Raw genomic sequence first — 41,930 nt, 5'->3', positions numbered from 1 at the left:
GCTTTCATTGTTTCATTCGGAACGATAACCACATTCACACGGCGGTTTTTGGCGCGCCCCTCAGGTGTGGCGTTGTCATATTCGGGTTTTTCTTCACCAAACCATTGCGTATTGAAGCGCCCCGATGCCAAGCCCTGACCGATAAAAAACTGAGTTACCGATTTGGCTCTTCGCTCTGATAATTTCATATTGTAGGCATTGCTCCCCGAACTATCGGTATGCCCCACAATAACAACGTTTGTTTCGGGATATTCGGCTAAAATTTTTGCCAATTTGTTAAGCGTTTCTTGCGAAGCCGCATTCACATCGGCTTTATTCGTATCAAAATAAACACCGCTGTTTTCGTCAAAAGTTACGATAATGCCCTCATCAACGCGTTTTACTTCGGCACCCGGAATTTCTTCTTCGATTTTTTTGGCCTGTTTGTCCATTTCATTCCCAATGATGGCACCGGCGGCTCCACCCACGGCAGCCCCTAAAACGGCGCCGAGTTCACTATTGCCTCCATCGCCTAAATTATTTCCTAAAATAGCGCCTAATAACGCCCCGCCGGCTGCCCCAATAACGGCACCCCGCTGTGATTTGTTTGAATTATTATAGGCCTGACAACCTACCAACGCCACCGAAATCAGCAGCATAACAATTATTTTTTTCATTGCTTTTTATTTTTAACTTATTAATTTTTAGTGAATTCCATTGAAATTACAAAAGGCGCTCCATCCACTTGTAAACTTTGTTTCCAAACCATACGGTCATCAGAGAGGTATGACAAATTCAGGCGAACACCTTTGTTGGTTTCCGATTTGTATTTTTGGTCTGTGGGTTTGAGCAAAAAATCATAATAGCCTGATTGTTTGTCAATTTCTTGAACCACAAAAATGAAATACCGCTCACCGGTGGCACATCCGTTTTGGGTGATGGTGTATGTGCCTCGAAAATTATTCGGAACAAATTTCCATACGCTTCCTTCAAAACATTCTTTTGAGGTGTCATTCAAAAGAGTAACATCAAACTTACCCGATTGATTGTAACTGATGCTCTTTAAAGTCCATTCCCCTTTGATACTTTTATTGGCAACGGTAGTTTCACGGGGTTTTGAAACCTTTGACGTGGTTGAACACGCCGCCAAAAACACACTAAACAGTAAAATTACGATTTTTTTCATTGCTTTTATTTTTTTGGCAAAGATAGCTTTTATTTTAAATACCTAAAACAATATTCGTTTTAATTGAGCGCAAATTTGCTTTTATGAAAAATTTTTCTGACCTTGCCAACGTTTTACACGTGTTTTATTTCAACCGATTAATTTTCAGAAAAGATGAACAGAAGCAAACAGAAAAAAACCATCACTAAAACCATTTTTATCATTTTGATATACGTTTTCTGCATCGTAAAAGCAATTGATGCCGCCGAACGATTTATGAAAGGCTGGAACTCGGTGAATTGCCACTGCTCCAAAACCCAATAAAACGAAAAATGTCACCCAATGCTGGGTGACACTTCCCGTTGTTTAACTAAAAAATTTACATTATGTGCTTTATTTACTCATAAATAGCCTGAATTCCGGGAAGGACTCTTCCTTCAAGGCTTTCGAGCATCGCTCCGCCACCTGTTGAAACGTAACTTACTTTATTTTCAAAGCCGAATTGCTTCACGGCAGCCACCGAGTCGCCTCCTCCTACGAGTGAAAAAGCTCCGTTTTGGGTAGCTTCGGCAATGAAATTCCCCACTTCAATGGTTCCTTTGGCAAAAGTCGGCATTTCAAACACGCCTACAGGCCCGTTCCACAAAATGGTTTTCGATTTTAGGATAACTTCTTTGTAATTTGCCAAACTTTTAGGTCCGGCATCCAATCCTTGCCATCCGTCAGGAATGTTTTTAATATCAACCACTTGGATTTTGGCATCGTTGCTGAAATCATCGGCAGCAACCACGTCTACCGGCAAATGAACTTCCACGCCTTTGCTCTTGGCTTGGGCTAAAATGTCCAAAGCAAGCTGTAATTTATCATCTTCGCAGATAGAATCACCAATTTTGCCTCCTTGGGCTTTCACAAAGGTGTAAGCCATTCCGCCTCCGATGATTAAGTGATTTACTTTATCCAGAATATTTTCAATAATAGTGATTTTTGATGACACTTTTGAGCCTCCCAAAATAGCGGTAACCGGTTTCTCGCCCGATTTCATCACTTTATCAATACTTTCAATCTCTTTGGCAAGCAAATATCCAAAACATTTGTCGTTAGGGAAGAATTTCGCTACGATAGTTGTTGAAGCGTGTGCCCGATGTGCCGTTCCGAAGGCATCATTTACGTACACATCGCCCAATTTTGCCAATTTTGAAGAGAATTCTTCGTTGCCTTTTTCTTCTTCGGCATAAAAACGAAGGTTTTCCAACAAAACTACGCTTCCGTTTGGAGCGGCAGCCACTGCTTTTTCGGCAACTTCGCCCACACAATCCTCTACAAAGATTACGGGTTTGCCCAACACTTTTGAAACCTGCTCAACGATGTGTTTAAGCGAGTATTTTTGGTTCTTTTCTCCCTTAGGGCGACCCAAATGGCTCATCAAAACGGCTGTTCCGCCATCGGCAAGCACCTTGTCAATCGTGGGCTTGGCAGCTTCGATACGGGTGTTGTCGGTTACTTTAAAGTTTTCGTCCAACGGAACGTTAAAATCCACACGGATTAATGCTTTTTTGTTCTTAAAATTAAAATTGTCAATGGTTTTCATCTTAATATTAATGAATTTGAATTGTTATCTATTTTTTTCAGGCTTCAAAAGTACGTATTTTTTTCGGCAACTAAAAATTTTAGCACGAAAAATTAGCACAAACCCTTCAATACTTTACAAAGCCACAAAATTACAAAAAACATTTTAATAAATCCGTATTGTTTTTTGCTGAATTTACACGTAAATTTGCCATATTTTTTAATAAACTTTATCGTATGAAACCGTATCTTGCATTATTTTTGTTTTTTACTGCCGGTTTTTGTTTTATTACTGCTCAAACTTCCAATCCTGATGATTTCAAAAACCACGTGGATTATCTTACATCCGAAGCCCTTGAAGGAAGAGGTTTAGGCACTGACGGAAAAAACTTAGCCACCGCCTACATCAAAGAACAATTTGCCCTCGCAGGGCTAAAACCTTTCGTTGAAAACTATCTGCAAGCATTCCCTTTGCAATTTTATCTGGCAAGAGTAAATGCCACCAACGTAATCGGGCTTGTGGAAGGTACAGACCCTATTTTAAAAGATGAATACATCGTTTTGGGTGCTCATTATGATCATTTAGGATATAATTTATCTGAAAATGATGAAAAAAATATCTATCCGGGTGCTGACGATAACGCTTCGGGAGTAGCAATGCTTATTGAACTGGCAAAATATTTTGCAAAACCTGAAAATAATCCCAAACGAAGCCTTATTTTCATCGCTTTTGATGCCGAAGAAAGCGGTTTACGGGGGTCAAATCATTTTGTGAAGCAGTTAGGCAACGAAAAACTGAAAAGCATAAAGGCAATGTTCGGTTTTGATATGGTCGGGATGCTTCAAGCCAATAACGGACTGGAATTAAAAGGAATTCAAACCCTTGAAAACGGAAAACAACTGGCTGAAAAACATTCAGGCAACCTGCAACTCTTTAAAATTAACAACGAAATTGAACAACGCACAGACACCCAGCCCTTCGGAGCGAAAGGAATCCCCGCCGTACACGTATTTACCGGAACAAAATCACCCTATCATCAACATTCTGACAAGGCAGATTTACTTGACTATCAAGGAATGGTTACAATAAATCAGTTTATGACAAACATACTGACCGAACTTGCCAATCAACCGCACGAAATAAAAGCAATACGGCATCTGAACAAACTTCGCCGGCGTGAAAACGTGCTCAGCCATCGCTTCCGAATGGGTTTTGTGCTTGATTTGGGCGTTGGCAATCATCTTTATAAAGAAAAACACTACAATGCAAAGACTTCATTTGCTTATGCAAGCGGTTTACATTTAAATTATAAGCTCTCGCGTGCTGCCCATTTGAGTTTGGAAGCATTATATGATTATACAACAAGTAAATCAGCAAACGGAACCTTTAAAAGACACTCGCTGACACTTCCCCTAAACATTGAACTGGGAACCCCTTCCCTTTCGGGCAAAAGCGATCGGTTTTTTCTATTTGCCGGACCTTATTTCCGACATAATTTCAGTGCAAAAGATGCAAGTGTTTCTTTAAATACTGCTGATTTTAAAGCTAATGAATGGGGATATAGCCTCGGTTGTGGTCTCGAAGCCTTAAATGTAGCGCTTACCCTCACCTACCGACGTTCTTTTTCTTCCATCTTACCATCAGAAACAATTTTCCAATCCGGAACATATCTTTCGATTACCTATAAATTTTTATAAATAGATGGATTACTGCCAAAACCGGCAATCGAAAAAGATTTCCGTTGAAAACTTTTTAATAAAATAGCAGTAAAATTAAATTTTCAAGCAAGGAAATTATTTTTTACTGATTAAAAATGTAATAAAACAGCAAGTAACTATTCTTTTTTAGATAGAAAACAGAATAACCCAGCAGTAAAATTATATTTTTTAGTACTAAAACTTTATTTTACTGATAGAAAAATCAATAATCAAGCAATATAATTATATTTTTTATCAAGAAAATTCTATTTTACTGATAGAAAATTCAATAATCAAGCAGTATAATTACATTTTCTATCAAGAAAATTTTATTTTACTGGTAGAAAAAACAATAAACAAGCTATAAAACAAATTCAGCAAGCTGTAATATGTCATTTTACACCTTGCTGAATCGTTTTTATGGCTATATAATTGTATTTTACAGCTTCCTAAAAAGAAAAACCACAACGGATTACTTTAATTTCTCGTTGTTGTGATGGCGGTCGTGGTCGCGCTTGGTTTTTTTATCCATTTTACGGTCAAAAGCCGCTTGCAAATCGATTCCCGTTTGATTGGCAAGACACAAAACCACGAAGACAACATCGGCAAGCTCCTCGCCCAAGTCTTTATCCTTATCGCTTTCCTTTTCGGACTGCTCGCCGTAACGGCGGGCAATGATGCGGGCAACCTCCCCCACCTCTTCGGTGAGTTGTGCCATATTGGTAAGCTCATTAAAATACCTGACTCCGTGTTGTTTTATCCAGTTATCTACTTCTAATTGCGCATTTTTGATGTTCATAAGCTCTATTTTTAAATTTTAAATCAAAAAAGAATGATTTTTAGTTAATCAAACGTTATTATTTCTCATCCTAAACGGAAAATCAAGTGCAAATATAGGCAAAAAGAAATGCCACAAAAAAATATCCGAACAAAAAATGCTTTTTTATTGGTGGTTTGACAGATAATTTATACTTTTGTAAGACCAATCAAGGATAACCAACCCAATTTCTTCCTTAATTGCATCGTTCTGTTAATCATTCATTAAAACAACTAACTGAAATTACTTTATGTTTTTGCATATAAATTAAAAATTTAACAATAATGATTAAACAAGTAAATGAAGTAGCTTCTTGGCAAGAAACCAAAGGGCTACGCAATGCAATCAAATTAAGTTTAGTGCTGGTAATGGGATTTTTGACACTCGTCGGTTGTAAAAAAGATGATGTTCAAACCACTGTTGCCGTAAGCGAAGTTAAATTCAGTGAAACGACACTGAGTCTGGTTGCAGGAAGTGAAAAAACCATTGCGGTAAGTATTCTTCCTGAAAATGCAACCGACAAAAGTATTGCTTGGACAAGCTCCCAAACGGAAGTAGCCCAGGTTGAAAACGGAAAAATAACCGCGCGCAAAGCCGGAAAAACAACCATTACTGCCAAATCAACAAACGGGAAAACAGCCAAATGTGAAGTTACCGTTACCCCAAAAGTAATTGAAGTTTCTGAAATTTCGCTGACCAAAACAACCCTTACCCTAACCGAAGGCACTTTTGAAAAATTAGCGGTAACCATTCTTCCGGCTGATGCCACCGACAAAAACCTAACTTGGACAAGCTCCAATACCGAAGTGGCAACCGTGCAAAACGGTATCGTAACGGCGCTCAAAGCAGGAACCGCAACCATTACCGCCCAGTCAAGCAATGGCAAAGCAGCAAAATGCGAGCTTACAGTCAACCAAAAAGTAATCAATGTAGAAGGAATTATCCTAACTGAATCAGAAGTTGTTTTGAAAAAAGGCGGAACAAAAGATTTACTGGCAATTTTAGTTCCTGAAAACGCCACCAACAAAAACATAACTTGGAGTTCCAACAAAACAAGTGTAGCAACCGTAACTAACGGAAGAATTACCGCCGTGGGAGCAGGCGAAGCCGTAATTACCGCAACTACCGAAGACGGCAAGCATTCAACAAGCTGTAAAGTGACCGTTAAGGAAGATACCCCGAAGTTTCAGTTCTCAAAAGACGTTGCCATTACCTTAAACGGTGAGGATATTCTGGCAAGCGAGCAAGTAATAAGCAATAACAATAGCTTAACTGTTTTATTGACGAACGTAAAAGCAGAAGACGCCAATAAAGTAAGATGGATTGTGGAAGGAGATGAGGGTATTATTTCAATTAAGAAAGATGCTGCCAATCCGCTTTTAGTTACCATTACAGGATTGCAAGCCGGCGAGGTTTCCGTAGTGATTGCCGATGAAACATACGACGAAAACTCTCAATACAATGACAATACACTGTCGTTTATCGTTATTGTAGAGTAAGAGAACCTATCGGGAAAAACAAAAAAGGGAATGTGCGTGCATTCCCTTTTCGTTTTTTTGATGGAAAAAACCATTTCCTTGATGTCTATTGATTTTTCTTTGCTCAGAAATTAAAATTACCTGCTTTATTGCGCTTCAGGAATGTTGATAAGATGATTAATCACGGTGGCGGCGGCGTGCAACCCGAAGGCGGCAGGCATATAACTGATGGTTCCGTAGAAGGATTTCTTGTAATTCGTGCCGTCAGTTTGTTGCATTGTGTCTTTCGGGGCGATTTCGGTTGAAAATACGGCTTTAAACCCCGAAGTAATGCCTTCTTTTTTGAGTCGCTTGCGGATATTTCGTGCCAGCGGGCAGTCGCGGGTGTTTTTAATGTCGGAAACCTTTACTTTCGAGGGGTCTAACACGCCTCCCGCGCCCATACTGCTGATAAGTTTGACTTTTTTTCGGCGTGCGGCGATGATAAGATTTAATTTTGGCGTAATGCTGTCGATGCAGTCCAGTACATAATCAAATTCGGTCGAAACCAACTCAAAAGCCCGCTCGGGGGAAAGGAATTCGGTCAAAACGGTGAGTTCCAAGTTCGGGTTAATGTCTTTCAACCGCAACGCAAGCACTTCCGCTTTGGGTTTTCCTACGGTACTTTGCAAGGCAGGAAGTTGGCGGTTCAGGTTGGTAAGGTCAAACACATCGCCATCAACGATTGTCATCTTCCCGACACCACTTCGGGCGATAAATTCCGCTGCAAATGAGCCTACGCCTCCCAATCCTACCACCAGCACGTTTGCCGATTTGAGTTTTTTGATTCCTTCCTCTTTTATAAGAAGTTCGGTGCGTTCCAGCCAGTTTTTTTCCATATTAATAATTTCGGTTAAGTGCTTCCCGTTCTTCTTTGTTGAGTTCCAAATCGGTTATTGCTTTTTCTTTCGTGGGTTTTAACGTAGTGAAATACAGTAACAAAGCTACCGCCAACAAAAGCGAATATATGTTTTGAGTTTTCATTGCAAAAATAATACACAAAATTGAAGTTCCTTCAATCAAAGCGAATTGTATAATGCAAGCTCCTTGAAAATCACCCAGTTTTTCGGCAAGCGTTGCTTTGGACTTTGCTTGCGAAAGCACTTTTTTGTATACTATTCTATGAGCGAAAAGCGCCACAAGCGTTGCGATTGCTGGAACAAGTAAAAGATGATTTGAAGTAGAAAATTCATACTTCCAGCTATCTTTATTTAAAAAATAGACAATGGCACCAAAAAATGCCTGTCCCAAAAACAACGCTAAATGAATGATTTTTATTGATTTGAAAAAACCTTGTTTCTCTTTCATCCTATGCACAACTTATTTTATTAACACGATTGGCGTGTCTTCCGCCTTCAAAATCAGTGTTTAAAAACGTTTTAACGATTTCAACGGCTTGCTCAATGGCGGTAAATCGCGCGGGAAGGCTCAGCACGTTGGCATCGTTGTGTTGGCGTGCCAGCGCGGCAATTTCTTTTGTCCAGCACAAGGCACAACGCACGCCCTGATGTTTATTGGCAGTAATGGCGATTCCGTTACCGCTTCCGCAGATGACAATGCCCAAATCAGCCTTTTTGGAAGTAACCGCTTGGGCTACTTTGTGTCCGAAATCGGGGTAATCAACACTGTCAAAGGTGTCTGTTCCAACGTTTAACACTTCAATATTTTGGCTTTCCAAATACGTTACGATGGCTTTTTTGTAATCCGGACCGGCGTGGTCATTTCCGATAGCTATTTTCATTTTTGATATTTTTTGAAGGGCAAAAATACAGAAAAGTACATAAAAGTACAAAACAACGGAATATCCTTTTTTTGATTAAAGATACTCCGTTGTTTAACAAGTATTTATACACTAACTATTTGATTGCAAACAAAGCTATTTTCCTTCTCCGTAATTCGGATTTTGTTTGTCGAACCACAATCGCTGATTATTGAGCAACTGTGGGTCATTTACTCCTGAGGTAAAACCTTGTTCATCAATTGATTTTTTAGTGTTTTGATAATTTTTATCATCTTCGGTTGGTGTACGCACCATAAAACGGCGCGGAAGTACCAAATCATTTCCGGCAGACTTTAATTCGCCCCAAGCCAAATACGCACTATTCTTTTTGGGATATCCCGAACGACGAACGGTAGTCCAAATATCACCCGAAGCTGTTGTAGCATAATTGATATACTGTTGGATATATACTTTCTCCAAACCGTCAGTAGTTAAGTTACAAGCAGGTTGCATTAACAGGGCATCAATTTCCCCTGATTTTAGTTTGATACTTCCTGATTGTTTGTCTGCTTCGGTTGTGTATACCGGATCTTCCTCATAATAAGGCAATTGATTGTTTTTGGCAACAGCATCCATACGTTCAACCGATAAACGAACTCCTTGATTGAAATAATCTTGAGCTGATTGAGGCAAATTTGCTCCTAAGAGTTTGAATTCTGCCAAAAATAAATTGGTTTCGCCAGCCGAACCTAAAACGATGTTAATCGGTGGATAATTATCTTTCACTTCAATGACACGTCCTCCGGGTTTAGTCGGATAGGAATAATTATATCCTGTGCGTGTATTTCTTTCGGAATAGGAAGATGTTGAAGCATAGATTTTTTCAACTCCACCCAAACTGATTTTATTACGCTCTCCTTGTTTGAAATATTCGTCATAAGCGGTATCATTTATTTTATCGGGAGAAATCGGAACGCCCACATAACGTACCCAAGGTTCACCAGGAGCTTTCCAACTTTGAAACTTATTATCCGGAGTTAAATTTACGTATTTTTTCACGTGTGGCGGAAGTTCTTTCCCTACTTGGGCAAAAGCATCAATTACTTCACTGTTAAAATGATTTTTAGTAAAAATAAACCGAAGGCGAGGGTCTTTATTTGTTACCATAAAATCAACGATAGGTTCGGCAGCAGAACCGGGCTGAGTTCCGTTGCCTGTACCGTAATATTTGATGCTTCGTCTGTAAATAAAATCATCAGCCAACTCATTCATATAACCCACAGGCGAACTTGCTACTTCTTCAGCTATTTTGATAGCTTTGTTTAAATCTGTATGAATTAAACGAGCCGCTATCTTCAATTTCAATAAATTACAAAATTTAGCCCATTTTTTATAATCTCCATTGAAAACAACGTCTTGTACTCCTAATTGCAATTGCCCACTTACAGAAAGCTCTGCAATAGCCTCATCAAGTTCTTGAAGCCACGTGTTAAAGAGCTGTTCCTGAGTATCGTATTCAGGCGTAAGCAAGGGTGGCGTGGTGTACGGAGCCAAAGCAGCTTGTGAGTACACTAACGAACCATACTTATCCGTAATACTTAGTGCAGGATGAATAACAGCCGGAAAAGTAATGGCACGTAAAGCTCTGTATTTTTCCTTTTCAGCGGCGGGCATTGCATCAATTCGGGCACGAATGTCACGAGCATTAGGGAACAAAGCTCCGTATAGGTTATGTCCGCCTGTATTTTCCATTTCATTCATTCTTAATCCGTTACCCAAACCAGATGTCGTTAATTGGCTCCACGGAAATATGTAATCAAAATTATCGTAAAACCAAATGGTATAATCATCAGTGTACATTGTTTCGATTACCTTCGCTGTTGAAAAACGCAAATCAGGAGTTGAAAGCGTGGAAGGATTGGTGTTTTTTTCGGCGAAATCCTCACGACTGCAACTCATAGCCAACACAGTTGTTATTAATAATATTATCTTTTTCATTTCTTTCAAATTTAAAAATCAATTGCTACGCTAAAAGTATAAGATGCGGTGTATGGCACAAAACTTCTCTCCAAGAAAGATTCGGAGCTGGTGGTTCCTCTAAAACTTTCAGGATTCAATTTGTTAGGCAATGAGTTATATAAATATCCAAGATTACGTAAATTAACTCCTAAATACAAATTTCTCATTTTCAACCTCTTGCTAACTTCACTTGGTAATGTATATCCTAACGATATGTTACGAAGAGCCACATAATTTACCTCGTGGAACCAATCATCATTTACTACTCCTTGTGCCCACGAATTTTTAAAATAATTATATGTACTTGCGTGTGAAGGCTCAATGTAACCTTTATCCATTGCTTCTTTGTAGGTTAATCCGCTTATATCTTGGGTTGCTCCTGCGGGAGTTTGTACATTTGTACCGGGAGCAAAAACGCCTTCAACAATTACACCATCTGAAAATGTTTGTCCTTTTCTATCAGGATATTGTGATGTCCACGTAATGCCACCGTGATGAGCATCACGCCCTTTTAATGATGTGTTCAAAAATCCGTTGGCTGTTCCGTATCTATTTGAAAAAGAAGCCATATACCCACCAAAACGAGCATCTAACATTACGGATAATGAAATCCCTTTATAGGTAAATGTATTTTTTAAAGAACCTTCAAAATCAGGTTGTATTTTACCGATTTCTTCCACTTCACCACTTCTTTCGTAATAAGCTGACCTTCCGTTGTTAGTCCATTTCAAGATAGGCATTCCGTTTCTTGGGTCATCGATATTATTTCCATTGGCATCTTTGGCTTGAAATTTTTTCGGAGCACTATCTGACATCAAAACGCCGTATTCACCACCCTCAAAAGCAACTGAAGCTATACGGAAATTACCATATGTTGGCGTTCCTCCCAACACTTTGTAAGCTCCATAATCTTCGTGTAAATCAGTAACTTGTGTTCTGTTTCGCCAATAATTAAACGCTATATCCCACACGAAATTATCAGTCCGAATTGGCTTAGCATCTACCTTCAATTCAAATCCATAATTCCGTAATGTACCAATATTGGTAAGCAAACTTTTGAATCCGGAAGCATTCGGAAGCGGAATATCTCCAATTTGATTGGTAATATATTCATCGTAATAAGCAATGTCAAAACCTAATCGATTATTGAAAAAACGTGCATCAAGACCTATTTCATACGAATTTTTACGTTCAGGTTTAATACTTTTATCAACCAATGTAGTTGAAATTTCATTCAAATAGATATTGTTTCCGTTGCTCATTTCGTAAGAACCAAGTGCATATCCCTTGTTTATGGAATAAGGGTCGGTGTCACTACCTACCTGAGCCCACGAAGCTCGCAATTTTCCGAAAGAAACCCACGATGGAAGCCCAAGAGTTTGACTAAAAATCCAGGAAGAACTCACCGATGGATAAAAATATGAGTAATTTCCGGTTCCGTCAGTGTAAACCAATGCCGATGACCAGTCATTACGACCCGTTACATCTAAAAATAATTGGTCTTTTAATGAAAATGAAGTTAAAAAGTAAAGCGAATTGATTTGTTTGGTTCCAAAAACACCCCCTGTATCGGCTACGGGTGTTTTTTTAGAGTTTTTTAAGTAAAATCGTCCCGGAACAATCAATCCTCCGTCAGTTCTTACACGCGTATCTGATTTTTCTTGCGTCCAAATTTCTCCTCCGATAACCGCATAAGCCGAAAGCCCATCAATAATATTTTTGGTGTAATCCAATGAAATTTTTCCGGTTTGGCTCACATCACGATAATGATAAATCGAATAATAACCTCCATCATTGGCATATCCACTACCTAATTGTTTATCTTCCTGTTTTATAGTGTAATAATTAACATTTCCTTCCAAACGAAGATTCAAATTTTTCAGAATTTCAGCAGATAATTTAACAATAGGGCGAACCACATTTTCATTGCGAACTTGATTGTGGTGATTATACGTAAACCAAATGCCTTTACCGGGAACATAAGCATACTCATCTCCGTAGTTGGCATTCGGGAGCCCTCCGTGTTTGGCTTGCCAATACTGATTTTGCTTGTACTTGGCTACGTCATACTGATTTGTCCAAGTTCCGTCTAAAAAATTAGCCGCCAAATCATTTCTCGGATTTTTTCCCTCAGAAAAAGTGTAAGAAATTGAAGCCTCAGCTTTTAACCAAGTTGCCAAATTATAAGCTCCTGAAAATAAAAGAGAATTTCGGGTAAATCCGTTATTGGGAAGCACGCCTGTACGCTGATTATACGAATCGGAAAGATAAAAGTTTCCTTTTTCATTACCTCCTGTTAAGGAAACGGAAGTAGTGTTACTTACACCCAAATTATAAACTTTCAGAACATTATTTTTATACGGAACATAAGGCACCAAATTACCGTCATAATCCACAATCATTGTATTTTCATTGAATTTGGGACCATAACCAAAACTTCCGCGAGGATGATTTATTCGGGTCGGATTTCCGTTGGCATCATAATAAAATTGCTCCGTGTCAAAACGAAAATATTGCCCATTGGCATTCGTTTTTCCATAACCTATAAATCCTGCCATAATCCCCTGTCCGTATTCGGTTTGTAATTCAGGCGTAGCATATACGTGATCAACTCCTAACGAATGCTTTACGGAAACTCCCAAACCTTTTGCTCCTGCACCGTTTTTGGTTTCAATCAAAACCACTCCGTTGATACCTCGCGAACCGTAAAGTGCCGTTGCGGCAGCTCCTTTTAAAACAGAAACACTTTTGTAATCATCTGGATTTAAATTTTTTAAAATATTACCAAAATCATCGGCACTTGTTTCCCAATCAGCACTTTTTCCTGAAATGTTGTTTTCTAAAATTACACCATCTACCACAAAAATAGGCTGATTGTTGCTGGAATTTAATGAAGAAACCCCTCGCACCTGAATTTTAGCATTCCCAAAAAGTCCTCCGTCAGAAGCTCCAATACTCACTCCGGCCGACTCGCCCTGCAAAGCCGATACGGGATTAACCGTATTTGTTTTGGCAAGCTCTTCTCCTTTTACTTCGGTCATTGCATAACCCAACTTTTTGGTTTCGCGTTTAATACCGAGTGCCGTAACAACAACTTCATCAAGATGCTGTGCATCTTCTTTTAGTAAAACATTGATAATTAACGTTTTACCCCCCCCACTACTTTTTTATCTTGTGGAAGAAAACCAATGTAACTAAATGTCAGTACCTCACCTTGTTGTACTTTAATTTCATAGTTACCATCAAAATCCGTACTAACCCCGCGAGTTGTGTTTTTAACCAAAACATTTACTCCCGGTAACGGTACTTTGTTTTCATCAGTAACTGTTCCTTTTACTGATACTGTTTGTGCTAACAACGATGTACAACAACCAAACACAAACAGAAAAAGTGTTAAAATTTTTACCTTCATAAAATTATCTTTTAATTAAATTCAATATAAAATAAAAGTGTTTTAAAAATGAAAACTGTCATAGTTCACCTCAGAACCATAGCAGTCTATTTCTTAAAATCACTTCGCTTCCAAACGTGTAATGAAATCACTCAAAATATTCATATAATTGATAAATGCCTCATACGGAGATTCGTAGGGCGAGAAATATTTATGATAATCCGAGGTGGAAAACAGTTTGGTACGCATATGATAAAAATGCTCGCTGGCTTGCAAACGGCTGTAATCCTCTAAAAGCTCAGTACTTTTTTTCTTCTTCACAACCGACTGAACCTTAAAGAGTTGCTCAAAGGCTTCTCGCTGTAATTCGTTTCCGAGCCACGAGGTGGTGTCACGCTCTTCGTCCGTCCACGAAATGGGGAAAGGCACGTTCAGCACGTCTTTCGGTTGGTGTTTTTTTACGACTTCTTTCGGAAGAAGAAACTGATAATCAACATCTTCCATCATATTTTTCACAAAATATTCCAAAAAGTCAAAAATCCCGCTTTCCTTACGATTGTAATAGCCAATCACGTCGTAATTCATAAACAAATTTAACACTTCGGTTTCTGCCAAACTGTATTTCACCCAATCGGCATATTTTTCAGACGTTAGCGGATATTCGCCCCAACGAACGTCAGAAAACCGAACCGCAATATCATCACTTAACTTACTGTTTTTTAGCAATAAATTCAAGTTTTCGTTTATCGGATTTTTATACACGAAATTCGGACTTTTCCAACCCAAAACGTGTTTCGCCCCGTCGGTCAGCATCGTTTTGAAGCCGAGTTTCGCCACCCGCTCCCCGATTTTGTCCGAATAAATCAACGACGTGTTGCGGAAAGTTACGGGCTTCTTGCCAAAAAGATTTTTCACCGTGGCGATGTGGCGTTTTACCTGTTGCTCAAACTCGTCGGAATCCTCTGAAAGTGAAGCCAATGAGTGCGAATATGTTTCCGCCAGAAATTCCACCGCATCGGTTTTGGCAAGCTCTTGAAACGAACGGATAACCTCGGGTGTGTGCATACTGAGTTGGTCGATTGCCGAACCCGAAATGGAAAAAGCCACCTTAAATTTGCCGTTGTACTTTTTTATCAAGCTGAGCAACAGTTCATTGGCGGGGAGGTAACAATTTTCGGCAAGGTCTTCCAATTCGGAGCGATTGGCGTAATTGTCAAAATAATTGTGTTTCTTCCCGATGTCAAAAAATTGGTATTTTCTGAGGCGTTCGGGGTGGTGAATTTGGAAATAAATGCAAACTGATTTTTTCATATTGCTGTCTGTTTTTCTATTCATTATAAATCTTTTTAAATAATAGTTATCTGATTTTCGCGTGGTTATGTTTTATATCTAATTTCATATATAAACACAGCCAAAGCAAAACTCTGGCTGTGTTTTTATTGGTTATGTACTCACTTTACAGTTGAAAGTGAGTAAATTAAAATCCAAAAAATAAAATGTGTTATATTCCATAAATAATTTAATATCCTGTCTTAAAAACTACTTACATCATCAAAAATGGTACAAGAGCGATAGTTTTAAGATACTTTGGTTGTTCAAAACATAATTTTTGGAAGCTCTGTTGCCATAAACAGCGTTTAGATAAATCCCTAAACTATTTTGCAAACTTATGGGAAGCTCTACCCCAACTTCCAAAGGCATATTAAAAAACCAAGCTCCGTTATTGTCTTTCAAAGTATTACCATTGTTATTCCAAGAATACGCTACGGATTTATTTCCTTGAACGCCTATACCAAAAGCAATTTTATTTTTAAATTGCTCGGACTTCCAAACGTAAAAACGCATTTTTAACGGAATTTCCAAAAATGTGGCTTTCACATTGGAATAACCACTTCCGTATAAAGAACCACTGGCAAAATGTGACGCTCCTAATCCTAATTGCAACCGTATTCTATCTGAAAAATAACGACTTATAGCCATACTAACATTTGCCGAACTTCCTGAAATTCCAAAATGTTCACTTTTCAAATCTGCCATTCCCAAACCGATAGAAATATCGCCTTCCCACTTGAATTGTTGAACGTTTCCAGTTTGGGCAAACCCCAAAGCAAAATAATGGCATAAAATTACGATAAAAATAATTCTTTTCATAAGGAAAAATATATATTTTTATAAAAAAGTTGAACTTAACGCAAAATATCGTATATCTTCCATTCGTTTTGAGTGTCAATCATCCGGCTGTTTTTTCCCTACCCCACAACCATTTCATAAATGGTTTTGAGTTTTAAGGAAGCGTTTTCCCATTTGAGTTGGTTTACTTCGTCATAGCCCTCGCGCGACATATAATCGGCGAGCGTGGGGTAGGAAATGATGCCGTAAATGGCGTCGGCTAACGCATCAATGTCCCAATAATCAACCTTAATGGCGTGGTCCAAAACCTCAGCCACGCCCGACTGTTTCGAGATGATGGTAGGCACACCCGAACGCATCGCTTCCAAAGGCGAAATCCCGAAAGGCTCTGACACCGAAGGCATCACGTACACATCGCTGTAACGGAACATTCGCTGCACTTCGCCGCCCCGAAGAAAGCCCGTGAAATGAAACCGCGTACCGATGCCCAACTGTGCCACACGACGGACAAGCGGATTCATCTTCTCGCCACTGCCCGCCATCACAAAGCGAACGTTCGGAACCTTTTTGAGTACCTTGGCGGCAGCTTCGACAAAGTATTCCGGTCCTTTTTGCAGCGTGATTCTTCCTAAGAAGGTAACGATTTTATCCTTGATGCCTCGTTCTTCCTTTTCGGAAGTCTCGGCAGAGAAATCGACGGCATTGTGCACCGTTATGACTTTCTCGGCATCGATTCCGTACTTCTCCACCACGATGTTGCGCGTCCAGTTACTCACCGTGACAACGATGTCGGCGGCTTCCATTCCGCGTTTTTCGATGTCGTACACCAATGTATTGCGGTTGTGTTCCCCTCCCCTATCGTATTCGGTGGCGTGCACGTGAACGACCAACGGTTTTCCCGATAATTTCTTGGCGACAATCCCTGCGCTGTACGTGAGCCAATCGTGGGCGTGAATGACATCAAAGTCGTGATTCTTCGCCACCGTTCCGGCAACCAATGCATATCGATAGACTTCCTCCATCAGGTTTGCGCCGTACTTGCCCGAGAATTGGAATTTGTTTTTGAAGGAAATTTTCTCCTTGTTTTCGCCCGTTTTCAGATAGGCTTCCCGCTCGCGGGCAAAGGTTTCGGGGTCTAAATACGGAACCAAGTTCGAGCCAATCTCCATAAAGTTAATGTTCTTCCAGAATTCTTCAATGTTTTCCATATTTTGAAGCATTTCCACATCGCTTGCGTTGATGATGTCGGCAACCGAACTATCTTCATCACCGCCCGCTTTTGGCATCACAAACAAAACGTTTACGTCGTGCTTTGCCAAACCCTTGGCGATGCCGTAACAAGCCGTGCCAAGCCCGCCGCTGATGTGGGGCGGAAATTCCCAACCGAACATTAGTACTTTTATATTCATATCTTGCTTGCTCATTTAATAGTCTGATTTAATTAGTTTTTGGTTTTGTTAATCTTTCGTAGAGATGTAATAAACTATGTTATAAATCATATCAAATATAACAAATTACATCTTAAATATAATAAAATCCACACCGGATACAATACATTGCGTCTCTACCGGTGAAATGTTAAACCTGCCTGTATTTTTGTCGTTGTCTTTTATACATTGTTCTTGCTTATTTTAGCTATTTTTAATCTATTTTCTGTAAGAAATTATCTTTCCCAAGCTTTGGGCGACCTTTCCCAAGCCATCGGAAAGTTTTCCCAAGACTTAGGAAACCTTTCCTAACATTCAGGAAATCTTTCCCTCCGTAGAGATGTAATTTATTACATCTCAAATCTAATAAATTTTATATTAGATGCAATAAATTGCGTCTCTACTCGTGAAATAAAATAACTTTAATGATGTTATTTCGATTTAACTTCAATTTTCTCCCCGCGAATACAAATTGCCTGTGAATTGGTAATCGGGTATAAATCAAGTGTATCGCCATAAGTTACTATAATTTTTTCAACCGCCTTCACAAACGGAAAATTAGTATAATGCGGGACGGGACAAAAATCAATCACATTCAAGGCTGAAAACGATTGCAATTCAGGGGCTTCTTTGGTGCTATCCATTTTTGTAACATATTCAATATTAGGAGAAAGAATCATTGACCCCGCCGACTCACCGATGTACGTTTTTCCTTTTAAAATTTCCTCCGTGATGATTTTATCCGCTCCTGATTTTTTCATTTCTTGAAGCAGGAAAAAAGTATTTCCACCCGTAACATAAATAAAATCATTGGTTTGCAGTTTCTGCTTAATTTCATCAGATGTTGCAGTGGAAATTTCCAGTTCATCAACAATAAGTCCCATTTTTTCAAGAGCTTTTTTCCCTGCTTTCACATAAAAAGTCACTTTTTCCGTAAGGCTCCCCGTAGGGATAAAGGTAACCCTCTTGCCATCGTTTCCCAAACCTATAAACTCTTCAAAAATCGAAGCAACATCTTTAAAAGACGAACATAAAAATATATTTTTCATATGCTTTTTCTAATTCTTTTACAACAGACGCAATAAATTGCGTCTCTACAAGGGCAATACATACCTTTTTAAATCGCACTTAAAAACAACCTTCATTCAATCTGTTTTCGGCTGAAAACACATTGCATATACACCACTGAAATACAACGAATTAAATTCTTTCCTAATAGAACCTTTATTTGTCTGTAAAGATACTTCTTTTTTTATTCTTTTACAAGCTAATTGTTAATTTTTTTAAGAAATTTTTAATAACTCTATCCTGATACACATCAAAATCGGCTTTTTCTGAATTTCTGAAACTTCGAAGCCCAGAAAAATGCCAACGGAAAAGACAATACCATCAACGCCAACCCAATGATTGTCCACCACCATACTTGCGTAACAGAAAGTAAATCAGCTTTTAAAAAGACGAAAAACGTATATCCGCAATAAGGAATTGACAGCAACGTGGTGATAATCATCGGAATGTAAGCTCCGTATGCCACCCATTGCCCGATATACACCAACAAATGGATAAAAAACGCCATAAACGCCGCAAACCACCAACCATAATTTTCTGTCATCATCGCTCCGTAACAAACCACCGAAAGCAGTACGAATTCGTGAGCCACCGCAACGGCAAAATCCGCTGTGGAATATGCGAAAAGTCCGTTTCGGGTTAAAAAGGCTTCGAACTTCGGGAAACGTTGCTTCAATTTGTTCCTGTTTTTGGAAAGCCACGCCTCAAACATCACAATTTCCTCAAAATCGTGAATCATAAACACCACGGGAAGCAACGCCATCAGTAATTGCAATTCGGTCATTGGTAATTATAAATTATTGTTTTTCAAATGGATTACCATTACATAATCGTACTCGTTTTCCTTAACGATGTGAAACCCCATTTTCAAGTACATCTGTGCGGCATAATTGGCTTTTTGCACGGAAAGCGATGCTTTTTCATATCCTTTATCGGAAAGATTATCAAGCAATTGCCTGAATAATCGCGTTCCGATACCTTGCCTGCGATACGGGGCGTACAACGAAACGGACAGCGAGGGCGTTTGCTCATCCACGTGTCCGTAATCTTTAACGATACGAGACCACGCCGCCCCGACGATTTTTCCATTTACCTCAGCCACCATCGCAAAATCGGCTTTTTTTGTCCCGAAATCGGCGATGTAAAGTTGCAATTCGGGCAACAAAACAATATCACGCGGAGGCGGTTGCGTACCTTCGGGCAGAAAAATAGCCTCATACAAAAAATCTTCTAACAGCGGATATTCAGCGGGTTGCATCGGGCGTATGACAGTTGCTTCTTTCATAATTCATCACTTATTTTGTTAATAATTTCCACAATCCGTTGGGCTTTATCATCTTCATTTTTAGACTGATATATCCAATCAATGAGTTTTTTCTGTTTCGCTTCGGAGTACGATTCGAACGCTTTCAGTAAATGCGGTTCGTCTTGCAGACACATTTTAAGTTCGTGAGCAATTTCCGAAGGCGTATTATCCTCATACAGAACAATATGCACGCTATCACCCGTCTGTTTTCCTATTTTCTTTCGGATTTCGGCTTTCAGGGGCAGAAACAATTTTCCGTTTCCCATCGATTGGAGGTGATACTTTTCGATGGCATATCCGTCAATCGTTCCGAAAACCCGTACCCACCCGAAAGGAGCATTTTTATCGGGCTTTATTTCAGGAAGTTGCACAAACGACCAACCTCCTTTGCCCTCAAATTTTTCAATCGTATAGGTTTTGTCGGTTAAAAGTTTCATTGTTTTTATGTCGTTTTCAGTTAATATGCGATTTGCTGCGAATGTAGGGGCAAAATATTTTTTGCCCTGATAATCGACCAGAGGGCGAAAGATTTTTCGCCCCTACAATGGCGGTATTCATTCCCTTTGTGTAAGGGCGTATTGCAATTGCTTCGCCTATTCGCTTACGCTCGGGTCGCCCCTACAACGTGATGGATATTCATTAATGCAACGTGATGATACGCAATAAATTGCGTATTTACGGGTTATCGTTTATCCTCAAAACCGAATTCACGCCAACGCTCCTGAGGCTCCCCTATTTTGATGTATTTTTTTAACATCGCATAGGTTTCTTCGGTCTTGGAAAGGTGTTTTTCCAACTCGGCGGTTTTTTCTTTGAGCTGGGCTTTGAGTTTTTCCTGTTCGGCATTGGTTTCGACCGCCTTTTTGTGGGCAGCGTCCAACTTATCACGCATTTGAACCGTAACGCCTGCGGGCAGGCTCTCGCCTCGTTCTGTCAAGGCTTTTACTAATAACTGTGCCGATGCTATAACCTCGGCGAATGATTTTTTTCTCATCGTAAATTGATTTTTAGGTTAATAAATTCAATAAAATTACTATTTCATAAATAAAACAGATATAGAATTCTATTCTACACCCGTAGAATTTTTATCTACTGATGAAGATAGCTGTTCTTCATTAGTAGAATTTATCTCTTCATACGAAGAATTTAATTCTACATATAGAGAATATTCTTCTTCACTTGAAGAATTGTTTTCTACATAAGAAGAATATTTATATTCATCTGTTCGGTTTGTGTAGGGGCAAAACATTTTTTGCCCTGACAATCGACCAATGAGGGCGAAAAATTTTTCGCCCCTACGACGTGACGGATATATAAACAATAAAAATGCTATTTTACATATCGGAATTTTTTGCGACCATCTTGTATTTCAATCCGTTTGACCTCATCTAAGGAAATACTTTTTGGAGCGTTGATAAACCTTGACTGATTTCCCACAACGTTTCCGTTCTGTAAATAAATACCATCGAAATAAAATATCGTTTTGTTACCATCTTTTTCCGTAAACCGAATTTCAATCGAAGGTGTTTTTTCTAACATTATCTTCCTGTTATTCTTATCAATACATATTATGCTATCCACCGGATTTACCAAAAAATCAGCCACATTACCCAACGGCATACGCACCTGAACCGTTTTTAAACTTGCTGAATCAATATTCTGAAATTGCTCCTTAAAACTTTGTACAGGGATTTGGTATGTGGTACAGCTCTGCAACAAAATAAGTCCGAAAACTAAAAAAATGATATTTTTCTTCATACTTTATGTTCTGATTTATGACAGCGGAAGGGATATATCCCTTCCCTACAATTCGTTGGTAAGCTGTTTGGCACGTAACAATTCGGCAACATTTCGGGCTTTGGAAATACAACCCCGCGAATGAAACGGCGGATTGCCATCGTAAATCGCCGAAATGGTACTTACATCGTATCCGCTTAATTCTTTTCTAAATTATCAATGTTCTGAACGATAATCCGTAAAACCCAACATATTACCCGATGGGTCTAAAAATTCAACTGCCCAACCTGTTTTTATCGGAAAAGGAGGAGTTAAAAACTCTACTCCTTTTTTATGTAATTCCTCATAAGTTTTTTTTACATCATCTACTTCAATCCAAATTGTTGGTTTCACATTAGGGAATTTACTTCTATCTTTCAAAATAATTGCAGGTTCTTCATTACCAACTTTAAATGCTATCATTCCCATTTGTGAAAAATCGAATTTGGTTTCTAACCCTAAAACTTCAGCAAAAAATTGTTTACTTTTTTGAAAATCCTCCGCTGGAAGAAAAAAATTATCGTAATTCATATTTTTATCTTTTAAATTCATTCGTAAGCTGTTTGGCACGTAACAACTCGGCAACGTTTCGGGCTTTGGAAATACAACCCCGCGAATGAAACGGCGGATTGCCATCGTAAATCGCCGAAATGGCACAAACCCCGTGGTCGCTCATTTCTTGTTCAAAATCCGATAAAATGTTTTGGGCTTCCGCCGTGTAGGTCGCTCCGTATAATTTTAAATTCGCTTCGATGTAAAACCCTACAAACCAAGGGTGTACCGAACCGTTGAAGGTCGCACGGTCGCGGTCAAACACATTGCCGATACTCACACTTTCGTAGTTTTTGTTTTTCGGCGATAACGAACGTAACCCTCTGGGTGTGAGCAATTCTTGTCGGACAATATCCAACACTTTCTTTTTGCTTCGTTCACTCAACGGCGAATAATCCAACGCACACGCAATCAGCTGATTCGGACGAACATCGTGGTTTTGGTGGGCATAACTCACGTAATCCGCCAAGTATTTTTTATCGTCAATCCAGAAGGTTTCCACGAAACTTTTGGCAATTTGCTCGGGCAACGACTTCCATTCTTTCAGAAAATCTTTGTCTTTTGCACTTTCCGCCAAGGCAATGGCATAACATACAGCATTGTACCACAGTGCATTAACCTCCACCACGTAGCCGTTTCGGGGGACAATCGCACCGCCGTCAAATTGGGCATCGACCCACGTGAGCGGACGGCTAATATCTTCTGACCAAATCAGTCCGTTATCGTCCATTCGCAGCGATTTGTGTCGTGCCGTTTTGTAGCTTTCCAAAATGGTTTGCATCATCTCGCCGAATTCTTTCCAAAGCTGTTTGGGTGTTTTTTTGGTGTATTTTTCATACTGCTGAATCGTCCAGAAAAACCACAATGACGTATCGGCATCGTATTGAGGTTCAGCCACGTGCGTGCTTATCGTCTTTTCAAAAAGTCCGTTAGAAAAATATTTTTTAACCGACGTAAGTACCTCATCAAACGTCTTTTGCGTATTTTCCGCCAAGGCAATCCCCGGAAGGGCGATGAACGTATCCCGCGTGTTGCTGTTGTACCAATGATAGCCTTCTTTGACGCGAATTTCGCCCGCTTTGTGGATTAAAAACTGCGAAGCGGAATAATTCAGGCATTCCTCGAACGAATTTCGCTCGCTACGTTGGTTCATCAATCGGGTAAATTTCTGTTTGAGTTGCTTGCTGTTGTTTTCCTCCGTACTTGCCGAAAATACAACGCTTTCGCCCTTTTTGATGCTCAATTCAAAATAACCGAGCGTGAGCAAATCTTCCGTATAATCGTAGCCACGTTCTTTTTCTTTCTTATAGAAGATATTTTTGTTCCAATTCGGATTGTATTCAAAATCAGCATCTTGGCTTAATTGCAAATGCAAATACGGAAAATCGGGATAGAGTTTGGTTTTGATTCCGCAATCAATTTTTTCAATGTTTTTATTTGCCAAATCATTGGCTTTGCTCAACGAATGGATATCGCGAAACGCTAACAACGGATTGAGCCTCAATTTGGTAGGGGAGTGGGCTTCGAGCAGGGTGTAACGCACCAAAACCTGAGGTTCGTTATGCACCATCAAGATTTCTTTTTTGAGCGTAACGCCGCCCACCTGATAGATGACCGTAAAGGCTTTTTCGTAGGAAACATCAACGATGTACTTGTGTCCGCGCGGTTCGTACGTTTCGGGATACTGATGCACAGCGAAGTTGAAATCGCGTCCGTGCTGAATAATGGTTTCATCGAGCGAGGAAAGCAAGACGTGGTTTTGTCCTCTGAAATTTTCAAGCGGAACCACCAAAAGTCCGTGATATTTTCGGGTGTTGCAAAAAACGAGGGTCGAAGAGCTGTATCCGCCCCCTCGATTGGTTCCAAGGAACTCTCTGTCAAGAGAATACTCCAAATTGATTAATTCTTTCTTTTTGAATGTTAAATAACTCATATTATTTTATTATTTTAATTAACAGTTATCAATGAACAAATAACAATGATTCAATGAGCAATGAACAAATAACAATTTTTGGAATAGAGCAATTAATCCTTATTGTTAATTGTAAATTTGTTATTTATTCATTATCAAATTGTTATTTGTTAATTGAAGAATTGTTCATTCTTTTTCATTGTTTTTATGCTTGATATTAATAATTTCAAAATATCTTTTAAATCTGTTGCAATGGAATCAAATTCCGTTGTGTTAATATAATCGGATTTGTACAAAAGCTCAATCCAATATTCGGTTTCATTTGCTTCTTTAAGAGCGATGTGCAATTTATGAACAAAATCTTTCTTACTTTCGGCATATTCCGCTTCTCTTACCAAAGCCCCTATGGCTGTTCCGCTGCGTAATAACTGCTTAGTCAGAACGTATTCCTTTCGGGCGTCCATCAACAACTTTGTAAGTTTGATGATCCGTAAAGAAAAATCAAAAGTCCTTATTTTCAATATGTTTTCTCTCTTCACAAAACGCATTTTTAAAATTAACAACGAGGGTAATTAACAATGAACAATTATCAATTAACAATTTTTGGAATAGCGCAATTAATCCTCATTATTATTTGTTCATTGAATATTTGTTCATTCCTCTCATTGTTATTTGTTAATTGAAAAATTATTCATTATCAATTATTTGTTCATTTTCAAAACAATCGCCGACCTTGACGGCAGATACAAACTAATTAAATTCTTTTTGTGTTTGTATTGCGTAAAATGCTCAATGGTTTCGTCAATGCGATTTTGTCCGCCAAAGTTCCGATTATCAGAGCATAAGGCGTACGTGTATTTGCCCGCTTCCACCTCAAATTCGTAATCGCTAAACGATGCCGACGGATTGAAATTAAACACAAATAAAAATCCGCCCCGCTCAAAAGCCAAAATCTGACGTTCGTTGTCGCGTACCAAAACCGAAGGCTCTTTTTCAAGCAATCGATTTTTCTTTACGAAATGAATCATCGCTCCGTCAAAATTATTTAAGTATTTGAATTTCAGGTTTTCATCATCAAGCAAACTCCACAGCCGACGCGCATGGTCGTAGCTCCAATTGTTGCCTTCACGCGGAAAATCAATCCATTCGGGATGCCCCCATTCGTTGCCCATAAACGCCAAATATCCGCCTCCCGCCGTGGCAATCGTTACCAAACGAATCATTTTATGAAGCGATATAGCCCTGTCAATGACCAAATTACGGTCAAAAACGCTCATCCCCGTATAAATTTCCTTATCCGCCAATCGGAAAAAAATCGTTTTGTCACCCACCAAAGCTTGGTCGTGGCTTTCGGCATAACTGATGGTGCGTTCTTCGGCTCGTTTGTTGGTCAGCTCGTAAAAAATATCGCCCACGTGCCAATCTTCGTCCTTGTAATCTTCCAACAATTTTATCCAATAATCAGGCACGCCCATACTCATTTTATAGTCGAAACCGATGCCGCCGCCTTCAATGGGAAACGCCAAGCCCGGAAGCCCGCTCATTTCTTCGGCAACCGTGATGGCCTGCGGATAAATTTCGTGAACGACCCGATTTGCCAGCGTAAGATACGTTATCGCATCAACATCTTGATTTCCATCGTAATACAACGAATAATTGGTGAAAGCCTTGCCCAATCCGTGGTCAAAATAAATCATACTGGTAACGCCATCGAAACGGAAGCCGTCGAACTGAAATTCTTCCAACCAATATTTGCAGTTAGAAAGCAGAAAATTAAGCACTTGCGGTTTTCCGTAGTCGAACAAACGCGAATCCCACTGCGGATGTTTTCCGCGTTCTCCCGAATGGAAATAGAGGTAATCCGTGCCGTCGAAAAAGCCCAAACCTTCCGACTCGTTGCTCACCGAATGCGAATGCACGATGTCGAGAATGACGCGTATTCCGAGTCCGTGAGCGCTGTCTATCAACTCTTTAAGTTCTTCGGGCGTACCGAAACGCGAACTCACCGCAAAGAAATTCGCCACCTGATAACCAAACGAACCGTAGTACGGATGCTCCTGAATTGCCATCAGTTGAATGGTGTTGTAGCCCAAACGGGCGATGCGTGGCAGGACAAAAAACCGAAACTCGGTGAAGGTCGCCACTTTGCGAAGTTCGGACGACATCCCAATGTGGGCTTCGTAAATCAAAGGCGGTTCGTTGTGGCTCGGACGGGCATTTTTCCATTTATAAGGAGTTGGCTTCCAGACTTGTGCCGAAAAAACCTTGGTGTATTCATCTTGCACCACTCGTTGCACGTGCGAAGGGATTCGTTCTGCCGCTCCGCCCTGCCATTCCACATATAATTTGTACAAATCGCCGTGCGAAAGTTCCGAAGCAGGCAAGCGGATTTCCCAATTTTCATTGTCTATCTTTCGGAAAGCGTATTTTTCATCGGGTTGCCAATCGTTTTTATCAAACAGAAGATATATTTTCGTGGCATTCGGCGTCCATTCTCTTAAAATCCATTGATTATCAGTAAAATGCAATCCGTAAAACAAATGCGAATTCAGGTTATCGGAGAGTCGTACGCAGTCGCCCCGCATCATTTTTTCCGTTTGCAGAAAATGAGCATAACGAGCCTGAATTTCGTTGGAAAATGGTTGTAATAACGAATCGGTTTTCAAAATAGGAAGCATAGGCAGTTGGTTTTGAATGGTTTATAAATGGTAAAAATTGATTTTTCAGAAAAATTTTAGTTAAAATTTTCTTATTTTCAGAGGTTAAAATTAAGAATTTTTTTTGAAAAAATACAATTATGAACCAAATTTATATCAAAATAGGGTAATATTGATTTTATTTACTTCTAATTAATCTTTTTATAAATAAATTTATTAATTAAAATACTGAAAATAAAATAGATATAAATATTTATTTTTTTAACAAAACAATAGAATTTAATTTTAGTAAAACATACATTTTCTTACTACCTTTGCAGGAGATAATTTAAAAATATTTACAGAAATGAAAAAAATTTTTATGTATGTTACTTTGCTAACTTTTGCGGTAACAGTGAGTTGTAACAAAAAAGACAACCAACCCGAACCAATGCCACCGGCTGAATTGAATGAATTTTCATTAAAGGAAACGGAAATTTATCTTGAAAAAGGAAAATCCGTTCTTGTTGAAATCACATCAGGTAACGGTGAATATGTACCCAATCTATCATCAGAAGCTCAAAAAAGAGTTCAAATAATTGTTTCTGAGGATAAAAAAGCTTTTCAAATAACCGGAATTGCCGAAGGAGACGTTTCTACTACCGTAACGGACGTAAAATCAAAAAAAACGATCCGAATCGTAATTTATGTTTCAAAACAAAAACCTTATGAAATCTATTTTGGAGAATTGCAACGATGGAATCTTAAAGAGCTTAAACACATTGATATGCAATCAAATACAGAATTAAGTAAAATTACTGACCTTGGTGTAGGTGTGTTTTCGGGTATGCAAAATTTAGAATCAATCGTATTGCCAAAGGGATTGAAAAAAATCAGTTCAGGAGCTTTTAACAACGTCAAAATTAAGAGTATCATTCTTCCGGAAGGATTACAAACATTGGAAGCAAATGCCTTTGAAGCGTGCCAACATTTGGAAAGTGTTATCATACCAAATTCACTAACCAAAATTTCAGTAAACGCATTTTTGGCTTGCGGACTAAAAACCGTTTTAATACCCAATTCTATTGCAGTTATTGAAAATCAAGCATTTAATAGCTGTAAGGAACTCACTTCCGTAACCGTTGGTACAGGCATTAAAAGCATTGGAAATTATGCATTTTTTGGTTGTGAAAAAATCAATTCATTTACCGTTGAAGCAACCACACCTCCTGTCATAACCGATAATACTTTTGAAAGTAACAATACAAACATCACGTTTTATGTTCCGAAAACTAGCGTAGCAGCTTACAAACAAGCAAACGTTTGGAAAAAATATGCTTCAAGAATTGTTGCAAAACATTAATTATCAAAAAGTTAAAATTTAAATTATTAAAAGCGGGGGAGAAGGATCACTTCTTCCCCTATTTTTTAGAAACTGAAATCAGAATTTTAAAACTATTAACAACGTTGTAAATATCTTTTTTCAAAATACTGAAACTGAAATCGGTAAAAAAACGACGAATTGTTAATAACTTTTCGATGAAAAATAAATTAAAAATTTGTGCTTTTCAAAAATTCGTACATACAAATCCGCCGTGAAAAAAAGCAAATTTATTTTTATGAAAAATACCCGATTTTACAGTAATGTTATTAACAATATTCCGATGAAAAACTTATTAAAAAATAGTTGTTGAAAGCCGAATCAAATTATTAACAATTACATATAAATAATTAAAAATCAACTTTATAATTTTTTTAAAATTGTTAATAACTAAGTGATAATCAAAAAAGCAAATTTTAAGCATTTATTTTTTCCAACATTTCAACAATGTAATAATAATAACCCTTCTTTTTTATTTAAAAAAAAATTTTTTTATTTTTAATTTCAATTGTTGAAAACCATTTTCAGAGCTTCCGAAAAAAAAATCATTTTGGCGGTTTTTATTTTTTTACGTACTTTTGATTTTTAGGAATTGAAATCACTTCGATAAAAGTAAGTCGATTTTTTCCAAAAAGAACTATTTTCCAGATGATAATTATTCACAAATGACACTATTTTTTTAACGATTTGTGAAAATAAAAGCCCGTCCGTGCTGTTTACGGATACAAAAATTATGTCAAAACAAAAAAAGAAATCCGCGAAGGCTAAAAAATACGAACTTACCAAAGGTATTTTCTCGGTGTTGGAAGCCCATCAGAATGAGACGTTTAACTACAAACAAATAGCCGCAAAACTCCACATTACCGATGCCGCAGGGCGTAATCTGCTCATTAAAAGGCTCGTACAACTCAAAGAAAAAAAGAAAATTTTGGAACCCGAACGCGGCAAATACAAAGCCATTCCGTCACAGAATTACTACACGGGTGTGGTGGAAATCACTTCCCGTGGAAATGCCTATGTAATTGTAGATGAGTTAGATACTGATGTATTTGTACCCTCAAATATGCTCAATAAAGCCCTACACGGCGATTTGGTGGAAGTGTATATTTTCCCGCGTTTTCGCAACGGGAAAAAATTGGAAGGCGAGGTTACCAAAATCATCGAACGCAAAAAAATGCGTTTCGTGGGCGTGGTGCAAATGCAGAAAAATTTCGCGTTTGTTTTGCCCACCGACCACCGAATGTACACCGATATTTTCGTATCGAAAAACGACATTAACGGGGCGGAACACGGCGATAAAGTCATCGTGCGGATTGAAAAATGGGAAGGAAAATCCAATTCGCCTTTCGGGGTGATTGAAAAAATACTCGGAAAACCCGGCGAGCAAACCACCGAAATGCACTCCATTTTGGCGGAATACGGACTGCCGTACGCCTTTCCTGAGGAAGTGGAAGTATTTGCAAAAGAGCTTGATACGTCCATCACTTCCGAAGAAATTGCCAAACGCCGCGATATGCGTAACGTGCTGACTTTCACCATCGACCCGAAAGATGCCAAAGATTTTGACGATGCCCTTTCGTTTGAAATTCTCGAAAACGGAAATTACGAAATCGGGGTGCATATCGCCGACGTGTCGCACTATGTTCAGGAGGGAACGATTTTGGACGAAGAGGCGTACAACCGAGCCACGTCCGTTTATTTGGTGGATAGGGTAGTGCCGATGCTCCCCGAAGTGCTGTCGAATTTTGCGTGTTCGCTTCGTCCGAACGAGGAAAAGTACACATTTTCAGCTGTTTTCGAAATGAACAAAAAAGCCGAAATCCTCAACACCTGGATAGGACGCACCGTTATTAAATCCGATTACCGATTGACGTATGAAGAAGCACAGGAAGTTATTGAAGCAGCGGTTAGTGATGAGCAATTAGCAATTAGTAACACTGACCACTATTCACTGACCACTAATCACTATTCACTACAAGAAACCATTTTAATTTTCAATAATTTAGCTCAAAAACTTCGTTACAAACGAATGCGATTGGGAGCGATTTCGTTCGATAAAATTGAAGTAAAATTTGAGTTGGACGAAAACGATAATCCAACGCAGGTGTATTTCAAGGAAAGCAAGGAAGCCCACAAACTTATTGAGGAATTTATGTTGTTGGCGAACCGAAAAGTGGCGGAATTTATCGCCAAACAGCAGAAAACGTTTGTCTATCGCGTTCACGATGAGCCTGATGACGAAAAATTGATGCAGCTCAACGGCGTGATTTCGCGTTTCGGTTACGGCATCAATATGAAGGACAAAAAGACGATAACCACTTCGTTAAATGCGCTGTTAGAGGAAGTTAAAGGCAAGAAGGAACAACATTTGGTGGATACGCTCGCCATTCGTTCGATGGCAAAAGCCTCATATTCAACCAATAACATCGGTCATTACGGATTGGCATTTGATTTTTACACGCATTTTACGTCGCCCATTCGTCGTTATCCCGATGTGATGGTACACCGTTTGTTGCAGAAGTATTTGGACAATCAACCCACTGAAAAACAGGAAGTTTACGAAGTGAAATGCAAGCATTCGTCTCAAATGGAAAACTTGGCGGCTTCGGCGGAACGCGATTCGGTGAAGTATATGCAGGTAAAATTTATGGAAAACCATAAGAATCAAGTGTTTAAGGGCGTAATTTCGGGTGTTACTGAATGGGGAATTTACGTGGAAATCATTGAAAACAAATGCGAAGGCTTGGTCAGAACCCGCGACATTAAAGACGATTATTATATTTTCGATGAGAAGCTATACGCCTTGGTGGGCGAGGTTACGAAAAATATGTATCAGCTTGGTGATGAAGTTTTTGTACGTGTAAAAAACACCGATTTAATCAAAAAACAACTGGATTTTGAGTTGGTGCAGTGAAATGAATAGAAATTTTTATTACTTTTGCAGTTCAAAACATATAAAATTTAAGGCAGAAATTATATAAATTTTTAAACTAACATAACGATATTGCGTTTGCTAACGAACCTGTAAGTGAAAAGTCCAAAGTTTCAATGAGAACAGGGAGGTTTAAGCATAACGCTCGCGTTTTTATAACGTGAGCTTTTGCTTTACTTTGTTCTCAGGGCTTGGACTCCCTCACTTACAAGTAAAAGCATAGGTTCACGTTTTTTTGTGCAAAAAAATCATCAATATTTTAAATAATTAAATTATGCAATCAACATTTCAAAACTGGCTGGAAATCAAAGAAAAAAAATCTGAAAGAACGGCTTATGGTTATGCTACTTCCATCAACAGAATCAGTAAACATTATCAAGAAAATGAGGGAAAAAGCGTAAATATTTACAAAATAACTTCGACAGAGGTATTACGTCCAATTGCAGAATTATACAATAAGCAAGGTAAATACGCCGATTTTGGAGATTTGAGCAAAGGTACAAACAGAGCTGCAATTAATGCTTATTTGAAGTTTATATCAAATCCTGAAAATTATGCAGAATTGGTAAAAAAATTTCAAAAAGAAAGTGGTTTTGATAGCGAACAAAATTTGCAATCATCACTTGTTTATCAGATAGATACTCTTTTTCCTGAATATAATTTAGTTGAAGAAAAATATCAAATAGGAGGAAAGGAAATTGATGTTTTGCTCGAAAAAGGAGATGAATTATTAGTTGTAGAACTTAAAAAAGGCGAAGCTAAATATGCAACTTTTGGTCAAATTTCTATGTATATGGGGCTTTTGAAAGAGAAATTTCCTAATAATGTTGTAAAAGGCTGTATTATAGGTAATACTATCGATAGGTCTTTGGAATACGCTTGCAGAAACAACCCAGATGTTTCTCTGAAAACCTATTTATTAAAAATAGAATTAGTTGATTTTTAGTGAATTGTAATTATTGTGATTTGTTAAATGCTAGATTCAACTCACGACCTTTTGAAAGACTGGTATTATAATGTTCATAAAATCAATTAGATATAGTGTTAGATTTAAGTACTTAACTATTCACACAGTGTCCCATTATTCAGTTTATACTGCTTTAATGCTGCACTTTAAAAAAAGATTTTCATAACCTCGGACTTGCTCCGAGGTTTTTTGTTTTTGAGAAATGTTATAGCAAAATTGTGAGATTATCGCAAAATCTCGCAATTTTTAGTATTTTTGTTTTGTAAATGACTTTTATTTAAATACAAAATTTGAAAACTATACCCGAAGAAATTTTCGGAAGTGAAAACGTTTTACCTCTCTGAAACTTTATCAGATTTAACAACTCCGTAATTATTTGATAATTAGATATAAAAAAAACGCCTACAAAATTTGTAAGCGTTTTTTTGTGGTCCAGCTTGGGCTCGAACCAAGGACCCCCTGATTATGAGTCAGGTGCTCTAACCAGCTGAGCTACAAGACCTGCCAATATTAGACGTTGCAAAAGTACGATGTTTTTTCTGTTTATGCAAGTTTTTGGGTGATTTTTAGTCCGAAAATAATAGAATAGGGTAGAGGCAAAAAACTTTTTCCTATTTTTTTGGTTTTCTTAAATTTTTATTTATTTTTGTTAGTTGATTTAATCTAAAAAATATATTTCTGATTTTCAGAACAATAGTATAACAGTTTTCAAAAAAATAAAATGTTTGCAGACGTATTACTTGCTTTGCCTTTGGGCGTGATATTGGCTTTTACCATCGGTCCGGTATTTTTTGTATTGCTCGAAACCGCTATTACTAAGGGGTTTAGGGCAGCAATTGTGTTTGATGTGGGCGTGATTTTAGCCGATGTGGTTTTTATTTTAGTGGCGTATTTTACCACAAGTGGGCTGCTTCAAAAAGTAAAAGACGACCCGCTTCTGTTCATCATCGGTGGGGTGATTATGATTGGTTACGGACTGATTTCATTCATAAAACTCAAAAAAGATTTCAATCAGCAAAGCCGAATTGAAGGTTCGGATAACCAGTTGTATATGAATCGAGTAAATTATTTAGCCCTTTTTATGAAAGGATTTTTGCTCAATTTCATAAACATCGGTGTGCTTGGTTTTTGGATAGGAATTATCATCGTTTTCGCACCGCAACTCAATATGGATACGAATCGCATTTTGGTGTTTTTCGCCGCCATCGTGCTGATTTATTTTCTGGTTGATATTATAAAAATATTGATAGCCAAACAGTTAAAAAACAAACTTACGGCTTTTCACATTTATAAAATAAAACGAACGATAAGTATTATTCTTCTCGTTTTTGGATTGTTTTTGCTGGCACAAGGCATCGTTCCTGGCGGAAAAGAAAAATTAAACGAAATATTTACTGAAAATCAGTGATTTGTGAAATAGTGATGGGTGAGGAGTGAAACAAAAAATGCTGTCAAAAATTCAAGATTTTGACAGCATTTTTTATTTTTGAAAAAAGTGAAAATTACTTTTTATAAGTATCATTCAGATATTTAACTACCTCATTTGTAATATCTTTCTTCTCGTTTCCGTACAGAACGCTTCCGCCGTCATTGGCTCCTAAGATGAAAGTGTATCCTTTTTGTTTGCCGTATTCTTTCACAGATTTTTTCACTTTGGTAAGCAATGAATCCATTTGCGTTTGGCTTTCCAACTGAATTTTTTGTTCTTCTTGTTGCAAATGTTGTTGGAGGATTTGGCTTTTTTGCATCAGTTCGTTGTATTTTTTCTGAGCTACGTTCTGAGCCAAATTTTGTGCCTGTGCTTCAAAGTTTTTCGCCTCTAACTGAAAGGCTTGCGAGATGCTGTCGCGTTTTTTTTCGTACTTACTGATTTGCTCTTTCAGCTTGCTTTCAATGTCTTTTTTCTCTTGATATTCATTGAGTAATTTGCTGTTATCAACAAATGCGATTTTGTCTTGGCAGGCTGTGAGCGTAATGATTGCGAAACCTCCGATGATGATTTTCTTCATTTTAAACTTCTGATTTTTAATTTGTCGCAAAAATAATAAAGTTTTGCTTTTGTCAGGAATTTTTTTCGGATTTTTTTGAAAGAAACTTTTTGTTAGTTGCTTATGACGAAAAATTTTTAAACAGGAAGTTGTAAAATCTTTTGTAACAGGGGCAACGAGTTTTAAAAACATAGCTATCTTTTATGAAAAACATAGCTATGTTTTTGAAGAAACGTAGTTATCTTTTTTGAAGAATAGTCAAAATTTCGTGAAATCTACTTCAAAAATTTGCGTATTTTCCAAAAAAGCCGTACCTATGCACCTTTATTTACGGCACATAAAAGCGTTAGCTTACTATTCTATTTTAGGAGAATCTGGTAAATTCAACATAACAAGTGGAATAAGTAGCAAAAACGCTCACGCTATATGCGTGGGCTTTTTTCTCTTATTTATTATGTTATGGCTTACCAGAGGCTTCCTAAAAATAAGTAAGAGTTAAGAAAGTCCTCGCTTTTTTTATTTTATAAAGTTTTGCATTTCCTTTTTGTTATAAACATTGTTAAATAAAAGGACGGATGATTTGGTAAGAGGAGAGATGATTGAAAAGGAAAATCCAAATTATTGCGTTCTTTAACGAGGCTCAGTATTTTCTGAGCCTTTTTACTTTTTTTTTAGTTTTCTAAAAAATATTACTACGGAAGTGAAAATATAGAATTATCAATAAAAACTATTCCAATTGTTGTAATTATAAAAAAATCTTATAAAAATCGAGTTTCAGAAATGGGGTATTTTTCGATTTTTAAAAATTTTCCGTATAAAGTTACATTTTCCGTTGTGATGATTGAAAAATGAGGCTAAAAATCGTTTTTTAGTTTTTTAAGCACGTAAATATGTGATGAAAACTCATTTTTTTGTATTCCGTAGAGGTTGGAACGCATTCCGCTTAAAAATCCTTTGATGAAATTCTTTTTTCCGCTTTTGTAACTTTCCGAGAGAATCGATACGTAAAAAGCGTCAAACCACATCGGTTTGGTTTCTAAAAGTTGGAATCCTTTTTCGGTGAAAATTTTCTTGATGCTGGTTTTTGAAAAATGCCAAAGATGTCGAGGCACGTCGTACGCTGCCCAAAATTGTTTGTAATGCTGTGCGTCCCACGATTTGAAATTCGGCACGGCAACGATTAAAATTCCGTTTTCGGTTAGGAGCGAATTGATTTTCCGAATTTGATTTTCGAGGTCGGGGAGGTGTTCCAGCACGTGCCAAAGCGTGATAACGTCGAATGATTTTTGCGGTAATTGCTCGTAATTTTCCACGATTTCGATGCCTTTATTTTGGGCTAATTTCCGTGCTTTTGGGTTGGGTTCGATGCCGATGGCTGTCCATTTTTTTGTGATTTTGCAGCTGTTTACAAAGTCGCCTGTGCCTGCACCGATGTCGAGCAGATTAACTTTTCCGTGTTTGTATTTCTCAATCACACGGATTTTGCTTTTCAAATTGATGCTTTTCACGAGTTGATAGAGCCTATCGAAAAGCGTTTTTTTGCTATCGGTATGCGAAATATATTCCTCGCTTTCGTAGTATTTTTCCAAGTTTTGGGGTAGGGGACGGGTTTGAAAAAGTTCCAAATTGGGGTCGTACACCAATTCAAATTCTTCTTGTGAAACGCTGTAATCTTTAATTTTCATTCTAAAATAGATGCTTATCAGGCAAAGATACTATTTTTTGCAGAAATACCATTTATTTTGTAATATTTACCTTTTTTGGATTGAAAATCAGTTTATTAACGCTATTTTGAAATAAAATGTTCCACGTGGAACATTTTTAGGTGTTTTTAAACGGATTTTTATTTTTAATAAAGCTATCTGCATTGATTTTGTATTTTAATTATTATTTAAAGAATATTTTTTATTCAAACAATATTCAAAGAAAATTCAAACACTATTCAATCACTATTCATCCATGATTATCACAATATTCAAATCTTTAAACAAAAAAATGTTCCACGTGGAACATTTATGATTTTTAAAAAAGTTTTAATTGTTTTTGTAGGTTGCTTTGTTCTAATTCAAGTAGGGCTTTTTTACGCCAGATGCCTCCTGCGTATCCGGTGAGCTTTCCGTTGTTGCCTATGACGCGATGACACGGAATCAAGATGGAAATTTTGTTTTTTCCGTTAGCCGAAGCAATGGCACGTATGGCTTTTGGGTCGCTATATCTTTCGGATTGTTCTTTATAACTGATGGTTTTTCCGTAGGGGATTTGCAGCAAAAGTTGCCAAACTTTCTGCTGAAAAGGCGTACCAATACTATCTAACGGAACCGAAAACTGCGTTAATTGCTTGTTGAAATATTGGTCGAGTTCGTTTTCTAAAAGTGAAGTGAGGCAATTTTCCGTGAAGATTAAATCGCTTTTGAGTGCGTTGAGTTCTTTTTCGAGCATAGGTTTGTCGGTGTAATCCAAAAGTTGGAGTCCGTTTTTTGAAAACACGGCGATTACTTCGCCTAAGGGCGTTTGAATGTATTTGGCTGTTAATTGGCTTGGCATATTATTATTATTATTTGTAAAAGTACAGATTTATTAAAAATCTGCTGTGTTTTTAGTGTTCGTTGTATGAGTTTTTGAAGTCATAAAATGTTCCACGTGGAACATTCTGTGTTTAGTTCTTTAAAAAAGCAAATCGTTTTCGTGTTTTGAGGTAGTTTAAATTGTGGTCGTTGTTGTAGGCTTCACGTTCAAAAATGATGTTTTGGTAGGCTGTGTTCCAGTTTTTATGTATGAAAAGTTTAACCAAAAAATCAATGGCGTACCAAAAATAGAAGAAAATCACCAAAAGTTCTTTCTGTTGTTGCAGATGAATTTTTTCGTGATTGATGAAAACCGGATTTTTTGCAAGAGCCTTGTTTTTGGCAAAAATAAACGGAAAAAGCGTAATGCCTGAATAACCCCTCGGAACGATGTGTCGATTGATGATGATTTTCATTGTAAGTTGCGCAAAGTGCAAAGGTAGTGGAATGCTTTTAAATTGCGAAGGATAATTTTTAAAACAACGCTAATCATTTGTTAAAATTTAAAACAGGAGTTTGTTCTTTTGAAAAAATAGAATTACTTTGCACTTGAAATTAAAACAAAAAATGAAAAAAATAAAATTATTACTGAATTGGATAAATGAAAAATCCAATTCCTTTTTGGCGTTTTTACGCAGGAAAATCAATAAACTCAAATCGTCAAATGCTGATGGAGTAGGGGAGAAGCCCGAAGAATCAAATGCCGATACAAGCGGTTTGCCTTTTCTGTCAAAAGTGGGTTTTAAAATCAAATCGGTTTGGGTTTTCTTGCGCAAACAATCGTACAGGTTTTATTTAAAATGGCTCGGAATTTTGTTTTTAACGGGCTTTTCGGTTTTGTGTCTGCTGATATTGCTGGTTTATTTTGGTGCATTTGGCAAACTTCCTACTGAAAATTCGCTTAAAGAACTCAAACAAGCCGAAGCCAGTTTGCTCTACGACACCAACGAGCAACTCATCGGTAAGTTTTATATTTTTGATCGTACCAATGTTGCCTATAACGATTTTCCGCCTTATTTGATAAACGCTCTGATTGCTACAGAAGATGTGCGTTTTCGTTCGCATAGCGGTATCGATAATCAAAGTTTGATGCGTGTGTTTTTTAAAACACTTTTACTGCAAGATGATTCATCGGGTGGCGGAAGCACCATCACTATGCAATTGGCGAAAAACATTTTTGGGCGTGAACGTCGCTATGGAAAAATCTCCGTTCCTATTCATAAAATCAAAGAAATGTTCATTGCCAAGCGCATCGAAAAAGTCTATTCAAAAGACGAAATCTTGACGCTCTATTTGAACACCGTTCCGTTTAGTGATAATACGTATGGCATTGAAAGCGCCGCACAGCGGTTTTTCGGAAAATCGGTTCGTGAATTGTCGTTGAATGAAGCCGCTACTTTGATAGGTTCGCTCAAAGCCACGAATCATTACAACCCGCGAACGGCACCCGAAAAAAGCCGTGAGCGCCGCAATGTGGTTCTTGCACAAATGAAAAAATATGACTTGCTTTCAGATGATGATTTTAACGAAAAGAAAAGCGATTCAGTTGCCGTTTCTTATAATCATTTTTCGGGCGATGAAGGCGTGGCGGCTTACTTCCGTGAGCAAATCCGTTTGAGCGTTCCGGAGCTTTTGAAAAACGTTACCAAACCCGACGGAACGCCTTACAATATTTATCGAGACGGACTTCGTATTTACACCACGCTTGACAAAACAATGCAACTTTATGCCGAAAATGCTACCAAAAAACACCTCGAAAAATTGCAAAAAGCCTTTGAAACTTCTTACGGAAAAAATGCTCCGTGGCATTTGCATAACGATTGGTTTTGGCAACAGGTTACCAAACTTCCTGCCTACAAAAAACTGAAAGAAGCGGGTTTTTCACAAGAAGAAATCCGGAAAAAATTGAGTGAAAAAAAGCCGATGGAATTGTCATTCTACCAAAAAGACACGATTCTGAACCATAGTACGCTTGATAGTTTATCGCATTATGTGCGTTTGCTCAATGCGGGCTTTGTGGCGCTTGACCCCAAATCGGGAGCCGTGCGCTCGTATGTTGGCGGGGCTGATTTCCGATGGGTAAAATACGACCACGTGGTGCAAAGTCGGCGGCAAGTAGGTTCTACTTTTAAGCCCATTGTTTATGCCACGGCGCTTGAAGCGGGAATGCCGATTTGTACGCATTTTTCACCCAAAGTGCTTACGTACAGCGATTATAAATTCTGGACGCCCACCAATGCTTCAAAAATTGAGGTTGATGACCACACTTATTTTTCGGTGGGAAAGGCTTTGCGCGAGTCGATTAACACCATAGCCGTGCAAACGCTTTTTTACGCAGGTTTGGATAACGTTGTTCAGAAAGCCAAGCAAATGGGCATTGAAAGTAAAATTCCGCGTGAACCTTCCATTGTTTTGGGTACTGCCGAACTTCCGCTGATTGAACTGGCGAAAGCCTACACCGCTTTTGCCAATAACGGAACGCCCGTAAATCCGTATTTTATTGATAAAATAACCGACAATAACGGAAAAGTGCTGTGGAAACACACCCGAAAAGAAAACAAGCCTGCTTTGTCAAAAAACACGGCGCATACGATGCTTGAACTGATGCGTGGCACGGTCAATCACGGCACGGCTTGGCGTTTGCGCGGGCAATACGGAATTACCAATGACCTTGCCGGAAAAACCGGAACCACGCAAGAAAATAAAGACGGTTGGTTTGCCGTGATGCTTCCGGAGCTTGTGATGCTTACTTGGGTGGGCAACGACCGGCAAATCGGTTTTAAAACAACCTCTTTAGGGCAGGGAGCCAGCTCGGCATTGCCCATTTCGGCATTGTTTTTACAACAACTTAATAAAAATAAAAAATACGATAAGGTTACGCGTGGAACATTTGTAATTGCTGATGAAATACGCAGTGAAGTGGCGCAATGCAATGCCGTGGTGCAGGAAAATTTTTTCCAGCGGGTATTTTCAAAACCTAGAAAAGACACGGTTTCGGGCAGTGATTTATTGCGAATTTACAAGTTGGATAGTATTAATTATTTTGATAATCAGAATATTACAACCGAATTAGAAACCGAAAACCCCGACAGAATATTTTTTGAGCAACCCAAAAAACGAAATCTTTTTGAGCGTATTTTTGGTAAAAAAGAAGAATAATTATTTTATTTTCAATAAGTTAATTAAAAAACTAAAATTGTTTGCTATTACTTAGGCATTTCAAAATAATAGTAAACAAATTCAAAAACAGATAGTTACGTTTTTAAATATAGAAATTTAATTTGTATGATGTGATGGTGGCTTTGCGTGTCGGTAGGCTACGGATATTTCGGGTACATTTTCATTTCTTCCATTTCACGACTTGGCGAATAGGGAACTTTATAGTTTAGTTTTTCGATGTCTTGCAAACTCAAATCATAGCGTTTTAGTATTTTATAACCGTTACGCACCTCTTTCCAAGGGTATTTGTTGAGTGTATCCGTATGGAAAATAAAAATAGATAGTGTGTCCTTGGGTAGCTGTTTGAATATTTTTCCCCACTCTATATTGCTTTCGTACGAGTTAATTTCTGATGTCACATAATCTTTTCTAAGAGGAATTATTGTGTCAGGATAGAATGTACCGTGTTTTCCTCCTAATGCAAAATATCCTCCAATGGAATATTTTTCATTATTTACCACATTGATAATATATTTTTCATCCATATATATACCATCACATTGAGTAAAAATTAATAAACTTATAAATAAAAAGATACTATTTTTCATATATTATATTTTTTATTACCGTGTTCTTCTTGGAAATCTAACCTCATTATTGTCCCAATTTACTCCGTAATGTTTTCCAAAATAGCGGGCTGCATTTTTATTTGCACTCATTTCATACCATCTGAAATCGTGTTGAGTAACTCCTTGTGGTTCTCCGTCTATTTGTGAGGATATACCAGCACTTATAAGACTTGGTATGCCTATATTGAAAATATAAGTCAGTCCAAATATTTGGCTGTCAATGTAATGCCCGTATTCGTGCATATACAGAGGTGTACGTGTTACGTAATCTGTAAAATTATTGTTTATTTGTCCGGTTATTTCAATATTCATAAAATTTCCTATTGAAACGCCTCTGTTGGTTTGTGCGTTTTCGTTGGTGACAAAGGTGGCTCCGCCTAAATAGTCCACTCTATCAATGGTTTTTATGGCGTTCATAAGTTGTGAGTACTTGAAAAGTTATTATTAATTTCCATCATACACAATTTTCCAGTTTATAGCATCTAGATATTCCAAGGTAAGATCATATCTTCTTAGGTACATATTATTTTGTTTTACTTGTTCCCAAGGGATAGTTTCTATGACCTCTCGATCAAATATCCACAGATAAAGAGGCGTAGCACCTTTTAAAAAACTTCTCCTAAAAGTATCTCTACCTTCTATGAAACCATTAGCAGAAATTAAATTATCCATACTTGGAGGATAATCATAAAATATAGGTTCTTTACCTCGCATACTGAAATAAATATCTTTATTACTGTTATTTACAATTCTTAAAGTATCTTTTTTGTAATAATCACTATCAGGCACACAGTTTGTAAATAAACACAATATGTACCCCAAAAATACAATTTTTAAAAATTTCATACTATTTTAAATTTAAAAAATTCTACCGAATGAAAAATAAGATATGTCTGACAGGCGAAGTAAGAAAGAGGAGGAATGCGCCCCACTATTATTCAAACCTGTTCTTGGATTTCTATATGGAGATAGTACATTTTCATTTCTATATGAGTTTATATCAAAAAAATTAGCATTACCGGAAGTATAACCACTTGCTCCAGACCCATAATGTTTATCAAAGTGTTTACCTCCTAAACTACTTGCCATAGCTTCATACCAACGTGTATCGTGTTTGTCCGGTTCTATCCAAAAGTCCATTACACTTGGTATAGCAACTGCGGAAAGATACAGAGGTCCCATATATTGGCTTTGTATATAATGTCCATACTCGTGTACAAATAAATGATCACGCCAATCAGCTCTAAAATTTCGAGGACCTGTAATATAATTTCCCATAGTGAAAGCCCCCATATCTCCATCTCGTGTAGCCACAACAACTGCTCCTTCTAAATGGGTTACCTCGCTCACATTTCCTGCTAAATTGATAATTTGATTAATGGTATTTCCTAAAAAAGTTTGAGTGGATTGCCACGTCCATTTAGATAAAACTTGAAATACAGAACCTGTTGTTAATCCCTTATCAATTTGCCAAGCTAACTCTGTTTTTCTATAGGTATAATTGTGAAAGTTAATCCCCTTGTCGAAAATATTTGCTACGGTTTCCCATACTGCAGCAACAACTGTCCATATAAACTCCCCACTCGGGTCGGTGTATAGTAACGGGTTGTTCAGCACATAGCCATATCGGT

At 38.0% G+C, this 41,930-nt stretch carries 38 protein-coding genes, 1 tRNA gene and 1 pseudogene; 8 read left to right on the top strand and 32 right to left on the bottom strand.

Features of this window, described 5'->3' with window-relative positions; all coding sequences use genetic code 11:
* Positions 1-656, bottom strand: a 656-nt coding sequence (locus Q4D72_RS03850) for an OmpA family protein (RefSeq protein WP_303076142.1), incomplete at its 3' end; no start/stop codon positions are given.
* Between the two features lie 20 nt (positions 657-676).
* Complete coding sequence (locus tag Q4D72_RS03845; RefSeq protein WP_303076140.1) at positions 677-1,165, bottom strand: lipocalin family protein; 489 nt, start codon at positions 1,163-1,165, stop codon at positions 677-679.
* Positions 1,166-1,318: 153 nt separating this feature from the next.
* On the opposite strand from Q4D72_RS03845, the gene Q4D72_RS03840 reads away from it, so the two are divergent.
* Positions 1,319-1,468 (top strand): hypothetical protein, encoded by a 150-nt coding sequence (locus Q4D72_RS03840; protein WP_303076139.1) that lies wholly within the window; start codon positions 1,319-1,321, stop codon positions 1,466-1,468.
* A gap of 73 nt (positions 1,469-1,541) precedes the next feature.
* Here Q4D72_RS03840 and pgk read toward each other — a convergent pair whose 3' ends face one another.
* Positions 1,542-2,732: a phosphoglycerate kinase gene (gene pgk / locus Q4D72_RS03835; protein WP_303076138.1), complete on the bottom strand. Its 1,191-nt coding sequence runs from the start codon at positions 2,730-2,732 to the stop codon at positions 1,542-1,544.
* Between the two features lie 215 nt (positions 2,733-2,947).
* Here pgk and Q4D72_RS03830 point away from each other — a divergent pair, with 215 nt between their 5' ends.
* Complete coding sequence (locus Q4D72_RS03830; protein ID WP_303076137.1) at positions 2,948-4,408, top strand: M20/M25/M40 family metallo-hydrolase; 1,461 nt, start codon at positions 2,948-2,950, stop codon at positions 4,406-4,408.
* Between the two features lie 472 nt (positions 4,409-4,880).
* On the opposite strand, the gene Q4D72_RS03825 is transcribed toward Q4D72_RS03830, so the two are convergent.
* Entirely contained in the window at positions 4,881-5,207 is a 327-nt protein-coding gene (locus Q4D72_RS03825; protein WP_303076136.1) for a nucleotide pyrophosphohydrolase, read from the bottom strand.
* Positions 5,208-5,509: 302 nt separating this feature from the next.
* On the opposite strand from Q4D72_RS03825, the gene Q4D72_RS03820 reads away from it, so the two are divergent.
* Entirely contained in the window at positions 5,510-6,724 is a 1,215-nt protein-coding gene (locus tag Q4D72_RS03820) for an Ig-like domain-containing protein (RefSeq protein WP_303076135.1), read from the top strand.
* A 125-nt stretch (positions 6,725-6,849) separates the two neighbouring features.
* On the opposite strand, the gene Q4D72_RS03815 is transcribed toward Q4D72_RS03820, so the two are convergent.
* The 19 genes from Q4D72_RS03815 to Q4D72_RS03725 all read right to left on the bottom strand — a co-directional run bounded on the left by Q4D72_RS03815 (position 6,850) and on the right by Q4D72_RS03725 (position 26,721).
* Positions 6,850-7,581: a tRNA threonylcarbamoyladenosine dehydratase gene (locus tag Q4D72_RS03815; protein WP_303076134.1), complete on the bottom strand. Its 732-nt coding sequence runs from the start codon at positions 7,579-7,581 to the stop codon at positions 6,850-6,852.
* Position 7,582: 1 nt separating this feature from the next.
* The gene (locus tag Q4D72_RS03810) at positions 7,583-8,050 is read right to left on the bottom strand and encodes a hypothetical protein (RefSeq protein WP_303076133.1); all 468 of its coding nucleotides are present in this window, start codon (positions 8,048-8,050) and stop codon (positions 7,583-7,585) included.
* Between the two features lies 1 nt (position 8,051).
* Entirely contained in the window at positions 8,052-8,483 is a 432-nt protein-coding gene (gene rpiB / locus Q4D72_RS03805) for a ribose 5-phosphate isomerase B (RefSeq protein ID WP_303076131.1), read from the bottom strand.
* Positions 8,484-8,618: 135 nt separating this feature from the next.
* Positions 8,619-10,460 carry a SusD/RagB family nutrient-binding outer membrane lipoprotein gene (locus tag Q4D72_RS03800; RefSeq protein ID WP_303076129.1) on the bottom strand — a complete coding sequence of 614 codons (1,842 nt, stop codon included), beginning with the start codon at positions 10,458-10,460 and terminating at the stop codon, positions 8,619-8,621.
* Between the two features lie 11 nt (positions 10,461-10,471).
* Complete coding sequence (locus tag Q4D72_RS03795; protein WP_303076199.1) at positions 10,472-13,618, bottom strand: SusC/RagA family TonB-linked outer membrane protein; 3,147 nt, start codon at positions 13,616-13,618, stop codon at positions 10,472-10,474.
* 2 nt (positions 13,619-13,620) lie between these two features.
* Positions 13,621-13,893, bottom strand: coding sequence for a carboxypeptidase-like regulatory domain-containing protein (locus Q4D72_RS03790; protein WP_303076128.1), 273 nt, complete (start codon positions 13,891-13,893; stop codon positions 13,621-13,623).
* Between the two features lie 99 nt (positions 13,894-13,992).
* On the bottom strand, positions 13,993-15,183 hold the full coding sequence (locus Q4D72_RS03785; RefSeq protein ID WP_303076198.1) for a glycoside hydrolase family 57 protein: 1,191 nt from the start codon (positions 15,181-15,183) through the stop codon (positions 13,993-13,995).
* A 240-nt stretch (positions 15,184-15,423) separates the two neighbouring features.
* A complete protein-coding gene (locus Q4D72_RS03780; protein ID WP_303076127.1) occupies positions 15,424-16,023 on the bottom strand; it encodes a hypothetical protein in 600 nt (199 codons plus the stop codon).
* Between the two features lie 98 nt (positions 16,024-16,121).
* Entirely contained in the window at positions 16,122-17,411 is a 1,290-nt protein-coding gene (locus Q4D72_RS03775; RefSeq protein WP_303076125.1) for a glycosyltransferase family 4 protein, read from the bottom strand.
* A gap of 449 nt (positions 17,412-17,860) precedes the next feature.
* Complete coding sequence (locus Q4D72_RS03770; RefSeq protein ID WP_303076124.1) at positions 17,861-18,478, bottom strand: peptidase E; 618 nt, start codon at positions 18,476-18,478, stop codon at positions 17,861-17,863.
* Positions 18,479-18,747: 269 nt separating this feature from the next.
* Positions 18,748-19,281: an HXXEE domain-containing protein gene (locus tag Q4D72_RS03765; RefSeq protein WP_303076123.1), complete on the bottom strand. Its 534-nt coding sequence runs from the start codon at positions 19,279-19,281 to the stop codon at positions 18,748-18,750.
* A gap of 6 nt (positions 19,282-19,287) precedes the next feature.
* Entirely contained in the window at positions 19,288-19,782 is a 495-nt protein-coding gene (locus tag Q4D72_RS03760; RefSeq protein WP_303076122.1) for a GNAT family N-acetyltransferase, read from the bottom strand.
* Positions 19,779-20,240, bottom strand: a complete 462-nt coding sequence (locus Q4D72_RS03755) for a YdeI/OmpD-associated family protein (RefSeq protein WP_303076120.1) — start codon at positions 20,238-20,240, stop codon at positions 19,779-19,781. Before Q4D72_RS03755 ends, Q4D72_RS03760 begins: the two co-directional genes overlap by 4 nt.
* A gap of 245 nt (positions 20,241-20,485) precedes the next feature.
* Positions 20,486-20,797, bottom strand: a complete 312-nt coding sequence (locus Q4D72_RS03750; RefSeq protein WP_303076118.1) for a membrane-binding protein — start codon at positions 20,795-20,797, stop codon at positions 20,486-20,488.
* Positions 20,798-21,132: 335 nt separating this feature from the next.
* Positions 21,133-21,561 carry a hypothetical protein gene (locus Q4D72_RS03745; RefSeq protein ID WP_303076117.1) on the bottom strand — a complete coding sequence of 143 codons (429 nt, stop codon included), beginning with the start codon at positions 21,559-21,561 and terminating at the stop codon, positions 21,133-21,135.
* Between the two features lie 195 nt (positions 21,562-21,756).
* Entirely contained in the window at positions 21,757-22,131 is a 375-nt protein-coding gene (locus tag Q4D72_RS03740) for a VOC family protein (RefSeq protein ID WP_303076116.1), read from the bottom strand.
* Positions 22,115-24,064, bottom strand: a complete 1,950-nt coding sequence (locus Q4D72_RS03735; RefSeq protein ID WP_303076114.1) for a glycogen debranching enzyme N-terminal domain-containing protein — start codon at positions 24,062-24,064, stop codon at positions 22,115-22,117. The genes Q4D72_RS03740 and Q4D72_RS03735 overlap by 17 nt, the downstream gene beginning before the upstream one ends.
* 149 nt (positions 24,065-24,213) lie before the next feature.
* A complete protein-coding gene (locus tag Q4D72_RS03730; protein WP_303076113.1) occupies positions 24,214-24,582 on the bottom strand; it encodes a four helix bundle protein in 369 nt (122 codons plus the stop codon).
* Positions 24,583-24,744: 162 nt separating this feature from the next.
* Positions 24,745-26,721 carry an alpha amylase C-terminal domain-containing protein gene (locus Q4D72_RS03725; protein ID WP_303076112.1) on the bottom strand — a complete coding sequence of 659 codons (1,977 nt, stop codon included), beginning with the start codon at positions 26,719-26,721 and terminating at the stop codon, positions 24,745-24,747.
* A 325-nt stretch (positions 26,722-27,046) separates the two neighbouring features.
* Here Q4D72_RS03725 and Q4D72_RS03720 point away from each other — a divergent pair, with 325 nt between their 5' ends.
* From Q4D72_RS03720 to Q4D72_RS03710, 3 genes are all read left to right on the top strand, one after another.
* A complete protein-coding gene (locus tag Q4D72_RS03720) occupies positions 27,047-28,042 on the top strand; it encodes a leucine-rich repeat domain-containing protein (protein ID WP_303076111.1) in 996 nt (331 codons plus the stop codon).
* Positions 28,043-28,793: 751 nt separating this feature from the next.
* On the top strand, positions 28,794-30,974 hold the full coding sequence (gene rnr, locus Q4D72_RS03715; protein ID WP_303076110.1) for a ribonuclease R: 2,181 nt from the start codon (positions 28,794-28,796) through the stop codon (positions 30,972-30,974).
* A gap of 292 nt (positions 30,975-31,266) precedes the next feature.
* Positions 31,267-31,938 carry an endonuclease NucS domain-containing protein gene (locus Q4D72_RS03710; protein ID WP_303076109.1) on the top strand — a complete coding sequence of 224 codons (672 nt, stop codon included), beginning with the start codon at positions 31,267-31,269 and terminating at the stop codon, positions 31,936-31,938.
* Between the two features lie 449 nt (positions 31,939-32,387).
* Here Q4D72_RS03710 and Q4D72_RS03705 read toward each other — a convergent pair.
* Positions 32,388-32,461: transfer RNA gene (locus Q4D72_RS03705), tRNA-Ile, on the bottom strand.
* Positions 32,462-32,680: 219 nt separating this feature from the next.
* On the opposite strand from Q4D72_RS03705, the gene Q4D72_RS03700 reads away from it, so the two are divergent.
* Positions 32,681-33,367, top strand: coding sequence for a LysE family translocator (locus Q4D72_RS03700; RefSeq protein ID WP_303076108.1), 687 nt, complete (start codon positions 32,681-32,683; stop codon positions 33,365-33,367).
* A 94-nt stretch (positions 33,368-33,461) separates the two neighbouring features.
* Here the strand turns inward: Q4D72_RS03700 and Q4D72_RS03695 are convergent, their stop codons facing one another.
* From Q4D72_RS03695 to Q4D72_RS03680, 4 genes are all read right to left on the bottom strand, one after another.
* Complete coding sequence (locus Q4D72_RS03695; RefSeq protein WP_303076107.1) at positions 33,462-33,968, bottom strand: OmpH family outer membrane protein; 507 nt, start codon at positions 33,966-33,968, stop codon at positions 33,462-33,464.
* Between the two features lie 833 nt (positions 33,969-34,801).
* Positions 34,802-35,632, bottom strand: coding sequence for a class I SAM-dependent methyltransferase (locus Q4D72_RS03690; protein ID WP_303076106.1), 831 nt, complete (start codon positions 35,630-35,632; stop codon positions 34,802-34,804).
* Between the two features lie 337 nt (positions 35,633-35,969).
* Positions 35,970-36,491 (bottom strand): methylated-DNA--[protein]-cysteine S-methyltransferase, encoded by a 522-nt coding sequence (locus tag Q4D72_RS03685; RefSeq protein WP_303076105.1) that lies wholly within the window; start codon positions 36,489-36,491, stop codon positions 35,970-35,972.
* 112 nt (positions 36,492-36,603) lie between these two features.
* Positions 36,604-36,927, bottom strand: a complete 324-nt coding sequence (locus Q4D72_RS03680; protein WP_303076103.1) for a hypothetical protein — start codon at positions 36,925-36,927, stop codon at positions 36,604-36,606.
* Between the two features lie 151 nt (positions 36,928-37,078).
* Between Q4D72_RS03680 and Q4D72_RS03675 the strand changes: the two genes are divergently transcribed.
* Positions 37,079-39,670, top strand: coding sequence for a transglycosylase domain-containing protein (locus Q4D72_RS03675; RefSeq protein ID WP_303076101.1), 2,592 nt, complete (start codon positions 37,079-37,081; stop codon positions 39,668-39,670).
* Between the two features lie 158 nt (positions 39,671-39,828).
* Here Q4D72_RS03675 and Q4D72_RS03670 read toward each other — a convergent pair whose 3' ends face one another.
* The 4 genes and pseudogenes from Q4D72_RS03670 to Q4D72_RS03655 all read right to left on the bottom strand — a co-directional run.
* The gene (locus Q4D72_RS03670) at positions 39,829-40,215 is read right to left on the bottom strand and encodes a hypothetical protein (protein WP_303076099.1); all 387 of its coding nucleotides are present in this window, start codon (positions 40,213-40,215) and stop codon (positions 39,829-39,831) included.
* 78 nt (positions 40,216-40,293) lie between these two features.
* On the bottom strand, positions 40,294-40,716 hold the full coding sequence (locus Q4D72_RS03665; RefSeq protein ID WP_303076097.1) for a hypothetical protein: 423 nt from the start codon (positions 40,714-40,716) through the stop codon (positions 40,294-40,296).
* Between the two features lie 27 nt (positions 40,717-40,743).
* The gene (locus Q4D72_RS03660; protein ID WP_303076096.1) at positions 40,744-41,145 is read right to left on the bottom strand and encodes a hypothetical protein; all 402 of its coding nucleotides are present in this window, start codon (positions 41,143-41,145) and stop codon (positions 40,744-40,746) included.
* 12 nt (positions 41,146-41,157) lie between these two features.
* Positions 41,158-41,930, bottom strand: a pseudogene (locus Q4D72_RS03655) (sugar-binding protein); the annotation flags it as partial.

The sequence above is a fragment of the Capnocytophaga sp. genome (assembly GCF_030532915.1).
Taxonomy (GTDB): Bacteria; Bacteroidota; Bacteroidia; order Flavobacteriales; family Flavobacteriaceae; genus Capnocytophaga.
This window is presented reverse-complemented; position numbering and strand designations above follow the sequence as displayed.

What these genes read in the sequence shown, in the direction of transcription:
- Q4D72_RS03670 (WP_303076099.1), bottom strand. Translation starts at nt 40,215, where the DNA reads ATGGATGAAAAATATATTATCAATGTGGTAAATAATGAAAAATATTCC.
- Q4D72_RS03695 (WP_303076107.1), bottom strand. Translation starts at nt 33,968, where the DNA reads ATGAAGAAAATCATCATCGGAGGTTTCGCAATCATTACGCTCACAGCC.
- Q4D72_RS03830 (WP_303076137.1), top strand. Translation starts at nt 2,948, where the DNA reads ATGAAACCGTATCTTGCATTATTTTTGTTTTTTACTGCCGGTTTTTGT.
- pgk (WP_303076138.1), bottom strand. Translation starts at nt 2,732, where the DNA reads ATGAAAACCATTGACAATTTTAATTTTAAGAACAAAAAAGCATTAATC.
- Q4D72_RS03710 (WP_303076109.1), top strand. Translation starts at nt 31,267, where the DNA reads ATGCAATCAACATTTCAAAACTGGCTGGAAATCAAAGAAAAAAAATCT.
- Q4D72_RS03760 (WP_303076122.1), bottom strand. Translation starts at nt 19,782, where the DNA reads ATGAAAGAAGCAACTGTCATACGCCCGATGCAACCCGCTGAATATCCG.
- Q4D72_RS03845 (WP_303076140.1), bottom strand. Translation starts at nt 1,165, where the DNA reads ATGAAAAAAATCGTAATTTTACTGTTTAGTGTGTTTTTGGCGGCGTGT.
- Q4D72_RS03770 (WP_303076124.1), bottom strand. Translation starts at nt 18,478, where the DNA reads ATGAAAAATATATTTTTATGTTCGTCTTTTAAAGATGTTGCTTCGATT.
- Q4D72_RS03840 (WP_303076139.1), top strand. Translation starts at nt 1,319, where the DNA reads ATGAACAGAAGCAAACAGAAAAAAACCATCACTAAAACCATTTTTATC.
- Q4D72_RS03765 (WP_303076123.1), bottom strand. Translation starts at nt 19,281, where the DNA reads ATGACCGAATTGCAATTACTGATGGCGTTGCTTCCCGTGGTGTTTATG.
- Q4D72_RS03750 (WP_303076118.1), bottom strand. Translation starts at nt 20,797, where the DNA reads ATGAGAAAAAAATCATTCGCCGAGGTTATAGCATCGGCACAGTTATTA.
- Q4D72_RS03665 (WP_303076097.1), bottom strand. Translation starts at nt 40,716, where the DNA reads ATGAACGCCATAAAAACCATTGATAGAGTGGACTATTTAGGCGGAGCC.
- rnr (WP_303076110.1), top strand. Translation starts at nt 28,794, where the DNA reads ATGTCAAAACAAAAAAAGAAATCCGCGAAGGCTAAAAAATACGAACTT.
- Q4D72_RS03755 (WP_303076120.1), bottom strand. Translation starts at nt 20,240, where the DNA reads ATGAAACTTTTAACCGACAAAACCTATACGATTGAAAAATTTGAGGGC.
- Q4D72_RS03675 (WP_303076101.1), top strand. Translation starts at nt 37,079, where the DNA reads ATGAAAAAAATAAAATTATTACTGAATTGGATAAATGAAAAATCCAAT.
- Q4D72_RS03775 (WP_303076125.1), bottom strand. Translation starts at nt 17,411, where the DNA reads ATGAATATAAAAGTACTAATGTTCGGTTGGGAATTTCCGCCCCACATC.
- Q4D72_RS03785 (WP_303076198.1), bottom strand. Translation starts at nt 15,183, where the DNA reads ATGAAAAAATCAGTTTGCATTTATTTCCAAATTCACCACCCCGAACGC.
- Q4D72_RS03790 (WP_303076128.1), bottom strand. Translation starts at nt 13,893, where the DNA reads ATGAAGGTAAAAATTTTAACACTTTTTCTGTTTGTGTTTGGTTGTTGT.
- Q4D72_RS03740 (WP_303076116.1), bottom strand. Translation starts at nt 22,131, where the DNA reads ATGAATTTAAAAGATAAAAATATGAATTACGATAATTTTTTTCTTCCA.
- Q4D72_RS03720 (WP_303076111.1), top strand. Translation starts at nt 27,047, where the DNA reads ATGAAAAAAATTTTTATGTATGTTACTTTGCTAACTTTTGCGGTAACA.
- Q4D72_RS03685 (WP_303076105.1), bottom strand. Translation starts at nt 36,491, where the DNA reads ATGCCAAGCCAATTAACAGCCAAATACATTCAAACGCCCTTAGGCGAA.
- Q4D72_RS03810 (WP_303076133.1), bottom strand. Translation starts at nt 8,050, where the DNA reads ATGAAAGAGAAACAAGGTTTTTTCAAATCAATAAAAATCATTCATTTA.
- Q4D72_RS03690 (WP_303076106.1), bottom strand. Translation starts at nt 35,632, where the DNA reads ATGAAAATTAAAGATTACAGCGTTTCACAAGAAGAATTTGAATTGGTG.
- Q4D72_RS03735 (WP_303076114.1), bottom strand. Translation starts at nt 24,064, where the DNA reads ATGAGTTATTTAACATTCAAAAAGAAAGAATTAATCAATTTGGAGTAT.
- Q4D72_RS03700 (WP_303076108.1), top strand. Translation starts at nt 32,681, where the DNA reads ATGTTTGCAGACGTATTACTTGCTTTGCCTTTGGGCGTGATATTGGCT.
- rpiB (WP_303076131.1), bottom strand. Translation starts at nt 8,483, where the DNA reads ATGAAAATAGCTATCGGAAATGACCACGCCGGTCCGGATTACAAAAAA.
- Q4D72_RS03780 (WP_303076127.1), bottom strand. Translation starts at nt 16,023, where the DNA reads ATGAAAAGAATTATTTTTATCGTAATTTTATGCCATTATTTTGCTTTG.
- Q4D72_RS03825 (WP_303076136.1), bottom strand. Translation starts at nt 5,207, where the DNA reads ATGAACATCAAAAATGCGCAATTAGAAGTAGATAACTGGATAAAACAA.
- Q4D72_RS03820 (WP_303076135.1), top strand. Translation starts at nt 5,510, where the DNA reads ATGATTAAACAAGTAAATGAAGTAGCTTCTTGGCAAGAAACCAAAGGG.
- Q4D72_RS03745 (WP_303076117.1), bottom strand. Translation starts at nt 21,561, where the DNA reads ATGAAGAAAAATATCATTTTTTTAGTTTTCGGACTTATTTTGTTGCAG.
- Q4D72_RS03660 (WP_303076096.1), bottom strand. Translation starts at nt 41,145, where the DNA reads ATGAAATTTTTAAAAATTGTATTTTTGGGGTACATATTGTGTTTATTT.
- Q4D72_RS03725 (WP_303076112.1), bottom strand. Translation starts at nt 26,721, where the DNA reads ATGCTTCCTATTTTGAAAACCGATTCGTTATTACAACCATTTTCCAAC.
- Q4D72_RS03680 (WP_303076103.1), bottom strand. Translation starts at nt 36,927, where the DNA reads ATGAAAATCATCATCAATCGACACATCGTTCCGAGGGGTTATTCAGGC.
- Q4D72_RS03800 (WP_303076129.1), bottom strand. Translation starts at nt 10,460, where the DNA reads ATGAAAAAGATAATATTATTAATAACAACTGTGTTGGCTATGAGTTGC.
- Q4D72_RS03815 (WP_303076134.1), bottom strand. Translation starts at nt 7,581, where the DNA reads ATGGAAAAAAACTGGCTGGAACGCACCGAACTTCTTATAAAAGAGGAA.